The sequence below is a fragment of the Microbacterium sp. genome, assembly GCF_039812165.1.
GTDB lineage: Bacteria > Actinomycetota > Actinomycetes > Actinomycetales > Microbacteriaceae > Microbacterium.
The window spans coordinates 1-49,003 of sequence record NZ_JBDIAB010000005.1; the positions used below are offsets into that span (position 1 = coordinate 1).

Consider the following 49,003-nt stretch of genomic DNA (forward strand, 5'->3'; position numbering starts at 1 on the left):
CGTGCGCTTCGTCGTGGACGCGCCGCCCGACACGCAGCTCACCGACATCGCGGTGCGGCCGCGGCAGGAGATCGCGCGCCTGTAGCCGTGTCGCAGCCCGGACGGCACCGGCGTGGCGGGCTCGAAACGCCGAGAGGCCGGGACCCGCAGGTCCCGGCCTCTCGTGTGCTCAGTCGCTCAGCGACCGGAGAGCTTCTCGCGCAGAGCCGCGAGCGCCTCGTCGTCGGCCAGCGTGCCGACGCCGTTCGAGACGTCGGACGAGAACGACGAGCCGCCGCCGAGGTCGGCGGGCGCGGCGGACTCCGCCTCGATCGCCTTGATGACCTGGGCCTTGTGGGCCTCCCAGCGAGCCTGGGCAGCCGCGTACTCCTGCTCCCACTTCTCGCGCTCGGCGTCGAAGCCTTCCTTCCACTGGTTGGTCTCCGGGTCGAAGCCCTCGGGGTACTTGTACTCCCCGTGCTCGTCGTACTCGGTGACCATGCCGTAGAGGGCCGGGTCGAACTCGGTGCCGTACGGGTCGACCGACTCGATCGCCTGCTTGAGCGACAGCGAGATGCGGCGACGCTCGAGGTCGATGTCGATGATCTTGATGAAGACCTCTTCGCCGACCGAGACGACCTGCTCGGCGAGCTCGACGTGCTTGCCGCTGAGCTCGGAGATGTGCACGAGGCCCTCGATGCCGTCCGCGACGCGCACGAACGCGCCGAACGGGACGAGCTTGGTGACCTTGCCCGGGGCGACCTGGCCGATCGCGTGGGTGCGGGCGAAGACCTGCCACGGGTCCTCCTGCGTCGCCTTCAGCGACAGCGAGACGCGCTCGCGGTCGAGGTCGACCTCGAGGATCTCGACGGTGACCTCCTGGCCCACCTCGACGACCTCGCTGGCGTGCTCGATGTGCTTCCACGACAGCTCGGAGACGTGCACGAGGCCGTCCACGCCGCCGAGGTCGACGAACGCGCCGAAGTTGACGATCGAGGACACGACGCCCTTGCGGACCTGGCCCTTGTGCAGGTTGTTGAGGAACGTGGTGCGCGACTCGGACTGCGTCTGCTCGAGCAGCGCGCGGCGCGACAGCACGACGTTGTTGCGGTTCTTGTCGAGCTCGAGGATCTTCGCCTCGAGCTCCTGGCCGAGGTACGGCGTGAGGTCGCGCACGCGGCGCAGCTCGATGAGCGAGGCGGGGAGGAACCCGCGCAGGCCGATGTCGACGATGAGGCCGCCCTTGACGACCTCGATGACCTGACCGGTCACGACGCCGTCGTTCTCCTTGATGCGCTCCACGTCGCCCCACGCGCGCTCGTACTGCGCACGCTTCTTCGACAGGATGAGGCGGCCTTCCTTGTCCTCCTTCTGGAGCACGAGGGCCTCGACGTGGTCGCCGACCTCGACGACCTCGTTGGGGTCGACGTCGTGCTTGATGGAGAGCTCACGCGAGGGGATGACGCCCTCGGTCTTGTAGCCCACGTCGAGGAGCACCTCGTCGCGGTCGATCTTCACCACGGTGCCTTCGATGAGGTCTCCGTCGTTGAAGAACTTCAGGGTCTTCTCGACCGCGGCGAGGAAATCCTCAGCAGATCCGATGTCGTTGATGGCGACCTGCTTGGTAGCCGGGGCGGTCGTTGCGTTAGTCATGTAGGGGGTTGTCCTTGGGTGGTCGGGAGGTCGGGCATGGCCGTGCCGGGACGATCCATGCGGGTGGATTTGTTTCTTGCGGATGCCGCGGATGCACGCCGATTCGCGGCCGCGCGCGCGACACTCCAGCGTATCAGAGCGGCGCTCGCGGCGCCCCTGGGTCGGTCAGTCCGACACGCTCACCGTGAACGTGACGTCCTGGATGCCGCCCTGCGAGCTCGACAGCACGACGGTCGTCGAGCCGGGCGCGAGCGCGGTGACGCCGGGGTTGAACGTGGCGCTGCCGTCCTCACGGCCGGCGACGAACTCGGCCACGGCCGGGTCGTCGACCTGCCCCGAGTAGCTGGTGACGTCGAGGTCGCCCGTGTCGATGTTGAGCACCTGGCCGACGACGAGGTCGACGGTCTGGCCCTGCAGGTCGCCGACGTCCATCGTGACCGGCGCGATGACCGGCGTCGGCGGCGTGGGATCGGGCGTCGGCGACGAGGTCGCCGTCGGGGTCGGCGACGGGGCCGGCTCGGACTGCGCGCAGGCGGTGAGGCCGACGAGCGCGACGGCGACGGCCAGGGCGGGGATGAGTCTGGGGATCCTCATCCGGCCAGCATGACAGCCGCCGGCCCCGCCGTCCATGGGCCGCGCGCCCCGGCATCCCGCCGTGTCAGGATGAAGCGGTGACCGACCGCCTCATGCTCCTGGACACCGCGAGCCTCTACTTCCGCGCGTTCCACGGCGTCCCCGACACCGTCTCGGCCCCCGACGGACGGCCGGTGAACGCCGCCCGCGGCCTCCTGGACATGATCGCCAAGCTCGTGACGACCTACCGACCGACCCACGTGGTCGCGTGCTGGGACGACGACTGGCGCCCGCACTGGCGCGTCGCGCTCATCCCGAGCTACAAGACGCATCGCGTGGCCGAGGTCGTCGACGCGGGCCCCGACATCGAGGTCGTGCCCGATCCCCTCGAGATCCAGCTGCCGGTCATCCGCGAGGAGCTGGAGGTCCTCGGCATCCCGATCGTGGGCGCCGCCGCGCACGAGGCCGACGACGTCATCGGCAGCCTCGCCACGCAGGCGACGGCCCCCGTCGACGTCGTCACGGGCGACCGCGACCTGTTCCAGCTCGTCGACGACGCCCGTGACGCGCGCGTCATCTATACGGGGCGGGGCATGAGCAACCTCGAGGTGCTCACCGATGCGGCGGTCGTCGCGAAGTACGGCATCCTCCCCTCCCAGTACGCCGACTTCGCGGTGCTGCGCGGCGACCCCTCCGACGGCCTCCCCGGCGTGGCCGGCGTCGGCGAGAAGACCGCCGCGACGCTCCTGGCCGCGCACGGCGACCTCGACGGCATCGTGGCGGCGGCCGCGGCGGGCGTCGGCATGACCGCGGGCGTGCGCGCGAAGGTCCTCGCGGCGCTCGACTATCTCGACGTCGCCCCGACCGTCGTGCGCGTGGTGCGCGACCTCGACCTCGGCGCGTTCGACGCGCGCCTGCACGCCCCCGACCCGGTCGCCGTAGACGCCGTGTCGGCGCGCTGGAACCTCGGCTCGTCGATGACCCGCGCCGTCGCCGCCCTCACCGCCGCGCCCTGACGCGCCACCACCGCCGGCTCCTCGACGCCGGTGCTCGCCGACGGCCCCTTACCGCGCCACCCCACCCCGACTCACTGCCCCTGCCGTCGACTCACTGCCTGACCGTCGACTCACTCCGCAGCAGCCCAGTGAGCGGACCGCGACACAGTGACTCGAGTCCGCCGACGGTCAGGGGCCAACCTTCAACCTGAAGGTCAAGGTCGCTCGCGACGGGTCCACTCCCGCAGACGATCGAGTGGCCATGTCGTCACGATCCGCTCCGCGGGCACGCCGGCGCGCTCCGCCCGCGCCGCACCGTGGTCGAGGAGCGACAGCTGCCCGGGCGCATGAGCGTCGGAGTCGATGGAGAAGAGGCATCCGAGCTCGAGCGCGAGTGCGATGAGGTCGTCGGGCGGATCCTGCCGCTCGGGACGCGAGTTGATCTCCACCGCGACGCCGTGCGCCGCGCACGCCTCGAACACGGCGCGCGCGTCGAAGGCCGACGGCGGCCGCGTGCCCCGCGAGCCCTCCACGAGCCGACCCGTCACGTGCCCGAGCACGTCGACCCGCGGGTCGGACGCCGCGGCCACGAGCCGCCGCGTCATCGGCGCGCGCTCCATGCGCAGCTTCGAGTGGGCGGATGCCACGACCACGTCGAGCGCGTCGAGCAGATCGTCCTCCTGGTCCAGCCCGCCCTCGTCGAGGATGTCGACCTCGATGCCGCTGAGGAGGGTGAGCCGCTCGTCCCGCAGCCGCCCGGCGTTGAGCTCCGCCACGACCGCCAGCTGCGCGCGCAGACGCTCCGGAGACAGCCCGTTCGCGACGCGGAGGCGCGGCGAGTGGTCGGTGAGCGCGACGTACTCGTGGCCGAGGGCGAGCGCCGCGTCGACCATCAGATCGATGGAGGTGAGGCCGTCCGACCATTCCGAGTGGCAGTGCAGGTCGCCGCGCAGCAGCGTGCGGAGCTGCGAGGACTCCTCCACGCCGGCGCGCGTGCGCAGGTCGGCGAGGTAGTCGGGCACGCGCCCCTCCAGCGCCTGCTGGATGACCGCGAAGGTCGAGTCGCCGATGCCCTTGCGCCGGCGCAGCGCGGCGGTGTCGCGCAGGTCGTCGTCGCCGAGCCCGGCGATCGCGTCCGCGGCGGCGCGGAACGCCTTCGACTTGTATCGCGACGACCGCTCCCGCTCGAGCAGCGTCGCGATCTCGGTCAGCGCGTCGTGCGGGTGCATGAGCCGCGGTCCGCCTATCCGGCCAGCCGGCGGGTGGCCGTGATCCAGGCCTCGAGCTTCGCCGCCCCCGCGCCGCTGTCGATGGCGGCGGCGGCGTCCACCATGCCCTCGGAGAGTCGCTCGACGATCGGACGCTGCACCGCAGACGCGTCGAGGAACAACCGGTAGGCCACGATCCCCGCCGCCGCGTTGAGCAGCACGATGTCGCGCACCGGTCCGCGCTCGCCCCCGAGCACGCGCCGGATGACGCCGGCGTTGTGGCTCGGGTCGCCGCCGAGGAGGTCGTCGATGTCGGCGAGCGGGATGCCGAGGTCACGCGGGTCGAGGTCGTGCTCGTGGACATCGCCGCGGCTGACCTCCCACAGCCGGCTGTGGCCGGTCGTGGTCAGCTCGTCGAGGCCGTCGTCCCCCCGGAACACGAGGGCCGTCGCGCCGCGCGTCTGGAACACGCCGGTGATCAGCGGCACGCGATCGAGGTTCGCGACGCCGACCGCGTTGGCCTCGGCGCGCGCCGGGTTGCACAGCGGGCCCAGGAAGTTGAACACCGTCGGCACACCGAGCTCGGCGCGCGTCGGACCGGCGTGCTTGAAGCCGGAGTGGAACGCTGCGGCCCAGACGAACGTGAAGCCGACCTCGTCGAGCACGTCGGCGACCGCTTGCGGGGTCAGCGCGAGGTCGACGCCCAGCGCGCCGAGCACGTCGGACGAGCCGGACAACGAGCTCGCCGCGCGGTTGCCGTGCTTGACGACGGGCACGCCGGATGCCGCGGCCACGATCGCGGCCATCGTCGACACGTTGACCGTGCCGAACCGGTCGCCCCCGGTGCCCACGATGTCGAGCACCTCGGACGGCACCGGCAGCGGGCTCGCCGCCTCGAGGATCGCGTCGCGGAAGCCGACGACCTCGTCGACGGTCTCGCCCTTCGCGCGCAGGGCGACGAGGAAGCCGGCCAGCTGCGAGGGGGTCGCCGACCCCGCCATCACCTGCCGCATCGCCCAGGTGGACTCCGAGACGCTGAGATCGCGCCGATCGAGCAGTTGAGAGAGGATCTCCGGCCACGAGTACAGCTCCGCCATGTCTGTCGATCTTAGGACCTCATGGCCGCACCCGCCGGGAGAGGCCGCCGGAGCCGGCTGCGACGCCCCTTGGAAGCGGTCGCGACATGCGGCACATTCGCGGGTTGTTCTTAGGTTATCCTAAGTTGAGCAGCGTCGAAAACCGTCCGAATGATGCGAGAATCGGGCGCGCGTTTCCGACATAATGGGGTTCGTGACGACCACCTCAGCGACGTACTCCCAGGCCTTGCGCTCCGTCAAGCGGCCAGATCCGGTCGCTGTCGGCACGATCGTGTGGCTCGGCAGCGAAGTGATGTTCTTCGCGGGCCTCTTCGCGATCTACTTCACGCTGCGAAACGCCTCGCCCGAGCTCTGGGCCGAGCGCACCGAACTGCTGAACATCCCGTTCGCCTTCGTCAACACCGTCATCCTCGTGCTGTCGTCGGTCACCGCGCAGGCGGGCGTCTTCGCCGCCGAGCGCTTCCAGCCCTATCGCAAGGGCTCGATCTGGCAGTTCCGCCAGTGGGGCATGGTCGAGTGGTTCTTCCTCAGCTTCGTCATGGGCGCGGTCTTCGTGTCGGGCCAGGTGTGGGAGTACGCGACCCTCGTCGCAGAGGGCATGCCGATCAGCGCCGACTCGTACGCCTCGGCGTTCTACCTCACCACCGGCTTCCACGCGCTGCACGTGACCGGCGGCCTCGTCGCCTTCCTCCTCCTGATCGGCCGCGCGTTCGCGGTCAAGAACTTCGGGCGCAAGGAGATGACCTCCACCATCGTCGTGTCGTACTACTGGCACTTCGTGGACGTCGTCTGGATCGTCCTGTTCGTCGTCATCTACTTCCTCAAGTGAGAAGCGGAGCTGAATCGTCCATGGCTACGAAGACCCCGCGCCGCTCCCCCGGCCGACGCAGCAAGTGGGCCGCCGCCGCGCTGATCGGCATCGGACTGCTCGTCACCGGAGGCCTGTACGCCGGCGCCTCCGCGGCGATGGCGGCCACCGAGACCGCGTCACCGGCATCCGCTCTCACCGTCGAGGACGGCAAGAAGCTCTTCCAGGCGAACTGCGCCACCTGCCACGGCCTCGACATGGCCGGCACGAACGACGGCCCGTCGCTCTACGGCGTCGGCGAGCTCTCCGTGCACTTCCAGATGTCGACCGGACGCATGCCCCTGCAGTTCCAGGGTCCGCAGGCGCCGCAGAAGCCGCCGCAGTTCACCGCCGAGCAGATCGACGCGATCGGCGCGTGGGTGCAGTCGATGGCCCCCGGCCCGAGCTACCCCGATGACGAGATCCTCGACGGTCAGGGCGACGTCGCCAACGGCGCCGAGCTCTTCCGCATCAACTGCGCCATGTGCCACAACGTGGCCGCCGCCGGCGGTGCCCTCACCGAGGGCAAGTACGCCCCCGCGCTGACGCACACGACGCCGCTGAACATCTACGCGGCGATGGTCACGGGCCCGCAGAACATGCCGGTCTTCAACAACCTGACGCTGACCACGGAGGAGAAGCGCGACATCATCTCGGCGCTCATGTTCCTGCAGGAGAACGAGTCGCCCGGCGGGTTCTCGCTCGGCTCCCTCGGCCCCGTCTCAGAGGGTCTGTTCATCTGGATCTTCGGCATCGGAACCCTCATCGCCGCCACGGTGTGGATCACCGCGAAGTCGAACTGATCGATCACTGACGTACTGGAACGAACGAGGAGCAGCATGGCACACCAGGAAGACGCGCTCGAGCACGAGAGGGCTTCGTGGAAGCCCTCCCCGGGGCTCGCGGTCGTGGTCGCCGACCCGGTGCAGGTTCCCGGCCTCCCCCCGCACCGGCACCGGGTGACCGACGAGGATCCGGCCGCGATGACGCGCGCCGTCCGCACGGTCTACACCCTGTTCTACCTCTCGCTGGCCGGCAGCATCTGGGCGATCGCCGCCTACATGCTGTTCCCCATCGAGAGCGGCCGGATCGTCGACATCCGCAACAACAACATGTTCATCGGCCTCGGCATCGCCCTGGCCCTGCTCGCCCTCGGCATCGGTGCGATCCACTGGTCGAAGGCGATCATGTCCGACCGCGAGTTCGTCGAGCCGCGCCACGCGACCCGCGGCCGCGACACCACGCGCGAGGCCGCCGTCCAGGCGTTCCGCGACGCGAACGAGGAGTCCGGCTTCGGACGCCGCACCGCGATCCGCGGCTCGCTCATCGCCGCCCTGGTGGCCTCGATCCTCCCCGGCATCGCGCTGTTCCGCGGTCTCGCGCCGCACAGCACCGAGGAGCACCCGCTCGCCGGCGACCCGGTCGCGCTGCTCAAGCACACGATGTGGAAGGAAGGCGAGCGCCTCACGCACGACCCGAGCGGCGAGCCCATCCGCGCCGCCGACGTCATGCTCGGCTCGGCCGTGCACGTCATCCCCGAGTCGCTCGCCGAGCTCAGCCACCACGAGGGCTACCTCGAGGAGAAGGCCAAGGCGATCGTGCTCCTCATGCGCCTGCTCCCCGAGCAGCTGCCCGCCGAGCACAACAAGCTGGAGTGGTCCTACAACGGCATCGTCGCCTACTCCAAGGTCTGCACGCACGTCGGCTGCCCCGTCGCCCTGTATGAGCAACAGACGCACCACCTGCTCTGCCCCTGCCACCAGTCGCAGTTCGACGTGTCGCGCAGCGCCGCCGTGATCTTCGGCCCTGCCGCGCGCCCGCTGCCGCAGCTGCCGATCACCGTGGACGACGAGGGCTACCTCATCGCGCAGAGCGACTTCACCGAACCCGTCGGCCCGAGCTTCTGGGAGCGCCATTGAGCACCGCGACTGTCACCGAGACGGGCACTGACAAGGCCCCCCGCGACCAGGAGAAGCCCCTGGGCGGACGCTTCGTCGCCGGTGCGGCGAACTACATCGACGAGCGCACCAGCCTCTCCGGCTTCGTCAAGGAGCTGGGCCGGAAGATCTTCCCCGACCACTGGTCGTTCATGCTCGGCGAGATCGCCCTGTGGGCGTTCGTCGCCGTGCTCCTGTCGGGCACGTTCCTGACGTTCTTCTTCCAGGCGTCCATGGTCGAGACCCACTACAACGGCTCCTTCCTGCCGCTGCGCGGCGTCGAGATGTCCGCGGCGCTCGACTCGAGCCTCCGGATCTCGTTCGACATCCGCGGCGGTCTGCTGGTCCGCCAGATCCACCACTGGGCCGCCCTGGTCTTCGTCGCCGGCATCGGCGTGCACATGCTCCGCGTCTTCTTCACGGGCGCGTTCCGCAAGCCGCGCGAGTTGAACTGGGTGATCGGCTTCGTCCTGTTCATCCTCGCGATGGCCGAGGGCTTCACCGGCTACTCGCTCCCCGACGACCTGCTGTCGGGCAACGGCCTCCGCATCATCGACGGCATGATCAAGGGCATCCCGCTCATCGGCGTGTGGACCTCGTATCTGCTGTTCGGCGGCGAGTTCCCGGGCACGCAGATCGTCGGCCGCCTGTACACGCTGCACATCCTGCTGCTGCCGGCCATCCTGCTGGCGCTGCTGGTCATCCACCTGATGCTCATGGTCATCAACAAGCACACGCAGTTCGCCGGCCCCGCCCGCACGAACAGCAACGTCGTGGGCTACCCGATGATGCCGGTCTACATGTCGAAGATGGGCGGCTTCCTGTTCATCACGTTCGGCTTCATCGTGCTGATCGCGTCGCTGTTCACGATCAACCCGATCTGGAACTACGGCCCCTACGACCCCTCCCCGGTGTCGGCGGGCACGCAGCCGGACTGGTACATCGGGTTCGCGGACGGCGGTCTGCGTCTGGCGCCGTCGAACTGGGACATCGTCTTCCTCGACCGTACGTGGTCGTTCGGCATCCTGGTGCCCCTCGCCGTCATCGGCATCTTCATCGTGCTCGTCATGCTCTACCCGTTCCTCGAGGCGTGGGTCACCGGCGACAAGCGCGAGCACCACATCGCCCAGCGCCCGCGCAACGCCGCGACGCGCACCGCGATCGGCGCCGCCGGCGTCACGTTCTACGCCGTGCTGTGGGCCGCCGCCTCGTCGGACCTCATCGCCACGCACTTCTCACTGACGATGGAGGGCGTCATCCACGCCCTGCAGGTCCTGCTGTTCCTCGGCCCGTGGGTCTCGTACTTCGTCACGAAGCGCATCTGCGTCGCGCTGCAGAAGAAGGACCGCGAGATCGTGCTGCACGGCTACGAGTCCGGACGCATCGTGCGCCTGCCCGGCGGCGAGTACATCGAGGTCCACAAGCCGGTGGACGAGTACGAGCGCGTGAAGCTCGTCGACTACGAGACGTACGCGCCGCTCATCGTCCGCCCGAACGACCAGGGCCGCATCCCGTGGCACGAGAACCTGCGCGCCTCGTTCTCGCGCTGGTTCTTCGAGGACCGGCTCGCCCCGCTCACCCAGGCGGAGGTCGACGCGGCGCTCGAGCACCAGCACCACACGACCGCGCACATCGCCCACGAGGAGGACGCGGAGATCCAGGGCATGCACGATCGTGCCGGTGTTCCGGAAGCGCCGCACCGCCCCATCGACGACGGGCACAACTCCGAGACGGCGAACCGCCCCTCGAACATCATCGTCGTCGACGAGACCGACACCCGCGGCAAGGATCAGTAGGCTCCCGCCGATTGGCCGGAAAGCGGCGAGGCATGACCGTCATGGTCTGCCTCGCCGCTTTCGTCTTCCCCTAGCGTCGATGACATGACGGATGCCATCGCCTACTTCTCCGCGAAGCTCGAGCACGAGACGGACGCCTCCGACGCCTACGCCGCGCAGAAGGCCGGCGAGAGCCTCGTGATCGTCGACGTGCGCAGCGACGAGGCCTGGGCGCAGGGGCGCATTCCAGGGGCCGTCCACATGCCCTACAGCCAGATCGCCGAGCGCGCCCCGAGGGAGCTCGACCCGTCAGTCCCTGTGGTCGTGTACTGCTGGAGCCCGGGCTGCAACGCCGGCGCCAAGGGCGCGCTGGCGCTCGCGAGGCTCGGCTACCAGGTGCGCGAGATGATCGGCGGGTACGAGTACTGGGTGCGCGAGGGGCAGCCCACCGAGAACGACGAGGGGCCGCTCCCCCGCACGTTCGACCCGCTCGTCATGTACGTCCGCTCCTGACGCGTCCGATCCGCGGACCGACGTCGGTGTCGCCGCCGCCGGTCCTGACGCGTCCGTCCGCGCCTGGCCGGCCTTTCCCGCACTCCCGCGTCAGTGTGCCCGCCAGGGTCACTGCCCCCTTCCGCCGAGTCACTGCTCCCCCGCCGGGTCACTGTGCTCCAGCGCAGTGACTGGTACCTGGGACAGTGACTCGATGGGCCCCGGGCCGCCGGCGGGAGGGACCCAGGGCTCGCCGCCGGGCCGGACGGACGCACCCCAGCCGGGCCTCAGGAGCCGCAGGAGCCCCGCTGAGCGCACGAAGAGGGGCGGATGCCGTCCGGCATCCGCCCCTCTTCGAAACAGCCTCAGTGCGCGAAGTAGCCGCGGTAGTACTCGTAGACCCAGCCGACGATCGCCACGACGAACACGGCGAGTCCGATCGGGAACATCCACACGCCGACCGCGAGGCCGAGGATCGCGAGCGCAGCCGAGAAGGCCAGCACGAGCGGCCACCACGACCAGGGGCTGAACTCGCCCTGCTCGGGGTCGCCGTCGTCGATCACCGCCGTCAGGGTGTCCTCCGGCAGCTCACCGCCCTGCGCCTTGTGCACGCGGCTCACGTAGAAGCCGATCAGGGCGCCCATGAAGGCCGTGAACAGCAGGCCGACGGCGCCGACCCACTCGATCGCGTTGTACCAGTTCAGCTGCGGGTGCGCGATGATGTTCCAGCCGACGTAGACCACCGTCATCACGATGCAGAACACGCACAGGATCCACCAGAGGTTGGTGTTGGTCTTCATCTACTTCACCTCTCCCTCGGCGACATCGTAGACCGGCGCGTCGGGGGCGTCCTTGGCGGGGCCCACACCGACCGGCATCGCCGCCTCCGGGTGGTTCAGGTCGAAGGCCGGACGCTCGCTGCGGATGCGCGGGATCGACGTGAAGTTGTGCCGCGGCGGCGGGCACGACGTCGCCCACTCGAGCGACCCGCCGTAGCCCCACGGGTCGTTGACGGTGACCTTGGGCGCGGTGCGCGAGGTGATCCAGACGTTCAGGAAGAACGGGATCATCGAGGCGCCCAGGATGATCGCACCGATCGTCGACACCTGGTTCTGCCACGTCCAGCCGTCGGCCGCGGAGTAGTCCGCGTAGCGTCGCACCATGCCGTCGACGCCGATCCAGTGCTGGATGAGGAACGTCATGTGGAAGCCGATGAACAGCATCCAGAAGTGCACCATGCCGAGACGCTCGTTGAGCATGCGGCCCGTCCACTTCGGCCACCAGAAGTAGAAGCCGGAGAACATCGCGAACACGACCGTGCCGAACACCACGTAGTGGAAGTGCGCGACGACGAAGTACGAGTCCGACACGTGGAAGTCGAGCGGCGGCGAGGCGAGGATGACGCCGGTGAGGCCGCCGAAGACGAACGACACCAGGAAGCCGAGTGCGAACACCATGGGCGTCTCGAACGTGATCGAGCCGCGCCACATCGTGCCGATCCAGTTGAAGATCTTCACGCCCGTGGGCACCGCGATGAGCATCGTCATGAGCGAGAAGAACGGCAGCAGCACCGCGCCCGTGACGAACATGTGGTGCGCCCACACCGCGACCGACAGGGCCGCGATCGACACCGTCGCGTACACGAGCGTCTTGTAGCCGAAGATCGGCTTGCGACTGAACACCGGGAAGACCTCGGAGACGATGCCGAAGAACGGCAGCGCGATGATGTACACCTCGGGGTGGCCGAAGAACCAGAACAGGTGCTGCCACAGCAGCACTCCGCCGTTCTCGACGTCGTAGACGTGCGCGTGGAGCACGCGGTCGGCGGCCGCCGCGAGGATGGCCGCGGCCAGCACCGGGAAGACCATCAGCACCAGGATGCTGGTGATCAGCACGTTCCAGGAGAAGATCGGCATCCGCCACATCGTCATGCCGGGCGCGCGCATCGTGATGATCGTGGTGATGAAGTTGACGCCACCCATGATCGTGCCGAAGCCGCTCATGCCCAGGCCCAGCATCCAGAGATTGCCGCCCACGCCCGGTGAGAACGTCGCGTTCGCCAACGGCTGGTAGGCGAACCAGCCGAACGAGGCGGCGCCCTGCGGGGTGAGGAAGCCGGCCACCGCGATGAGCGAGCCGAAGATGAACAGCCACAGCGCGAGCGCGTTCAGCCGCGGGAAGGCGACGTCCGGGGCGCCGATCTGCAGCGGCAGGATCGCGTTGGCGAATCCGGCGAACAGCGGCGTCGCGAACATCAGCAGCATGATCGTGCCGTGCATCGTGAACAGCTGGTTGTACTGCTCCTTGGTCGGGATGATCTGCATGCCCGGCTCGAAGAGCTCGGCACGGATGATGAGCGCCATCACGCCGCCGAGGAGGAAGAAGAGCACCGAGGCGATCAGGTACATGTACCCGATCGTCTTGTGGTCGGTGGACGTCAGCCACTTGACGATGATGTTGCCCTTCTGCTCGACGCGCGAGGCGCTGAGCAGGGCCGCCTGGCGCGGCGGGAGCGTCGTGGGTCGGGCGTGCGTCTCACCCTGGAGCGGAAGTGTCGTCGCCATCAGTGGCCTCCCTCGGACTCAGTGCTGCCGCCGGTGCCGGGCAGGTTCTGCAGCCGGACGTAGGCCTCGTTGATGTCGCCGGTCTGGCCCGCCTCGCGGAGCGACGCCAGGTAGTCCTCGTACTCGGACTCGCTGACGACCTTGACGTTGAAGAGCATCATCGAGTGGTACTCGCCGCAGAGCTCGGCGCACTTGCCGGGGTACTCGCCCTCACGCGTCGGCGTGAACGACCAGTAGTTGTCGCGACCGATGTACAGGTCCTTCTTGTACAGGAAGTCGATGATCCAGAACGAGTGCGCGACGTCGCGCGACTGCAGCTTGATCTTCACCGTCTTGTCGACCGGGAGCACGAGCTCGGGCAGCTCGTTGACGATGTCGCCCTTCTCGTCGGTCTGGGCCTGCACGCCCATCGTCCACACGGCGTCGTCGGTCTCGCAGTCGTCGCCGTTGTACTGGAAGTCCCACGCCCACTGCTTGCCGATCGCCGTGATGCAGACGTCCGGGTCCTCGTACTGCGTCTCGAGGATCGTCTGGTCGCGCGCCGTGAACGAGAAGAAGCCCAGGATGAGGATGAACGGCACGATCGTGTAGAAGATCTCGATCGGCATGTTGTAGCGCAGCTGCACCGGCAGGCCGGTCTGGCCCTTGCGACGGCGGTAGGCGACCGCGGCCCAGCCGAGGAGACCCCACGTGACCACGCCGACGCCGAGGAGGACGATCCAGGAGTTGACCCACAGACCGGACACCATCGAGGTGTGGTTGGTGGCCTGGCTTCCGTCGTCGAGGAACCCCGGGAGGTAGCCGTTCAGCTCGGTCGGGGTGCAGGCTGCGAGCGTGACAGCCGTGACGATCCCGAGCGGGATGACGGCCCAGCGGAGGCGGCGTTGAGGGCGCACGGTTCACCTTTCCGGGTCGCGAGAAGATCTTTCGCCAGTCTAGGGCAATCCTCCCACCCGATTCAGGCCATCCCTCCAGGAAATTCTCACCGTGCGCGGGATTACCGGCCCTGATCAGTGGAAGCTGTCGCCACAGGCGCAGCTGCCGGCCGCGTTGGGGTTGTCGATCGTGAACCCCTGCTCCGAGATGGTGTCCTTGAAGTCGATCGTCGCCCCGTCGAGATAGGGCACCGACATGTCGTCGACGATGACCTCGACGCCGTCGAAGTCGACGGTCTGGTCGCCGTCGAGCAGGCGCTCGTCGAAGTAGAGCTGGTAGATCAGTCCCGAGCATCCGCCCGGCTGCACGGCGACGCGCAGGCGCAGGTCGTCGCGGTTCTCCTGGTCGAGGAGGCTCCGCACCTTGTCGGCGGCGGCCGTGGTGAGCAGGACGCCGTGGGCGCGGGCGATGTCGGCGGGCGGCGTGGCGAGGTCGGTCATGGCTCTCCCGGGTGTCGGGCCGTTATCAGACGGCTGGATGCCACGATTCTACGCCGTGGGGTGGCGGTCGGGGATGGGCGGGGCTCTGGTACACCTGGTACGACGCCGGACGCGACCATCGGAGGAGACGCACATGACCGACATCCCCTGGTCCGCGGGACGCTGGACCCACCCGCCCGTCCGGGTCGAGGAGCGCGGCGGAGACCTGCTGGTCACCGCCGCCGAGGGCAGCGACGCGTGGCGGCTCACCTCCTACGGCTTCGTCCACGACAGCGAGCACGCCCTCCTCGTCCCCTTCGAGAACGACAGCGCCGTCGAGGTCGAGTTCACCGCGGCGTTCGGCGCGCAGTTCGACCAGGCGGGCGTCTTCGTCCGCGCCTCGGACGAGCGCTGGATCAAAGCCGGCGTCGAGTTCGCCGACGGCAGTCCACAGCTCGGGGCCGTTGTCACCGACGGCCGGTCGGACTGGTCGCTGGCCCCCGTCCCGGACTGGGCCGGCGAGCGCATCCTGATCCGACTGTCCCGCTCCGGCGACGCGATCACCCTCCGAGCCCGCGCGGCGGACGGCGAGCTCCGCCTCGTCCGCGTCATCCCGTTCCCGCCCGAGCTGCCCGCCGAGGCCGGGCCGTTCGTGAACGCCCCCACGCGGGCCGGTCTCACCGTGCCGCTGCACACGTGGCGCACCACTCCGCCCGACGGCTCGCTTCACTGACCGGCCGCACGAGGCGGTCGACGTGGACGGCCTCTCGAGCGTCACGAGCGGCCATCCAGGCCGAGCACCCGGAATATCTCTTCGAATGTCGGAGGGCTCTGAGAGGATGAAGCATGCCATTCTTCTCCGACCTTCAGGCGCAGCTCGATGCGTTGCGCGCCCTGGTCGGTGACGTCGAGGCGGTCGCCGTCCCGGGTGCGGTGTCGCGGTTGGGCGACGACGAGGTCGTCGCGGTGATCTCGACGGTGTCCGCGCTCGCGCGAGCGTGCGAGTCGCTGCGGATCGCGGCGTCGGGGGTCGTGGCCGCCCGCTCGACAAGAGAGGCGGGACATTCCGGGTTGGCGCAGAAGCGCGGCCATCGGTCGCCGGCGTCGCTGGTACAGGAACTGACGGGCTCGACGCGGGCGGACGCGGTCAAGCAGGTACGGCTCGGGGAGGCGCTCTCGACCTCGCACGGCGACGGCGTCGACGGCGCGGGCGAGGGAGTCGATGCCACGGAAGGGTCCGTCGTGGTGGGCCGTCCGTGGCATGCTCCGTTGAGCGACGCCCTGCTGGCGGGTGCGATCACGGCGGCGCAGCATGACGCGATCCTCCGTGGGCTCGGCGAGCCGCCGGCGCCGGATGCGGATGGGGCCGACAGCGTGGACGGCGTCGACGATGCCGCGGACCGGGCGCGTGCGGCTGAACAGCTGCGGGAGGTGTGGGCGGTGGCGGCGGGTGAGTTGGTGGTGGAGGCGCCGCATCGGACGGTGGAGGAGTTGGCGCGCGCGGCGCGGACGTTGCGGGATCAGCTGGACCCGGAGGGTGCGCAGCGGCGGTTCGAGGAACGATTCCGGGCACGGTCGTTTCGGATGTGGACCGATGCGGACGGCATCCACCGGGGCACGTTCAGCTTCGACGACCACGCCGCCGCGTGGGTCCGCACGATCATCGACTCCGCGCTCCGGCCGCGTCGGGGCGGGCCCCGGTTCGTGGACCCGACCGAGAAGGCCCGCGCCGACGAGCTGGTCGCGGACCCGCGCACGAACGAGCAGCTCGCGTACGACCTGCTCATCGACGTGCTCCGCACCGGGGCCCTCGCCGACGCGAAGGCCGTGTTCGGCACGAGACAGGCCGGCGTCCGGGTCGTGATCAGCGCTGCCGCACGCGCCGCGGTCGCCGACGGGCGTCCGGGGGTGGGTGTGCTCGAGGAGGACCAGAGCACCCTTCCCGCGTGGCTGATCGAACAGCTCGCGTGCGACACCGGCATCGTGGAGTTGCGGATCGACCGGGACGGGAACCCGCTGCACCTGGGCCGGGAGGCACGGCTGTTCTCCCCGCGGCAAAGGGTCGCGCTCGCGATCCGGGACGGCGGATGCCGGTGGAAGGGCTGCGACCGGCCCGCCTCCTACTGCGAATCGCATCACATCGACCACCACGCCGAGGGCGGGAACACCGACACCGACCGGGGGATCCTGCTGTGTCGGTTCCATCACATGGCATTGCACAACGGCGGCTGGCGCATCACCCGTGACGGGCTCGGCGACTTCGTCCTGCATCCACCACCCGGCGGCGGCGAGACGATCGTCCTGAAACCCCGACTCGCACTGACCTACGCATGGGCAGGCATCGACCCACCCCCACCACGATTCCGACCCGCCGCGTGATCGGGAGGCGATGCGCGTCACCGTCCGATGGCGTGACGGGAGCGTCGCAGGAGCCGGTGCCGATCGGCGAGGCGACCGCAGGTGACAGTAGCCTGGCACCGTGCAGGTTCGGGCGGTTCTCTTCGACTGGCGGGGAACGCTCGTCGTGCCGCCGACCGTCGAGGACTGGGTCGAAGACGGACTTCGACGCCTCGGTCGCCCGGTCACGGCCGCCGTCACCGATGACGTGACCCGGCGGATTCTCGCCAGCAGCGGCGAAGAAGACCGCCTGGACGCTCCTGGGCTGGACAGCGACCCTCAGCGCCACCGAGACGCGCTCCTGACGGTCTTCCGAGATGCGGGGATCGACGAGCCTCTCGCGCAGGCGATCTACGCATCGGAGTCCGACCACACACGGAATCGGTTCGTGTCGGATTCGGTGCCCACGATCCGTGCGCTCCACCGCGGCGGCATCCTCGTCGGAGTCGTGAGCGACATCCACTTCGACATACGACCGGCCTTCGCGGCGGCCGGACTCGCCGATGCCGTGGACTCCTACTCGCTGTCGTTCGAGATCGGATCAGAGAAGCCCGACCCCGCGATCTTCGCCCACGCCCTCTCGAGTCTCGGCGTGACAGCAGGCGAGGCACTGATGGTCGGCGACCGTTCGCGTCCGGATGGCGGCGCAGTGGAGTCCGGCATCCCCACGCTCCTGCTGCCGCCCGCGCTCTCCCCCGCCGACGAACGACTGCACCTCGTCGGGAAGCTCGTCCTCTAGTCGCGAACCGTACGGGCGTCGAGCGCCTCGAGAAGGAGCGCCTCGGACGCCAGCGCGTGGCGGAAGGTGTCGAGGTGCAACGACTCGTTCGGGCTGTGCGCCATCGAGTGCGGATCCTCCACGCCGGTCACGAGGATCTGCGCGCCCGGGAACTCGCGCACGAGATCGGCGATGAAGGGGATCGAGCCGCCGACGCCGATGTCGACCGGCGCGACGCCGTAGCCCGCTTCCAAGGCCGCGCGCGCCTGCGCGACCGCCCAGCCGCTCGTGTCGACGAGGAACGCGTCGCCGCAGTCCACGTCGCGGAACTCCAGCTGCGCGCCGAACGGCGCGTGCGCGCGCAGGTGCGCCTCCACCGCCGCGTAGGCCTCCGTCGCGGGCTGGCCCGGCGCGACCCGGGCGCTGATCACGACCGAGACCTCCGGGGTCAGAGTGTTCGAGGCGTTCGCGACGCTCGGCACGTCGATGCCGGTCACCGTGATCGAGGGCTTGTTCCAGATGCGGCTGAGGATCGTCCCGCGGCCGATCGGCCGGACGCCGTCGGGGAGGCCGGCCTCGTCGCGCAGGGTCTCCTCCGGGTAGTCGGGGGTCTCGGCATCCCGCTCTTCGAGACCGGCCACCGCCACCGCGCCGTCGGCGTCCCACAGGGTCGCGAGCAGCGTCACGGCCGCCATCGTGGCGTCGGGCACGGCGCCGCCGAACATGCCGGAGTGCGACGCGTGCTCGAGCGTGCGCACGGTCATCGTGAAGCGCGCGTTGCCGCGCAGCGAGACGGTCAGGGCCGGCGTCGCCGCATCCCAGTTGCCGGAGTCCGCGACGACGATGACGTCGGCGCGCAGCGCGTCGGCGTTCTCGCGCAGGAACGCGGCGAACGAGCGGGAGCCGGCCTCCTCCTCGCCCTCGATGAAGAGGTTCACGCCCAGGTCGAAGTCCGTGCCGAGCACCTCGACGAGCGCGCGCAGCGCACCCACGTGCGCCATGACGCCCGCCTTGTCGTCGGCGGCGCCGCGCCCGTACAGGCGCCCGTCGCGCACGGTCGGCTCGAACGGCGGCGACTGCCAGCGCGAGTCGTCGCCGACCGGCTGCACGTCGTGGTGGGCGTACAGGAGGATCGTCGGGCGACCGTGACGCGCCGCGCGCGTGGCGATCACCGCCGGCATCCCCTCCTCCCCCGTCTCGGGGATCGTCGCGGTGCGGATCTCCACCGCGTCGAAGACCCCGAGGCCGTCGAGCAGCTCCTTCACGGCGGCCGCGCTGCGCGCGACCTCGCGCCGGTCGAAGCCGGGGAAGGCGACCGACGGGATGCGCACGAGGCGTCCCAGATCGGCGAGCGCGGCGGGGACGGCGGCGAGGGCCGCCTCGTGCACGGCGGCGGAGCGGGACAGTGCGGACGTCATGCGGGTAATCTTAGGAGCACGCTGCCCGCCGAACCCGAGGATCACCCCGTGGCCAAGACGCCTCCCGCCTCCGCGCCCGATGCGCCCGAGCTGCCCTCCGGGCCCGGCAAGAACCGTCCGACGCCGTCGCGCGCCGAGCGCGAGGCCGCCCGCAAGCGCCCGCTCGTGCCCGACACGAAGGAGGCGCGCGCACGCGCCAAGGCCGACCTCGCCGCCAAGCGCGAGCGCGCCCGGCAGGGTCTGGCCGCCGGCGAGGAGAGGTACCTGCCGGTGCGCGACCGCGGTCCGCAGCGCAAGTTCGCGCGCGATTTCGCGGATGCCGGTCTGCACCTCGGCGAGGCCGTCATGCCCGCGATGGTGGCGGTGATCCTCCTCAGCCTCATCCCGATGGCGGCGATCAGCTACTGGGCGTTCATCGGACTGTGGGTGTTCATCCTCTTCGTCGTGGGCGACATGGTCATCACAAGCATCCGCGTGAAGCGGGCCGCCGCGGCGAAGTTCGGCAAGGACCGCATGGAGAAGGGCCTCGGCTGGTACGCCGCGATGCGCACCATCCAGATGCGCTTCATGCGCCTGCCGAAGACGCAGGTCAAGCTCGGCCAGTACCCGTCCTGACCGACGCGCCCGACCTCAGCGCCGCCGCGCGCCCGACCTCAGCGCCGCCGCCAGCCCGCGGTTGATGCCGCGCGCCCACAGCGGGCCGCGATAGAGGAACGCCGTGTAGCCCTGCACGAGGTCGGCACCCGCATCCAGCCGCGCGCGCACGTCGGCGGCGGTCTCGACGCCCCCGACCGAGATCACGCAGAACTCCGGCGGCACGACGGCGCGCACGAGCCGCAGCACCTCCAGCGAGCGCGCGCGCAGCGGCGCACCCGACAGGCCTCCGGCTCCGGCGGCCTCGACGGCCGCGGCATCCGTCCGGAGTCCCTCGCGCGAGATCGTCGTGTTGGTCGCGATGAGACCGGCGAGCCCCACGTCGACGGCGAGGCGCGCGACGGCCTCGACCTCGTCGTCGGGCAGGTCGGGCGCGATCTTCACGAGCAGCGGCGTCGAGCCGGCGGCATCCCGCACCGCCTCCAGGAGCGGGCGCAGCGTCTCGACCGCCTGCAGGCCGCGCAGGCCGGGCGTGTTCGGCGACGAGACGTTGACGACGAGGTAGTCGGCGAGCGGTGCGAGCAGCGTGGCGCTGCGCACGTAGTCGGCGGTCGCGTCGGCGACGTCGACGACGCGGCTCTTGCCGATGTTGACGCCGAGCACGGCGCGCGACCGCCGTCGCCGGAGAGCGCGCAGGCGGTCGGCGGCCGCCGCGGCGCCACGGTTGTTGAAGCCCATGCGGTTGACGACGGCACGATCGGGGATCAGGCGGAACAGACGCGGGCGCGGGTTGCCGTCCTGCGCGATCGCGGTGACGGTGCCGACCTCGACGTGGCCGAAGCCGAGCGCCCAGAGGCCGGCCGCACCCCGGGCATCCTTGTCGAAGCCCGCGGCGACCCCGAACGGCGAGTCGAACACGAGCCCGAGCGCCTCGGTGCGCAGCTCCGGCGCGGGCGCGGTCACGCCGCGGACGACCGGCGTGAGCGGTCGCGTGCCCAGCACCCGGATGACGCGCATCGCGAGGTGGTGCGCCGACTCCGGGTCGAGGCGCGAGAGGACATGCCGGAAGAGGAGCGCATACATCCCGTCCAGCGTATCGGCGCGCTCAGTCGTCGGCGGACCGTTCGTGGCCGGCGCGCAGCTGCGCGATGGCCGACTCGAAGTCCTCGAGCGAGTCGAACGCGCGGTACACGCTCGCGAAGCGCAGATAGGCGACCTCGTCGAGGTCGCGCAGCGGCCCGAGGATGGCCAGCCCGATCTCGTTCGTGTCGACCTGCGCCGCGCCGGTCTGCCGCACGGTCTCCTCGACCGCCTGGGCGATGACCGCGAGGTCACCCTCGGTCACGGGCCGCCCCTGGCAGGCCTTGCGGACGCCCGACATGACCTTCTCGCGACTGAACGGCTCGATGACGCCCGACCGCTTGATGACGTTGAGGCTCGCGGTCTCCATCGTCGAGAAGCGCCGACCGCACTGCGGGCACTGACGACGTCGACGGATGCTCAGGCCGTCGTCGCTCGTGCGCGAGTCGATGACGCGGGAGTCCGGGTGGCGGCAGAACGGGCAGTGCATGGCGGGGACAGACTACCGCCCCGGCCGCCGGAAGCGCGCGGTCACCGCCTCGCCGTGCGCGGGCAGCGCCTCGGCGGCGGCAAGGGCCACGATCTCGTCGCGCACGGCGGCGAGCGCGTCGCGGTCGTACGAGATCACCTGCTGCGGCCGGAGGAACGTCGAGGCCGACAGTCCCGACGCGTAGCGGGCCTGGCCGCCGGTGGGGAGGACGTGGTTGCTCCCGGCGAGGTAGTCGCCGAGGCTCACCGGCGAGTGATCCCCCACGAACACGGCGCCGGCGTTGACGAAGTCGTCCACGCGCGGGTCGGTCACGTGGAGCTCCAGGTGCTCGGGCGCGTAGGCGTTGCTGAACGCGGTGGCGGCGTCGAGGTCGTCGACGAGGACGATCGCCGACTGGGGGCCGGCGAGCGCGGTGCGGATGCGCTCGGCGTGGCGCGTGGCGGTCGCCTGGGCGGCGACCTCGGTCGCGACCGCCTCGGCGAGGGCGACGGATGCCGTCACCAGCACCGCCGCGGCCTGCTCGTCGTGCTCGGCCTGGCTGACCAGGTCGGCGGCGACCAGCACCGGGTCGGCGGAGTCGTCGGCCACGACGAGGATCTCGGTCGCGCCGGCCTCGGAGTCGGTGCCCACGGTGCCCGCGACGGCGCGCTTGGCGAGGGCGACGAAGTTGTTGCCCGGTCCGGAGATGACGTCGACGGGAGCCAGTCCGACGTCCGCGACGCCGTGCGCGTAGGCGCCGATCGCTCCCGCGCCGCCCATCGCGTAGACCTCGTCGACGCCGAGCAGGCGGGCGGCGGCCAGGATCACCGGGTGCACGCGTCCGCCGTGCTCGCGCTGCGGGGGCGAGGCGAGCGCGACCTGGGCGACGCCGGCGACCTGCGCGGGCACGACGTTCATGACGACGCTGGAGGGGTAGACGGCCTTGCCGCCCGGCACGTAGACACCGACGCGCCGCACGGGACGCCAGTGCTGCTCCACGCGGGCGCCGGGGCCGAGCTTGGTCACCGACGGCGGCGGCACCTGGGCGGCGGAGGCGAGCCGCACGCGGCGGATCGCCTCCTCGAGCGCGGTGCGGACCACCGGGTCGAGGGTGTCGAGGGCCTCGTCGAGGTGCGCCGCAGGCACGCGGACGTCATGCCCGGTCACGCCGTCGAAGTGCTCGGCCTGGTCGCGCAGGGCGTCCTCACCACGGTCGCGGACATCGGCGACGATCGCGACGGCGGCGGCGTACGCCTCCTCGCGCGCGGCCGTGGCGCGCGGGACGGCGGTCAGAAGTTCGGCCGGCGAGAGCGCGTGACCACGCAGATCGATCGTTCGGAGCATCACTCCAGATTACCCAGCCGACAGCCCGTCAAGGAGAGAGTGGATGAGGACCGCAGCATAAGCCGGACGCTGGACGCCGGGCGGCAGGTGCCCGAGATGCCCCATGGCTTCGTCGAGCAGGTCCGTGACGTGTTCGTCGAACAGCGCGTAGTGGACGTGACGGCCGTGGCGATCGCCGGAGAGGCGCCCGCGTCGACGCGGTGGCCTCCGCCGGCCTACACCGCCCAGCACGAGTGGACGGTGCCGGTCGTGGCCTGCGCGAGGGTCGGCACGGTCTCGACGAACCTCCGTGTGATCGTCTCGGATGCCGGGTACTCGATGACGCGCCAGCCCACGACGCCGAAGTCCTCGTCGAGCGCCTGCAGCGCGCAGGCGAAGCCGGTGCCGGAGGGCGGGGTGGCTTGAAAGGACACGACCACCGTGCGGTCGTCCACAAGCTCGTAGCCCAGCTCGTCGAATCCGGCGTCGTCGAACGAGTCGGAGACGGTCAGCCACGACAGACCCGCGACGGATGCCATGGCCACGACGGCCACACCTGCCCAGACGAGACGACGCCGGACAGGCCGCGGGCTCCCGCCATAACGTTCGTCGAGCTTCTGCTCCGTCGTCATGAGGTCTCTTCTCGCTGCGCTCGGACCACGCCCTCACCGCGGCCACGGGCGTCACGGGCGGCGAGCTCGAGGAGGCGCGCGTTGTACGCCTGCAGCTCGGCATCGCCGGTGCGGTCGGCATGACGGTCTCGGCGTCTGGTCTCGCGATCGTCGCTGCGGCTCCACTGGATCGCGGTGGCGATCGCGAGGACGAGGGTGGGGATCTCGCCGACCGACCAGGCGACGCCGCCGCCGGTGTATTGGTCCTCCAGTGGCGTCGGGCCCCACGTGCGGCCCATCGATCCGAACCATTCGGCGACCATGAGCCCGGACTGCATCATGATCGCGATGCCGAAGAAGGCATGCATCGCCATGATGCCGATGAGCAACAGCAGCCTGCCCGGGTAGGGCAGCCGATACGGCACCGGATCGATGCCGATCAGGGAGAGCACGAACACGTAGCCGGTGATCAAGAAGTGCGCGACCATCCACTGGTGACCGAGGTGGTCGTAGAGCGACCACCTGAACAGGTCGGTGTAGTAGAAGACCCACAGCGACCCGATGAACAGTCCGGCTGCGACGAAGGGGTTGGTGAGCACCCGGGCGACCGGGGAGTGCACGGCCCACAGGATCCATTCGCGGCCTCCACGCGTGTCGTCGTCCCGTCTTCGGATCGCCCGCGCGGCGAGTGTCACCGGAGCGCCGGCGACCAGCAGCACCGGGATCGCCATCGTGAGCAGCATGTGCCCGACCATGTGCATGCTGAAGAGGTAGTCCTGATACACGTTGACGACGCCGCCGGTGACCCAGACCAGCATCAGCATGCCGACGATCCACATCATGGTGCGGTGGACGGGCCAGACGTCGCCGCGGCGACGCAATCGCCACGCGCCGGCCAGGTAGAAGAAGATCGCGAACCCGGCGATCACCGCCCACAGCAGGTCGATGGTCCATGCGGTGAGCCACCGGTCGATCGTGAGTTCCGGAGGCAGCGGAGCGCCCGTGAGACGTTCCGCGGGGGACGGGATCTCAGGTACCGGTGTCGGGTTCGGCGGAGGTGTGCGCGCCAGCGCCGCGGCGGCCCCGCTGGCCGCGCCCATGACCGCCAGCTCGAAGAGGACGAGTGTCCAGAAGGACCGGCTCGCACGGTCGGAGTCACGCATCCTTCCGATCAGGCGGGTGCGGTATCGGACGCCGAACAGGCCGAGCGCGACAAGCGCGAGCACCTTCGCGCCGAGGATCGTGCCGTACGGCGAGACGAGCACCGACCAACTCTCGAGGCCGATCGCGGCACGCACCGTTCCCGACACGACGACGAGCACGAAGGCGGCCAGCGCGATGCTCGAGTAGCGCGCGACGACATCGGCGATGGGCCCGCGAGGGAGAAGCGGACGGATCATGACGATCAAGAGGAGACCGCCGAGCCACACCGCGGCACCGATGATGTGCAGGATGAGCGCCGTCATCGCCTCGTGGTGGAAGGCGTCGTCGCCGGAGTGCCCCTGCGTGCCCATCGGCACGAGGGCGGCGACCGCGAGAACCGTCACGAGAAGCGTGGACGGCCATGATCGCACCGCGAACGTGAGCACGGTGAGAGCGGCGCCCGCGACCGCCGTGATGAGCCAGGTGCGACCGACCTCGGTCTCGACGAGGAACCGGCCGAGCTGTCGGCCGAACTGAGGGCCTGCGTCCACTGCGGGGTTGAACACGTTGAGAAAGGTGAGGAACCCCGTGGCGCCGGCCGCCGCGGTGAACAGGGCGGCGGCGATCGAGGCGATGTCCAGGGCGACGTCGAACTCGCGCTCACCGGCCCGCAGGGTGAACAGCGCCGTCACGAGCACGCCGACCATGCCCGCCGCTGCGAGGTTGACGACCAGTTTCGCGATGGGCAGACCCCAGCGCACCAAGGGGCCGGCGTCGCCGAGTCGGAGCTCTGCCGCGCCTCCTCCGAATGCCAGACCGCCGACCAGAGCGACGAGCGCAGCCGTGACGAGGATCGCAGGGCCGATGCTGCGGAGAGCACGAGAAGGGGGTCCGAGAGCGATCGAACCCTGGTCGGCGCGACGAGAGGCTGTCGAGGTCATGGGCGATGGGGCCGATCGGGGTGGACTCGCACATGCGCCCCACGCATCCGGACACGGTGGAGCAAGCCCAGCATCGCCAGCCCGACGACGGCGGCGAAAGGGAGCGCCGCGGTGACCCAGGGGCCGATCACCGCCGCGGGGCTGAGCCCGCTGCGCAGCGGGAGGGTCGTGATCCCACCGGCGGCGGTGTCGACGCCTATGGTGTCGACGGTGGTCCCGTCGGGTGCGATGACCTGGCTGGTCCCCACGGTGGACACGTTTACCACGGCGCGACCGGTCTCGATCGCCCGCATCCGCGCGAACGCGAGCTGCTGCACGTTCTCGTCAGTGCCGCGGAAGTCGGCGTTGTTGGTCTGGAACACGTACAGCTGCGCGCCGGCACGAGCGCCGTCCCAGATCACGGTGTCGTAGATCACGTCGAAGCAGATCGCGAGCCCCACCGTGACGTCTGCGACGGTCACCGACGGTGAGTTGGTGCCGGGCGTGTACTCGCGTTGGATGAGCCCGACCAGGTCGGGGGCGAGGAGCCGATAGAACCACCTGTCGGGCACGTACTCGCCGAACGGAACCGGGTTGACCTTGTCGTGCCACTGCAGGTCGGCGCGCTCCCCGGTCCACAGCAACGAGGTGTTGAAGACGTTCCCGCCCCGACTGACGGCGGCGTTCAGGAGCAAGGGTGCTCCCGCCTCGCGCGCGAGGCGGTCGAGCGCCGCGGCGGTGTCGGGGGTGGTCAGAGGGTCGGAGTCGACCGAGCCCTCGGGCCACACGAGCAGGTCCATCGGCCGTCCCAGGAGCGGCTCGGTGGCACGGGTCTGCGCGACGAGCATGTCACTGGGACTCCGGTCGTCGAAATAGCCGGCGGGCCCGTTGCCCTGCACCCACCCGACCGTGAACGTGCCGGCATCCGTGGTCGGGAACTGCGGGACCGTCACCAGGATCAGCACGCCGACAGCGGCGGGCAGGAGACCGCGCAGGAACCGGATGCCGCCGGAGCGGAACCATTGCAGCAAGGCGGCGCAGACCGCCACGACGAGGAAGGACAAGCCGGTGACGCCGATCCATGACGCGATCTGCGGCAACGGCCCGTCGACCTGAGTCATGCCCAGCCGCGCCCAGGGGAATCCCGAGTACGGCCACGCGCCCATCGCGATCTCACGCGTCACCCAGAGCCCGGCGACCAGCAGAGGGCCCCCGACCAGCTGTCCGGCCGCCCCCGGGCCGAACCGGGCAGTCCAGCGGTAGGCGAGCGTGATCGGGATGGCGCCGACGCCGAACAGCACCGCTTCCAGCCCAGCCAACGCGATCCACGGCGCCGGGCCGAGGAACTCCCCCACCCAGACCAAGTGGGTGAAGAAGAACACGACGCCGAAGACCGTGCCCACCAGCAGCGCTCCGCCGAGACGGCGCCCGACGAGAGTGGCGAGGGCGAAGGTCACGCTGACGAACGCGAGCGGCCACCACCCGAGCGGCGCCGACGCCAGATCGAGCAGGATCCCGGCGGCAGCGGCGATCGGCACCGCGGCTCGCATCGGCAGCAGCGGGCTCGGATGCCGCGGACCCGACAGGCGATGCGGCGACCCGGCGGCGAGGCCGGGCGCGGTGGCGGTGGCGGTCATGCGTCGGCGGTCCTTACTTCTGGCCGAGCGTGCGGAGGTACGCGTTGTAGGCGTCCAGTTCGGGATCGCCGTGAACGTCGGCATAGCGAGCAGCGGCGGCGGCACGCGTCGAGTCGTCGCGGAACCAGCGGTGCACGATGTAGAGCAGTATGAGCAAGGTCGGACCCTCGCCATAGGACCACGCGAGCGCTCCCGCGAGCCACTGATCGTTGAGCGGGTCGACGCCGAGCGCGATGGTGCTGGCGGTGAAATGCTCCACGAGCAGGCCGGGGGCCATCATGAGGAACACGCCGAAGAGGGCGTGCAGCGCGGCCTCGGCGAACACGTCGAGAGCGCGGCCGCCATGGCTGAGCCGAACCGGCAGCGGATCGGCGGAGAGCACCGGGATGGTGAACAGTATCCCCGACATGAGGAACGCGACCTCGAGCGCGATGTGGCCTGCGGGGGCGGCGAGGATGCGATCGGCGAGGTCGGCGAGGTAGAGCCCGTAGAACGCGAACAGGTACAGCGGCAACGCCACCCAGGGGCTGAGCATCCATCGCGAGACCCGGCTGCGCAGACCGAGATGGGCGGCACACAGGACGAGACGCCCGACGCCGTGATGCGGCGTGGCACGCAGCAACAGCGTGCCCGGGGAACCGAGCACGAGCAGCGGCGGGATCGCCATCATCAGCGAGAGCTGCTGGAACATGAACACCGACAGCAGCGCGTACCCGTACGCTTCGACGCCGAGTCCGGTGACCGCAGCCAGGACGAGGCATCCCGTCAGGAAGCAGACGGTGCGCCACACCGACCAGCGGCGACCTTGCACCCACAGCCGGACCGCGCCGATCAGGTATCCGGCGGCCAGGAGCGCGGCCAGAGCGGGCAGGACCGGGAAGGGCAACGGCACGGGCATCAAGAACCCGAGGAAGGTCGGCGGATCGGCGGGGATCCACTCGCTCATCGCGGTTCGCCCTCTCGCGTCGCCGCCGCGTACGCTGCCGCGTGCTGCGCGGCGAGGTCTCCGACCGCGCGGGCGAGGGCGGGATCCTCACCCCGGGCCAGACCGGCGTACTCGAGCCGAACGCCGTCGCCGTCGGGCCGCGCTTTCACCCAGAGGCGGCGGCGCGGGACGAACAGGCCGGCGAACAGCCCAAGAGCGGCGAGGACGGAGAACGCCAGCACCCAGCCGCTGCTGGGGTCGCGCTGGATCTGCAGCGACGCGAACCGTTTCACGGGGTCGGCACCTGCGCTCTCCCAGGTGATCGTGCCCCACCCGTTCGGCAGATCCACGGTGTCGCCCAGCGTCAGCTCCAGCGAATCGACGCCGGTATCGCCGCCCGTGTGCTGCGTGAGCCCGTCGACCTCGAGCGTGTACACCGAACGAGGCGTGCCGTCGTCGATGCCGAGATCCCCGCTGAACACGTTGAACGTCAGCACCGGATTGACCACCTCCGGGTAGACGGAGGTGAAGGCCCCGGAGGGCAGCACCCCCTGGGTCGGATAGAAGAAGCCGACCAGGCCGAGCTGCTCGGACAGTCCGTCCGGGATCTTGATGATCCCCAGCGAGGTCATGTTGGAGTCCTGCGGCAGGAACGGCTGCGACTCGCTGTACACCACGTCGCCCTGGGCGTTGCGAACGGTGAGGGTGGGGGCGTAGCCGTTGCCGAGCAGGTAGATGCGGTCGCCCGCGACGGTGATCGGATAGTTCACCATCACGCTCTCCGTCCGATCGTCTTCGCCGGGGCCACGGATGGTGACGTCGGCGGCGAAGTCGCCGGCCTGCCCAGCGCCGGGGCTGCCGGGCGGCTGGTAGGAGACCTGGAAGTCGTCGAGGGTGAGCGAGTAGGGTTCCAGTCCGGTGCCGTCGATGAAGCGGCCGGGATTGAACGAGGAGTAGTCGCTGAGTGCGTTGACGAACGTGGTGCCCTCCACGACGACCCGCTGCCCGGTGTACGCGAACGACCCGCCGATCGCGACGGAGACGAGCACGCCGACCAGGGCGACGTGGAAGACCAGGTTGCCGGTCTCTCGCAGATAGCCCCGCTCCGCGGACACCGACACCCAGCCTCTCCCCTCGTATCGCTGCACCCGGTAGCCGGCGCGGCGCAGTTGCTGTTCGGCGACCGCTATCGCATGGACGGCTGGGTCGGGCCGTCCTCCGCCGGCCGGGAGCGCGACCTCCTGATGCTCGGAGAGGCGGGACAGGCGAGCGGGTGTGCGCGGGGGCCGGGAGCGGAGCGCTCTGTAGTGATGACGAGCACGCGGGATGACACAGCCGATGAGAGACGTGAACAGCAGCAAGTAGATCGCGGAGAACCACGGTGACCGGTACACGTCGAACAGTCCGACCGCGTCGGCGAACGGGAAGACGTCCGGCTTGTCGCGCTCCCATTGGATGACGCCGTTGGGATCGGCGCTGCGCTGCGGGAACAGGGAGCCGGGCACGGCGGCGATCGCGAGGAACAGGAGCAGCACCAGGGCCGTGCGCATGCTGATCAACTGTCGCCAGGCCCATCGCGACCATCCGACCAGACCGAGCGCGGGCTGGGCGACCTCGGCCGCTTCGGAGTCGGCGTGGTCGTCCGGACGAAGCGGATCGACGACCGTGTCGATGTCAGAGCGGGAGGGGGACATTGATCACCACCTGCTGCAGCGCAGACATCAGAGCCGCCCACAACCCGGTCACCATGAGCACGCCGAGAACGACGAGAAGGCTGCCGCCGATGACGTTCAGGGCGCGGATGTGCCGACGGAGGAACCCGACCGATCGAGATGCCCACCCCCAGCCGAGAGCGAGCAGGAGGAAGGGGATGCCGAGCCCGAGCGAGTAGGCGAGGCCCAGCAGGCCGGCACGAACGGGATCGCCGAGGTTCCACGACATCGAGAGGATCGCCGCCAGGGTCGGGCCGATGCAGGGGGTCCACCCGACACCGAGCGCGAATCCGAGCAGGGGGGCGCCGATCAGACCGACCCGGCCCCGGATAGGGGGGCGGAGTGTGCGCTGGGCGATGCCGAAGAAGCCGATGAACACCAGCCCGAGCAGGATGACCACGACCCCGAGAACGCGGGTGAGCATGTTCGCGTACTGCAGCAGCAGAAGCCCGAACGTTCCACCGAGGATCGTGACGGTCACGAACACCACCGTGAACCCGGCGATGAACAATGCCACGCCCGACAGCAGGCGGGTCCGTCCTGGCGGGGGACGCCGACCGGCACCGGCGGTGCCGGCGGCGCCGCCGAGGTAGCCGAGGTAACCGGGTACCAGCGGGAGGACGCAGGGAGAGGCGAACGAGACCAACCCGGCCAGCGCGGCGAGCGGGAGCGCCACCCACAGGGCGCCGTCCACGACCATCGCGCTCGGGTTCACGAGAGCTCTGCCAGGGTGTCGCCGACGAGAGTCGACAGGATGGATGCGCTGGCCAGTTGACCGATGATCCGCGCGGCCACCCGCCCCTCCTGATCCAGGACCACGGTGGTCGGAGTGGCCTGGATGGGGGTGACCTGCGCGAACGCGAGCTTGACCCTTCCGTCGTTGACGTCGATCACGCTCGGATAGGTGACGTTGTTGTCTCGTGCGAACGACAAGGCGGTGGCGGGCTGGTCATAAGTGTTCACGCCGAGGAAGGCGACACCCCGGTCCTGGTACTCCTGCCATACGGCCTCGAGCAGCGGCGCCTCGACGATGCACGGCCCGCAGGCGGCGTACCAGAAGTTGACCACCAGCACCCCGCCCCGGTAGTCGTCGCTGGACACCGTCTCGCCGGTCTCGGTGACCCCCTCGAACACCACCGGCTCACCCCGGTCGGCGGGCGGGATCTCCACGACCTGGAAGTCGCCGGCGATGTAGCCCTTCTCGTTTCCCTCACGGTACTGCTGTGCCGGGCCGTCGTTGCTGGTGCAGCCGGCGAGCACCACGGTCGTGAGCACTGTGGCGACGACGATGCGTGTGCGGCGGTTCATGTGCGCTCGATCCTGATCAATGCCCCGGCGACGAGGAACGCGATCGCGGCGCCAGGTTGCGCGGCGATCCAGATCGGACCGGTGAACGGGAACGGGAACACCGGATTCCACAGCACGGCGATCGCTGCGAAGACCGGTGCCCACCACCATTGCCTCGCTTGGATCGCGAACCAGCCGACGATGACCGCGAGGATCGCGGTCACGAACAGCACCGCCAGGGACCAGTCTCCGTCGAGCAGCACCGGCGCGAGGAACAGCATCGCGGCGGCGAGAAGGCTCGGGGCGAGCGCGTTGCGTTGATGGCGAGACGGTGCCCGCTTCCTCTTCTCGCTCACAGCCCACCCACTGACGAGTTCGAGCTCAGCTGCGCGCTGGCATCGCTCCGGTTCGCGACCCGCCGCGTCAAGGGCCCGGCCACCAGGACGAGCGCTCCGATGCCGAGTGCGACGTCGGCGAGATTGCCGATGAACCAGTCTCCGTAGGCGAGGAAGTCGGTCACGTATCCGCGCCCGAATCCCGGCGGGGCGAACAGCCGGTCGACCACGTTCCCCAGCGCGCCGCCGAAGACCAACCCGATGCCGACCGCCGACCATGCGGAGCGGGCTCGCAGCGCGGCGACGGACAGCACCACCACGGCGGTCACACCGAGCACCGTCAGCAGCCACGTGGCACTGGATCCGAGGCCGAGCATCGCACCGGGGTTGAAGGCGAGTTGCAGCCCCAACATCTCACCCACCAGCGGGGTCCGTTCGGTCTCGCTCAACCCGGACAGTGCCGCTGCCTTGCTGACCTGGTCTGTCATCACCACGGACCCCGCCGTCACGCAGAAGATCGCGAACCGGCGGGCCTGGACGTGTTCCGACGGAGTCGCCTCATCAGAAGTCGAAGAGCTCACCGAGGAACCCCTCCCGCCTGCGGCGGCCGGTGCGGCCATGCCGATCCCGATCCTCGCCGTGGTGATCCCGGTCCCGACCACGGGCGGTGTCCGCGTCCCGGACTCGATGCCCGCCGGTCCGTGTATCCCCGGAAGCGCGGTCGACGATCTTGTCGAGCTCGCCACGGTCCAACCAGACGCCGCGGCACCGGGGGCAGTAGTCGATCTCCACGCCGGATCGCTCGGCGATGAGCAGGTCGGTGGCGTCGATGGGACATTTCATGATGTTCTCCTTCGGGCATCCGAGTTCGGACGCCGCGTTCAGGTGTCGGTGGGGTGTTCGCGCATCTGACGGGTCTCTGCCGCCGCCTCGCGACCGGCGGCCACGGCAGCTGCCGCCCTGTCTCGGCGGCGACGTTTGCGCGCCACCAGCAGCACGACCAACAGCGCGCCGCCGATGATGATCGCACCGCCGACCACGGCCATCAGCGGCAGGAACGCTCCGCCTCGGGACGGGCCGCTGTGGACGTCCACCCTTGCGGTGGCGGTCGGCTCGGCCGTCTGCGTCGGCATCCCGTCGGGGGCTGCGGTGCCGGTGGGGCCCGTGGCGGCCTGAACCGTGTACGTGTACTGGTCGCTGATGGGGTGTCCATCGCTGGACACCACCCGCCACAGCACCGTGAACACGCCGGTGCTCGGCCCTGCGGTCAACATCTGCGTGACTGTGGTTCCGTCGACGACCGGCTCCCCGTCGGTCACGTTCTGCCCGTCCGGAGACGTCACCTCGATGACCACCGAGCTGGCCGCGGTGAGCAGCTCGCCGCTGAACGTGATGGAGATCTCCTCCGGGGAGACTTTGACCGTGGAGCCGGCCTCAGGGGTCGAGGAGATCAGGTTGTCGTGCGCGGCCGCGGGCGGTGCACCGACCATCAGCAGTCCGCCGGCGAGCAGCGACGCCGCCATGACGGACAGCAGCGATGATGCGGTCCCGCGCGCCCGGCGGGTGCGGGTCGTGCTCATGAGTGATGCTCTTTCACGTGCGACGGGTGATGTGGTCGGCGCTGCGCGGCGTCGTCGAATGACACGACCGCGATCGCGCAGCGGTGCGATGACTTCGTACGCATCAGGAGCTGCCGTTCACTGCGGTCTCGATCGCCGTCTCGAGGTCGTTCCACGCCTGCAGCTCAAGCAGTTCACCGTCGACGAAGAACGTCGGCGTGCTGCCCACCCCGAGCGCACGGCCCTCGTTGAAGTCCAGCTCCACACGCTCGGCCGTGGCCGGGTCGGCGACTGCGGCGTCGTACGCGGCCATGTCCAGTCCGAGCTCCTCCGCGAAGCCGCGGAACAGGTCAGCGCGCGACGTCTGCGCTTCGCCCCACTCTGCCTGCGTCTCGAACAGCCGGCGATACATGTCCTCGAATCGATCCTGACCCGCGGCCGCCTCCGCAGCGATCGCCGCGTTCTTCGAGTTGAAGTGCCCGGGGAGGGGGAAATAGCGGACGACATAGGTGATCTCTCCCGCGAACTGCGTCCGAAGGTCTTCCACGATCGGGTAGAACGCACCGCACGCCTCGCACTCGAAGTCGAGGAACTCCACGACTGTGACGGCATCCGGGCCGCCGTCGTCAAGAACGTGCGAGCTCTCCCGCACGACGGAAACCGTCCCCGCATCGCCACCACCTCCCTCCGGCGGGGGCGCAGGGCTCTGCCTGACGATGGCGAGGATGATCGCGACCAGCACCAGCACGACGGCGATCGCGGCGGCGATCAATGTCGCCTTCACAGGGGTCTTCATCGGGTACTCCAAACACTTCACACGGCACGAACGAGAGTCCGGGCGCAGCCCGGCACAGATACCGCCCAGACAGGCGGCGTGCCGGATCTCAGGTTCGGGAAAGACCCAGTTGAGGAAGAGACAGAACGCTCACTCGGGGGCGAGCGAACGGAGCGAGAAGCAAAAGCACGTGCGGCTGCTGCCGCTCGGGCAGGGAAGGAGGACGTCGCTGCCGCAGCAGTCGCGTCAGAACGAAGAAGACCAGGCCGCACAGCACGCCGAAGACGCACAGCGCCACACCCGTCAGCGCGTGCCCCCGGGACGTCCCCTCGATGACGGCCTGGTGCCCCGAGTCCGACGGGATGACGTCGACGTGCGGATCGACCACGGCACTGACCGCGATGGGAACGGATGCGGATCCGTCGCCCTCGAGGTGGCTGGCTGCGGCGAACCCGAGGAGCAGCAGGAACACGAGACCAATGCTGGTAATGAGCCGCATTATCACTAGTCGCTCGTTCAGCATCACGGATCGCGGAGTCCGGGCCGACGAGACCATCGCCCACAGTCTACTCCACGCTGCGAACCGCACCCGTGAGACCAGCGGGGCGCCCTGCGGCCGTGCTCAGCCCGCGAGGAACCGCAGGGTGGAGCCGCCGTCGGTCAGATCGGCGAGCTTCGCGTTGAGCACGCCGTTCTCGGGGTCGGCGAGGTGGCGCCGGAAGGCGTCCTCGTCGCGGTAGCGCTCGATCACCACGACCTGCTGCCGCGCGTCGCGGTCGAGGTAGACCTCGAAGCGCTCCGTGCCGTCCATCGCGAGGCAGTGCTTCGCATACGCGTCGAGCAGCGCCCGCACCTCGGCGACGGTCTCGTCGCGGGCGGGGATCGTGGCGATCAGGTCGACGGCGGTCACCGAGGCGGCGCCTCCCGCCGCGCGGCGGTCACCCACGCGTGACCCCCGACACGTCGTGGAGGTGGCCGACGCGGCCGTCCTCGTGACGGACCACGAAGCTCGTGCCGCGGTCCTCGATCACGAGCGCCCACGCCGTCGGCCCGATCCGGAACAGCGGCGCGCCGTGCTCGTCGACGACGTCGCGCTCGACGGGCACGAGCGCCCAGAACGCCTGCGACACGGGCGCCTGCGCGACGGTCGCAGCCGTGTCGGCGCGGACGTCGCCGTCGGCGGTCGGGGTCGCGACCGGCGTGTCGACGGCGACGGCGGGCACGGCATCCGTCCGCGGCTCGCGCACGACGACCGGACGCGCCGCGACGGGCCGCACCCGGCGCGCGTTGCGGTGCGCGACCGACTCGGGCCGGTGGCGGAAGTCCTCGCCCAGCACCGGCAGCACCGGGGCGACGACGGTGAGGACGACGCCCGCGAGCATGAGGACGAGCTCGACCCACACGACCCACGTCACGAAGAACACGCCCGACTTCGCGAGCGTCACGAACGCGCTCCACAGGATGCCGAGCCACACGATCGCCGCGACCGAGAAGGCGACCGACGCGAACTGGTCGACCCCGAGCGACCCCACGCGCCGGATGCCCTGGGGCGAGAGGCGACGGAGGACCAGGAGGAACACCGCGGCGGTCGGGGCGCCGATCGTGAGCACCCAGTCGATGCCGCTCCCCCACACCGGCGGGGCGGCGCCGATCGCGCCGTAGATCGGGAAGAACGACACGACGAAGGCGAGGAGCCAGACCCCCGCGAGCGAGACCTCGCGGATCGAGAACGGCCCGACGCCGTACTGGGGCGGGATGCCGTCGTCCGACGGCGTCGACCCGGCGGGCACGAGCGCGTCGGGCCGGCCGTCGTGACCGGATGCGTCGGAGTCCCCCGCGGGCGTGTCCGCCACGGCATCCGCGTCCGCGGCCCTCTCGATGCCGGCGTCCTCGACCGGGGCGCCCGAGTCGCCCGCATCGGCGACCGCGTCGTCCGCCGCATCGGCGCCGCCGATCGCCTCGTCGCCGGCGACGACGGCACCGGCCTCTTCGCCCGCGTCGAGCGGGCCCGTGCCCGTCGCGACGTCCTGGACGCCGTCGTCCGTCGATCCGTCCTCGGCGTTGGTGTGCTCGTTGCTCACGACTGTCCCTCCCGCCGCACCGCGGCCGTCTGCGATTTTACCCGCATCGCGACCGGCTATCCGAGGCACTGCGGTCCGAGCAGTCCCTTCAGCTCGCCGTACAGGTCTGCGGTCACCGTCACGGGCGCGGGCACCTCGAACACCTTCGCCGTCGATCCCTTGTGCAGCTTGAGCGTGACCTCGGTCGAGCCCCGGTGACGACCGAGGACCTGCGCGAGCTCGCCGATCGTGGTCTCGGTGGCGCGATGCTCGGGCATGACCAGCACGAGCGGCCCCGCGGCATCCATCGCCCCGAGATCGGGCACGAACGCCGTGTTGGCGTGCAGGTTGAGCCCGTCGTCGCGGCGCGACACACGGCCCCGGATCACCAGGATCGAGTCGGCGACCAGCATCGACTGGAACTCGGTGTAGCTCTTGCCGAGGAACATGACGGTGACCTCGCCGTCGAAGTCCTCGATCGTGATCGATCCGTACGGATTGCCGCTGGACTTCGCGACGCGGTGCTGGACGCTCGTGACAAGGCCCGCGACGGTGACCTGGTCGCCGTCCTGGACGTCGTCCGACGCCAGCAGGTCGTGGATCGACGTGGACGCGTGCTTCGCGAGCGGGATCTCGAGACCCGCCAGCGGATGGTCCGACACGTAGAGCCCGAGCATCTCGCGCTCGAACGCGAGCTTGTCCTTCTTGGAGAACTCGGGGCGCTCGGGCACCTTGACCGCCTGCTGCGGCTCGTCCCACAGGCTGTCGAAGTCGAAGCCGACCTCGCCGTTGGCCTCGCGTCGCTTGTCGAGCACGGCCTGCTCGGCGGCGTCCTCGTGGATCTCCATGAGCGCGCGACGCGTGGAGCCCAGCGAGTCGAACGCGCCGGCCTTGATGAGCGACTCGATCGTGCGCTTGTTCGCCACGTGCACGGGCACCTTGGCGAGGAAGTCGTGGAACGACGCGAACGACTCCGCCTCGCGCGACGCGACGATCGCGTCGACGACGTTGGCACCGACGTTGCGCACGGCGCCCAGGCCGAAACGGATGTCGTCGCCGACGGCCGCGAAGAACCGGATCGACTCCCGCACGTCGGGCGGCAGCACCTTGATGCCCATGCGCCGGCACTCGTTGAGGTACACGGCGAGCTTGTCCTTCGCGTCGCCGACGCTCGTGAGCAGGGCCGCCATGTACTCGGCCGGGTAGTGGGCCTTCAGGTACGCGGTCCAGTACGAGATCAGCCCGTACGCGGCGGAGTGCGCCTTGTTGAAGGCGTAGTCCGAGAACGGGACCAGGATGTCCCACAGGGTCTTGATCGCCTCGTCGCCGAAGCCGTTCGCCTTCATGCCGGCCTCGAAGCCCGCGTACTGCTTGTCGAGCTCGGACTTCTTCTTCTTGCCCATCGCGCGGCGCATGATGTCGGCCTGACCGAGCGTGAACCCGGCCACGCGCTGCGCGATCGCCATCACCTGCTCCTGGTAGATGATGAGGCCGTAGGTCGTGTCGAGGATGTCGTTCAGCGGCTCGGCGAGCTCGGGATGGATCGGCGTGATCTCCTGCTGGCCGGTCTTGCGCAACGCGTAGTTGATGTGCGAGTTCGCGCCCATGGGACCCGGCCGGTACAGCGCGATGAGGGCCGAGATGTCCTCGAAGTTGTCGGGCTGCATGAGCCGCATGAGGCTGCGGAGCGGCCCGCCGTCGAGCTGGAACACGCCCAGCGAGTCGCCGCGGGTGAGGAGGTCGTACGCGGCGCGGTCGTCGAGCGGCAGATCCTCGAGCACGAGCCTCTCGTCGCGGTTGGCCTCGATGTTGTCGAGCGCGTCGTCGATGATCGTGAGGTTCCGAAGCCCCAGGAAGTCCATCTTGATCAGGCCGAGCGACTCGCACGCAGGGTAGTCGAACTGCGTGACGATCTGGCCGTCCTGCTCGCGCCGCATGATCGGGATGATGTCGATGAGGGGCTCGGACGACATGATGACGCCGGCGGCGTGCACGCCCCACTGGCGCTTCAGGTTCTCGAGGCCCACCGCGGTGTCGAAGACGGTCTTCGCCTCGGCATCCGTCTCGATGACCGTGCGGAACTCGGACGCCTCCTTGTACCGCGGATGCTTCGGGTCGAACATGCCCTCCAGCGGCATGTCCTTGCCCATGACCGCGGGCGGCATGGCCTTCGTGAGCTTCTCCCCCATGCTGAACGGGAAGCCGAGCACGCGGCCGGCGTCCTTGAGGGCCTGCTTCGCCTTGATCGTGCCGTACGTGACGATCTGCGCGACGCGCTCGTCGCCGTACTTGTCGGTCACGTACTGGATGACTTCGCCGCGGCGACGGTCGTCGAAGTCGACGTCGAAGTCGGGCATCGAGACGCGGTCGGGGTTGAGGAAGCGCTCGAAGATCAGGCCGTGCTGCAGCGGGTCGAGGTCGGTGATGCGCATCGCGTACGCCGCCATCGAGCCCGCGCCCGATCCGCGGCCGGGGCCGACGCGGATGCCGTTGTCCTTCGCCCAGTTGATGAAGTCGGCGACCACGAGGAAGTAGCCCGGGAAGCCCATCTGCACGATGACCCCGGTCTCGTACTCCGCCTGCGCGCGCACCTCGGCGGGGATGCCGTCGGGATAGCGCACGTGCAGGCCGCGCTCCACCTCTTTGACGAACCACGACTCCTCGGTCTCGCCGTCGGGCACCGGGTAGCGCGGCATGTAGTTCGCGCTCGTGTCGAACTCGACGTCGCAGCGCTCGGCGATCATGAGCGTCGTGTCGCACGCCTCGGGATGGTCGCGGAACACCTGCCGCATCTCGGCGGCGGACTTCACGTAGTACCCGTCGCCGTCGAACTTGAACCGCTTCGGGTCGTCGAGCGTCGACCCGGACTGCACGCACAGGAGCGCCGCGTGGCTCTTCGCATCGTGCTGGTGCGTGTAGTGCAGGTCGTTCGTGGCGACGAGCGGGATGTCGAGATCCTTCGCGATGGTGAGGAGATCGCCGATGACGCGCCGCTCGATCGAGAGCCCGTGGTCCATGATCTCGGCGAAGTAGTTCTCCTTGCCGAAGATGTCCTGGAACTCCGCGGCCGCCGCGCGCGCCGCGTCGTACTGGCCCAGCCGGAGCCGCGTCTGCACCTCGCCGGACGGACAGCCCGTGGTGGCGATGAGCCCCTTCGCGTAGGTCTGCAGCAGCTCTCGGTCCATGCGCGGCTTGAAGTAGTAGCCCTCCATGCTCGCGAGCGAGCTCAGCCGGAACAGGTTGTGCATGCCGCCCGTGGTCTCGCTCAGCAGCGTCATGTGCGTGTAGGCGCCCGAGCCCGAGACGTCGTCGTCGCTCTGCTCGGGCGTCCCCCAGCGCACGCGCGCCTTCTCGGAGCGGTGCGTGCCCGGGGTGACGTACGCCTCGATGCCGATGATCGGCTTGATCCCGGCATCTTTCGCGGTCCTGTAGAACTCGTACGCGGCGAACGTGTTGCCGTGGTCGGTCACCGCGATCGCCGGCATGTCGAGGCGCGCGGCCTCCTGGATCATCGGGCCGATGCGCGCCGCCCCGTCGAGCATCGAGTACTCGCTGTGCACGTGCAGATGGACGAAGGAATCGGATGCCACGGGTTCGAGTCTACGAAGCGCCTCCGACACCGCCGCCCGTCCCAGGGGCGCGTCCGCGGCGTCGTGCGCCGAGGTCGCCTCACCTTCGAGTAGAGGGTGAGAGCTCCTTCCGCATCAGCACGCGCGGGAAGCCGGAGAGCACCGACGTCGTGTCGGCGGCCTTCTCGAACCCGGCCTGCTCGAAGAGCCGCCTGGTGCCCACGTACGCCATCGTGAGGTCGACCCGCGCGTCGCCGTTGTCGACCGGGTACCCCTCGATCGCCGGGGCGCCCTGGCCGCGCGCGAACTCGACGGCGCCGTCGGCGAGCGCGTGCATGACGCCCTTCTTGCGGTGGCCGGGCCGCACGCGGAAGCACCACAGCGACCACACGTCGAGGTCGTCGACGTACGGGATCTTGCGGAACGTCGCGAAGTGCGTGAGGCTGCGCGGAGCGACCGCCGCCCACCCGACGGCGACGTCGCCGTCGTACGCCAGCACGCCGATGGGCCCCTCCTCGTCCATGAGACGCCGCACGCGCGCGGCGCGCTCCGGCCCGCGCATGGCGTTGTTCTCCTTCGAGGGGATGCGATAGCTCAGGCAGAAGCACACGCTCGACGCGGGGTTCTTCGGCCCGATCACCGCCTCGACGTCCTCGAAGACCGTCGCCGGTCGCACCTCGATCGCCATGGTCACAGTGTGCCCCAGCCCACCGACATAGGCTTCTCCCGTGCCCACACCCGACTTCGTGCTCGAACTGCGCCGCCACGTCGGCCACGCCCCGCTGGCTCTGACGGGGGTCACCGCCGTCGTCTTCCGCGACGAGAAGGTGCTGCTCGGCCGGCGCAGCGACAACGGCGCGCTGACGCCGATCACGGGCATCATCGATCCGCGCGAGGAGCCCGCCGACGCCGCCGCGCGCGAGGCGCTCGAGGAGGCCGGCGTCGTCATCCGCGTGGACCGGCTGGCCTGGGTGCACCAGATCCCGCGCGTCACGTACGAGAACGGCGACCAGAGCGACTACCTCGACCTGACGTTCCGCTGCACCTGGGTGTCGGGCGAGCCGCATCCCGCCGACGGCGAGCTCACCGAGGTCGGCTGGCACGACCTCGACGCGCTCCCCGCCGACATCGGCGCCGACATGCGGCGCCGCATCGCCGCGGCCCTGTCCGAGGACGATCCGGCACGGTTCGAGGGCGGTCGCTGAGAGCCGTCGCGGCCGCGTCCGACCGCCGGTCGCGGCCGCGTCCACCACCCGGGCGGAGACGCTCCCGCGCCTCGCGGACACCGGCATCGTGACGGCGAAGATCACGGACGCGTAACATTCGCGCGACGAGTTCTGGCACGATGCTTGCAAATGTCAGGTCAGCCCGACATTCTGGGGCAACCGTGCGGTCGCACCCCAGGCGTGCCGCATCAGTCGAGAGGACCCCTCATGGCCGGATCTCCTGAGCTCCACAAAGGACTCAACCAACGCCAGCTCTCCATGATCGTGATCGGCGCCGGTCTGTTCGTCGGCTCCAGCAACGTCTTCCTCGACGCGGGGCCGGGCGCGTTCATCACGTACGGCATCACCGGTGTGCTCATCATCCTGATCATGCGGATGCTGGGCGAGATGGCCACCGCGAACCCGTCGACCGGATCGTTCGCCGACTACGCGCGCAAGGCGATGGGCGGATGGGCCGGCTTCTCGGTCGCCTGGCTCTACTGGTACTTCTGGGTCATCGTGGTCGGCTTCGAGGCCGTCGCCGGCGGGGAGATCCTGCGGCACTGGTTCCCCGACGTCCCGCTGTGGGTGTTCTCGCTGATCCTGATGGCGCTGATGACGGCCACCAACCTCTTCTCGGTCGCCTCGTTCGGCGAGTTCGAGTTCTGGTTCGCCGGCATCAAGGTGGCCACGATCATCGTCTTCCTCGCGCTCGGCGCGCTGTTCGTGATCGGCCTGTGGCCGGGCGCGCACCTCGACTTCTCGAACCTCACCTCGCACGGCGGCTTCTTCCCCAACGGCGTCGGCGCGATCTTCAGCGGCGTCGTCGTGGTGGTCTTCTCCATGGTGGGCGCCGAGATCGCCACGATCGCGGCGGCCGAGTCCCCCGACCCGGCGAAGGCGATCGGCAAGGCGACGAACTCGGTCATCACCCGCATCGCGATCTTCTACGTCGGGTCGGCGCTGCTCCTGGCCCTCATCGTCCCGTGGGACGAGAACAGGCCGGGCTTCTCGCCGTTCGTCGCCGCGATGGAGCGCATGAACATCCCGTTCGCCGCCGACATCATGAACCTCGTCGTGCTGACCGCGGTGCTCTCGTGCCTCAACTCCGGGCTCTACACGGCATCCCGCATGCTCTTCGTGCTCGCCGCACGGCGCGAGGCGCCGGTCGGACTGATCCGGGTGAGCAAGGGCGGCGTGCCGCGGCGCGCGATCCTGGTCTCGTCGGTGATCGGGTTCCTGTGCGTCATCGCCGCGGCGATCTCGCCCGACACGGTCTTCAGCTTCCTGCTGAACTCGTCCGGGGCGATCATCCTCTTCGTCTACCTGCTCATCGGCATCTCGCAGATCGTGCTGCGCCGGCGCACCGACCCGTCGAAGTTCAAGATCAAGATGTGGGGATTCCCGTTCCTCTCGATCCTCGCGACGGTGGGCATCTTCGCGGTGCTCGTGCAGATGGCGTTCAACCCCGACACGCTCGTCCAGCTGCTGCTGAGCCTCGGCTCGTGGGCGATCGTGATCATCGCCTTCTTCGTGACGAAGGCGCGCGGCGGCTCGGTCGACCCCGAGGCGCTGCAGCCGGAGGTGAACGAGAAGGCGAGCCGCGTGCTCGTCATGGCGAACGAGACGGTCGCCGCCGACGAGCTCATCGAGGAGCTCCGGCGGATCGACCGCGCAGGCAAGGCGGAGTACTACATCTGCGTGCCCGCCAACCCGGTCGACACCGGGCAGGCCGAGAAGAAGGGTGCGGTGTACATCTGGGAGGCGACCGTCGAGGCCGCGCAGGCGCGCCTGGACACGATGATGGGAACCCTCCGCGCCGAGAACCTGCACGTCGAGGGGGCGCTCGGCGACTACCGTCCACTGCGAGCCCTCGCCGAGGCGGTGGAGTCGTTCCATCCCGACCAGCTCGTGATCTCGACGAAACCCGAGACCGAGTCGGACTGGCTGCGCTACGACGTGGTGCAGCGGGCGCGCTCGACGTACGACATCCCGCTCACGCACGTGATCGCCGGCGCGCCGGTCGCCGCCGGCTGACGGAGGAGACCCCCGTGACGATCCTCGTAGGGTGCCGCGCCGACGAGAGCGGCATCGCCGCGCTCAGCCTGGCCGCGCTCCTCGCCCGCTCCGCCGACACCGATCTCGTGGTCTGCTCGATCGTGGCCGACGCCTGGCCGGTGGACCCGACCAATCTCGACGCCGAGTTCCTCGCCTACCTGGAACGGGTCGCCCAGCAGCACCTCGACCAGGCCAGGGCGAGGCTCCCGGAGGACATCCGCGCGACCTATGTCGCCCGCCACGCCGGATCGATCCCGAAGGGCCTCATGGAGGCGGCCGCCGAGCACGACGCCGACATGATCGTGGTGGGCTCGTCCAGCTCGGCCGCCCACGGTCGCCTGTCGCTCGGCGCGACCGCGGAACGCATCGCGCACAGTGCCGAGCTGCCGGTGGCGATGGCTCCGCGCGGCTTCCGCGCCGGCCCGGGCGCGACCGTGCGCCGCGTGACGGTCGCCTACGGCGGCTCGACCGGCGGCGGCGAGCTCGTGCGCGCGGCGGCCCGCGTCGCCGCGCGCGTCGGCGCGTCGCTGCGGCTCGCGGCGTTCGCCGTGCGTCCGACGACGCTCTTCGCCGACACGCTCGTGGGCGGCAAGGACGACCTCGTCGTCGAGCAGTGGGCCAAGCGGGCGACGGATGCGATCCAGGCCGAGCTGGACGAGGTGCGCCAGCTCCCCGACGTGCCGTACCGCATCGACACGGTGCTCGGGCGCGGCTACTCGTGGCCCGAGGCGATCGACGACGCGGGATGGGCCGAGGGCGACGTGCTCGTCATCGGCTCGAGCCGCGGCGGCCCGGTCGCCCGCGTGTTCCTCGGCTCGCGATCGTCGAAGATCCTGCGCAACGCGCCGGTACCGGTGGTCGTCGTGCCGGGCGTGGCGGCCGAGGCACTGGCCGCCGACGACTGACCGCGGCGGGCACGGCGGCGGTCCGCCGCCGTGCCTACTCGTCGCGCAGCACGTCGAGCGCGTGGGCGAGGTCGGCGGGGTACTCCGACGCGAACGTCACCCACTCGCGCGTGCCCGGGTGGGCGAACGACAGCTCACGCGCGTGCAGCCATTGCCGGGTGAGCCCGAGCCGCGCCGACAGCGTCGGGTCGGCGCCGTACAGCGGGTCGCCGACGCACGGATGCCGGTGCGCGGCGAGGTGCACGCGGATCTGATGCGTGCGGCCGGTCTCGAGGTGGACCTCCAGCAGCGATGCGCCGCGGAACGCCTCGAGCGTCTCGTAGTGGGTGACCGAGTCCTTGCCGTCGGGGGTGACGGCGAACTTCCACGGGTGCGAGGGATGCCGTCCGATCGGCGCGTCGATCGTGCCGGCCAGCGGATCGGGATGCCCCTGCACGACCGCGTGGTAGATCTTGTCGACCTCGCGCGCTTTGAACGCGTGCTTGAGCACGGAGTACGCGCGCTCGGTCTTCGCGACGACCATGAGCCCGCTCGTGCCGACGTCGAGCCGGTGCACGACGCCTTGCCGCTCGGGGGCGCCGGTGGTCGCGATGCGGTAGCCCGCGGCCGCGAGCGCCCCGACGACCGTGGGCCCCTCCCAGCCGAGCGAGGGATGGGCGGCCACGCCGGCCGGCTTGTCGACCACGACGATCTCGTCGTCGTCGTGCACGATCCCGAGGTCGGGCACCGCGATCGGCACGATCCGCGGCTCCTGCCGGTCCTGCCACTCGACCTCGAGCCACGCGCCGCCGTGCAGCCGGTCGGACTTGCCGAGCATCCGCCCGTCGAGTGTCACGCCGCCGCCCTCGGCGACCTCGGCCGCGAAGGTGCGCGAGAGTCCCAGGAGCTTGGCGAGCGCGGCATCCACCCGCACGCCGTCGAGTCCGTCCGGGACGGGAAGGCTCCGCGCCGGCACGTCAGGACTCCGCGTTCGCCGTGCGGCGCTCGCGCGTGCCGTCGAGCCGCAGCCCCGAGAGCACGAGGATGGCCACCGAGCACATCATGGTGACGATGAAGATGTCGGCGACGTTGTAGATGGCCGGCATCATCCACGGCGTGTGGATGAAGTCGACGACGTGCCCGACCGCGAAGCCCGGCTCGCGCAGCAGGCGGTCGGCGAGGTTGCCGAGCACGCCGCCCAGGAGCAGCCCGAGGATCACGGCCCACCAGCGCGACCGGACCTGCCGCACCGCCAGGTAGCCGATGACCACGGCCACCGCCGACAGCACGATCGTGAACACCCACGTGACGCCCGCGCCCAGCGAGAACGCGGCGCCGGAGTTGCGCGTGAGGTAGAAGACGAGGAAGTCGCCGAGCACCGGCACGGTCTGCTGGTAGGGCAGGCTCTCCAGCGCGAGGTGCTTGGTGAACTGATCGGCGGCCAGCACCAGCGCCGCGAGGATCGCGACGATGGCACCGGCCGCCGGAGCAGGCAGTGGTGTGCGGCCTGGCAAAGAGGCGCCTAGTCGTCGTCCGACGACGCGTCGTCGTCCGCGTCGGCGTCCAGATCGCCGTCCAGGTCCTCGAGCTTGCTCTCGATGAAGCTCCGCAGCTGCGAGCGGTAGTCGCTCTCGAACTGGCGCAGGTCGCCGATCGTCGACTCCAGCGCATCGCGGTCGCCCTCGAGGCGCTCGAGCTCCGCGCGCCGGCGCTCCTCGGCCTCGGCGACGATCTCGGCCGCCTGCGTGCGAGCCTCCTCGAGGGCCGACTCGCCCTCGGCGGCGAGCTTGTCGCGCTGGGCGATGCCCTCGGCGACGTGCTCGTCGTGCAGACGCTGGGCGAGCCCGATGATGCCCGCGGCGGGGGCGGTCGCGTCGGCGGACGGGGCCTCGGCGGGTGCCTCGCCGGACTCCAGCTCGGCGATCCGCGCCTTCAGCTCTTCGTTCTCGGCGATGACCTTGCGCCACTCGACGACGACCTCGTCGAGGAAGTCGTCGACCTCGTCGGGGTCGAATCCCTCCTTGAAGCGGACGTGCTGGAACTGCTTGATGACGACGTCATCGGGGGTCAAGGCCATGTGGGAGTCCTCGTTCTCGGGGTTTCGGGACGATGCGTGTCTCGGGCGGCCGGCCGGGCCGCACCCAGACAGCATAGTCCGCGGGTGTGGACGGGTAGTGGGTGCCGATCAGGCGCCGGCGATGGCGCGCGTGACCGACAGCAGGATGAAGCACAGCAGCATCGTCAGCGGGAATCCGAAGTCGATGCCGATGGTTCCGAGCCGCAGCGGAGGGATGAGGCGACGGAACAGCTTTATCGGCGGATCGGTGACGGTGAAGACGATCTCGGCGAGCACGAGGCCGACGCCCCGGGGCCGCCACTGCCGGTTGAACAGCGGGATGTACTCCATGACCAACCGGGCCAGCAGCAGCAGGATGTAGACCAGCAGCAGGGCGTTGACGACCGCGGCGACGAGCCGCACGACCTCCACGACTACTGCGAGGAGGACGCCTCGGGGTCGGCCTGCGCCACGGCGCCGTCGCCCGACACCGCGACGTTCTCCGGCGAGAGCAGGAAGACCTTGCTGGTGACCCGCTCGATCCGGCCGTACAGGCCGAGCGAGAGCCCGCTCGCGAAGTCGATGAGGCGGCGCGCGTCGGCGTCGCTCATCTGCGACAGGTTGATGATGACCGGGATGCCGTCGCGGAAGTTCTCGGCGATGACCTGCGCGTCGCGGTACTGCTTGGGGTGGACGGTGAGGATCTCGCTCACGGCGCCGACCGAGGGCTGGCGGACGACGGCGGGACGGTGCAGAGGGGTCACGGGGGCAGCCTTCTCGACGGTGTGCTCACGACGGCCGGTGGACTCCGCGGCGGGCTCGTCGTACGCCTCTTCCTCGTCGGCGAGGCCCAGGTACACCATGGTCTTCTTGAGCGGGTTGGACATCGGATCCTCCGTGTTGCTTGTCTGGTTCTGAGGTTAATCGTGGGGTGGACGCGGACCGGTGATTGCCGTGCCGATCCGCAGGTGTGTCGCGCCGGCGGCGATCGCCTCGGCGAAGTCGCCGGTCATGCCGGCGGAGATCCAGGCGGCATCCGGCGCCACTCCGCGCACGACGGACGAGACGTCCGCGAGGCGCGCGAACGCCGGCGCGGGGTCCTCGCCGAGCGGCGCGACGGCCATGACGCCGCGCAGTCGCAGGGAGGGGCAGGATGCCGTGACGTGCTCCGCGAGCCGTGCCGCGCCGTCGGGCGCGACGCCGCCGCGGCGGGGGTCGTCGGTGAGGTTGACCTGCAGCAGCACGTCGAGCGGCTCGCCGTCGGGGTCCGCCGCGTGCAGCGCGTCGGCGAGGCGGTCGCGATCGATCGAGTGCACGACGGATGACACGGCGCGGATGGCGCGCGCCTTGTTCGTCTGCCCCTGACCGATGAAGTGCCAGCGGAGCCCGTCGAGGCCGGTCAGCCGCGCTGACTTGGCGGTCAGCTCCTGCTGCCGGTTCTCCCCCACGTCGCGCACGCCGAGGCCGTAGAGGTCCTCGACGAGCTGCGGGGGGTGGAACTTGGTCACGACGATCCGCGTGATTCCTGCCGGGTCACGGCCCGCCGAGCGCGCGGCATCCGCGATGCGCGCGTCGACGTCGGCGAGCCGTGCCGCCAGGGTCACTTCAAGAAGTCCGGGATGTCGAGGTCGTCGTCGCCGAACGCCGAGTCGAACGACTCGCTCGCCGCGACGACCGAGACCTTCTCGCGCACGGGCTCGGGCTGGCGCGCGATCTCGGCGACGGGCGCGGGGATCGCCGGCACGGCCGGGACGCTCACCTGACGCGAGGTCGTCACGGGCTCGACCCGCAGCTGCGGCTCGCCCCCGTCGAACCCGGCGGCGATGACCGTCACGCGCACCTCGTCGCCGAGGGTGTCGTCGATGACGGTTCCGAAGATGATGTTCGCCTCCGGGTGCGCGGCCTCCTTGACCAGCTGCGCGGCGTCGTTGATCTCGAAGATGCCGAGGTTCGAACCGCCCTGGATCGACAGCAGCACGCCGTGCGCGCCCTCGATCGAGGCCTCGAGCAGCGGCGACTCGACGGCCAGCTCGGCGGCCTTGATCGCGCGGTCGGCGCCGCGCGAGGAGCCGATGCCCATGAGGGCGGAACCGGCGCCCTGCATGACCGACTTGACGTCGGCGAAGTCGAGGTTGATGAGACCCGGAGTGGTGATGAGGTCGGTGATGCCCTGGACACCGGCGAGGAGCACCTGGTCGGCCGTGGCGAACGCCTCGACCATCGAGATGCCGCGGTCGCTGATCTCGAGCAGGCGGTCGTTCGGCACCACGATGAGGGTGTCGACCTCTTCCTTCAGCTTCGCGACGCCGGCCTCGGCCTGGCTCTGGCGGCGACGGCCCTCGAACGAGAAGGGCTTGGTCACGACACCGATCGTGAGCGCACCGATCGACTTCGCGATGCGGGCCACGACGGGCGCGCCGCCCGTGCCCGTGCCGCCGCCCTCGCCCGCGGTGACGAAGACCATGTCGGCGCCGGCGAGCGCCTCCTCGATCTCCTCGGCGTGGTCCTCGGCGGCACGACGGCCGACCTCGGGATCCGCGCCCGCGCCGAGCCCGCGCGTGAGCTCGCGGCCCACGTCGAGCTTGACGTCCGCGTCGCTCATCAGCAGCGCCTGGGCGTCCGTGTTGATGGCGATGAACTCGACGCCTCGCAGCCCGAGCTCGATCATCCGATTGACGGCGTTCACGCCGCCACCACCCACGCCCACGACCTTGATCACCGCGAGGTAGTTCTGGTTCTGGCTCATGCCGGCCTCCGTCTTCGTCCCGAACCTTGTTGTTTGTCTAAACCTTGAACCTCATGTAGAGGTTTAAAGAATTGCCGAGTATGCATTTCCCTGACATGAAAAATACGGGGATGCCACGACCGATCCGCGGATCCCGTGGGCGTGTCGCGAAGTTGTCCCCCGGGCGTGTCGCGGCGACGGCGTCCGGTGCCCCGGGAGCGCGTCGGAACGACCGGTGCCCGCGTCGCACGCACGCGATCCGCGCCGCGGGCCGCGCCCCGGCCGCACCCGGATGCGATCGGGTCGGATCAGAAGACGACGACCGCGGCCGGCGACGACACGTCGTACGACGTGACCTCCGCCGGCGGGCGCGCCTTCATCGTGGTGGCGAGCACGAGAGCCTTCATCGCGGACTCGTGCGCGTCGCCCCACACGACGGTCGTGCCCGTGCCGCCGAGCGTGAGGGTGACGTCGTTGGGCGTCGTGGCGGCGATCGCCGTCACCTGCGCGCGGATGTCGTCGGGGAGCGCCCGGAACACCGTGCCGACCGCCTCGAACGTCTTCGAGCCGACCCCGTCGGCGAGGTCGAGCAGCGGATGCCCCGGCGGCGGGTCGCTCGTCGTCGACAGCGCGACGCCGGCCGCGTCGACGAGCGTGTAGCCCGCGGCCGACTCGATCGCCCCGATCGGCGTGCGCTCGACGATCCGCACGATGAGCTCGTGCGGCGGGCGGGCCTCGAGCGTGTACGACTCGATGAGCGGGAAGGCGACGAGCTCGGCCTTGACGACGCTCGCGTCGACGAGCGGCAGCGGAGTGCCGACCTGGCCCGACAGCGCCGACTCGACGGCATCCGCGTCGAGCGCCGACGTGCCGATCACGCTGACGCGCTCGACCGCGAAGAGGGGGCTGTAGGCGGCGCCGAGCGTGCCGAGCACGAGCAGCACGAGCGCCGCGCCGACGCCGGCCCACAGGCGGCGACGGCGGCGCTGGCGCGCGGTGAAGCGGCGCACCTCGGCGCGCAGCGCCCGACGGCGGGCGCGCGCGGCGGACCACACCGTGCGCACGCCG

General features: G+C 70.1%; 50 protein-coding genes. 13 read left to right on the top strand and 37 right to left on the bottom strand.

Features of this window, described 5'->3' with window-relative positions:
• Positions 1-177: 177 nt before the first annotated feature.
• A complete protein-coding gene (rpsA, locus tag WML84_RS01060; protein ID WP_347344305.1) occupies positions 178-1,632 on the bottom strand; it encodes a 30S ribosomal protein S1 in 1,455 nt (484 codons plus the stop codon).
• 165 nt (positions 1,633-1,797) lie between these two features.
• Positions 1,798-2,226 (bottom strand): hypothetical protein, encoded by a 429-nt coding sequence (locus WML84_RS01065; RefSeq protein WP_347344306.1) that lies wholly within the window; start codon positions 2,224-2,226, stop codon positions 1,798-1,800.
• A 77-nt stretch (positions 2,227-2,303) separates the two neighbouring features.
• Here WML84_RS01065 and WML84_RS01070 point away from each other — a divergent pair, with 77 nt between their 5' ends.
• Positions 2,304-3,221, top strand: a complete 918-nt coding sequence (locus tag WML84_RS01070; RefSeq protein WP_347344307.1) for a 5'-3' exonuclease — start codon at positions 2,304-2,306, stop codon at positions 3,219-3,221.
• Between the two features lie 194 nt (positions 3,222-3,415).
• On the opposite strand, the gene WML84_RS01075 is transcribed toward WML84_RS01070, so the two are convergent.
• Together WML84_RS01075 and trpD are read right to left on the bottom strand one after the other, a co-directional pair.
• The gene (locus tag WML84_RS01075; protein WP_347344308.1) at positions 3,416-4,429 is read right to left on the bottom strand and encodes a PHP domain-containing protein; all 1,014 of its coding nucleotides are present in this window, start codon (positions 4,427-4,429) and stop codon (positions 3,416-3,418) included.
• 14 nt (positions 4,430-4,443) lie between these two features.
• A complete protein-coding gene (gene trpD, locus WML84_RS01080; protein ID WP_347344309.1) occupies positions 4,444-5,505 on the bottom strand; it encodes an anthranilate phosphoribosyltransferase in 1,062 nt (353 codons plus the stop codon).
• Between the two features lie 184 nt (positions 5,506-5,689).
• On the opposite strand from trpD, the gene WML84_RS01085 reads away from it, so the two are divergent.
• From WML84_RS01085 to WML84_RS01105, 5 genes are all read left to right on the top strand, one after another.
• Complete coding sequence (locus WML84_RS01085; protein WP_347344310.1) at positions 5,690-6,334, top strand: heme-copper oxidase subunit III; 645 nt, start codon at positions 5,690-5,692, stop codon at positions 6,332-6,334.
• 20 nt (positions 6,335-6,354) lie between these two features.
• Positions 6,355-7,155 carry a cytochrome c gene (locus WML84_RS01090; protein ID WP_347344311.1) on the top strand — a complete coding sequence of 267 codons (801 nt, stop codon included), beginning with the start codon at positions 6,355-6,357 and terminating at the stop codon, positions 7,153-7,155.
• A gap of 36 nt (positions 7,156-7,191) precedes the next feature.
• Entirely contained in the window at positions 7,192-8,271 is a 1,080-nt protein-coding gene (locus WML84_RS01095; RefSeq protein WP_347344312.1) for a Rieske (2Fe-2S) protein, read from the top strand.
• On the top strand, positions 8,268-10,085 hold the full coding sequence (locus WML84_RS01100; protein ID WP_347344313.1) for a cytochrome bc complex cytochrome b subunit: 1,818 nt from the start codon (positions 8,268-8,270) through the stop codon (positions 10,083-10,085). Before WML84_RS01095 ends, WML84_RS01100 begins: the two co-directional genes overlap by 4 nt.
• Positions 10,086-10,169: 84 nt before the next feature.
• A complete protein-coding gene (locus WML84_RS01105; RefSeq protein ID WP_347344314.1) occupies positions 10,170-10,577 on the top strand; it encodes a rhodanese-like domain-containing protein in 408 nt (135 codons plus the stop codon).
• Between the two features lie 344 nt (positions 10,578-10,921).
• Here WML84_RS01105 and WML84_RS01110 read toward each other — a convergent pair whose 3' ends face one another.
• The 4 genes from WML84_RS01110 to erpA all read right to left on the bottom strand — a co-directional run bounded on the left by WML84_RS01110 (position 10,922) and on the right by erpA (position 14,496).
• Complete coding sequence (locus tag WML84_RS01110; protein WP_347344315.1) at positions 10,922-11,356, bottom strand: cytochrome c oxidase subunit 4; 435 nt, start codon at positions 11,354-11,356, stop codon at positions 10,922-10,924.
• Positions 11,357-13,120, bottom strand: a complete 1,764-nt coding sequence (gene ctaD / locus WML84_RS01115) for a cytochrome c oxidase subunit I (RefSeq protein WP_347344316.1) — start codon at positions 13,118-13,120, stop codon at positions 11,357-11,359. It lies immediately after the preceding gene.
• On the bottom strand, positions 13,120-14,016 hold the full coding sequence (locus WML84_RS01120) for a cytochrome c oxidase subunit II (protein WP_347344317.1): 897 nt from the start codon (positions 14,014-14,016) through the stop codon (positions 13,120-13,122). Before WML84_RS01120 ends, ctaD begins: the two co-directional genes overlap by 1 nt.
• Before the next feature lie 114 nt (positions 14,017-14,130).
• Positions 14,131-14,496 carry an iron-sulfur cluster insertion protein ErpA gene (gene erpA / locus WML84_RS01125; protein WP_347344318.1) on the bottom strand — a complete coding sequence of 122 codons (366 nt, stop codon included), beginning with the start codon at positions 14,494-14,496 and terminating at the stop codon, positions 14,131-14,133.
• A gap of 133 nt (positions 14,497-14,629) precedes the next feature.
• Here erpA and WML84_RS01130 point away from each other — a divergent pair, with 133 nt between their 5' ends.
• The 3 genes from WML84_RS01130 to WML84_RS01140 all read left to right on the top strand — a co-directional run bounded on the left by WML84_RS01130 (position 14,630) and on the right by WML84_RS01140 (position 17,611).
• Positions 14,630-15,208, top strand: coding sequence for a DUF1349 domain-containing protein (locus WML84_RS01130; protein WP_347344319.1), 579 nt, complete (start codon positions 14,630-14,632; stop codon positions 15,206-15,208).
• Positions 15,209-15,507: 299 nt separating this feature from the next.
• Positions 15,508-16,854 carry a DUF222 domain-containing protein gene (locus WML84_RS01135; protein WP_347344320.1) on the top strand — a complete coding sequence of 449 codons (1,347 nt, stop codon included), beginning with the start codon at positions 15,508-15,510 and terminating at the stop codon, positions 16,852-16,854.
• A 100-nt stretch (positions 16,855-16,954) separates the two neighbouring features.
• On the top strand, positions 16,955-17,611 hold the full coding sequence (locus WML84_RS01140) for an HAD family hydrolase (protein WP_347344321.1): 657 nt from the start codon (positions 16,955-16,957) through the stop codon (positions 17,609-17,611).
• Here the strand turns inward: WML84_RS01140 and WML84_RS01145 are convergent.
• Positions 17,608-19,008: a dipeptidase gene (locus tag WML84_RS01145; protein WP_347344322.1), complete on the bottom strand. Its 1,401-nt coding sequence runs from the start codon at positions 19,006-19,008 to the stop codon at positions 17,608-17,610. The genes WML84_RS01140 and WML84_RS01145 overlap by 4 nt on opposite strands.
• 48 nt (positions 19,009-19,056) lie before the next feature.
• Between WML84_RS01145 and WML84_RS01150 the strand changes: the two genes are divergently transcribed.
• Entirely contained in the window at positions 19,057-19,623 is a 567-nt protein-coding gene (locus WML84_RS01150; RefSeq protein WP_347344323.1) for a DUF3043 domain-containing protein, read from the top strand.
• A gap of 15 nt (positions 19,624-19,638) precedes the next feature.
• Here the strand turns inward: WML84_RS01150 and WML84_RS01155 are convergent, their stop codons facing one another.
• From WML84_RS01155 to WML84_RS01250, 20 genes are all read right to left on the bottom strand, one after another.
• Complete coding sequence (locus WML84_RS01155) at positions 19,639-20,685, bottom strand: quinone-dependent dihydroorotate dehydrogenase (RefSeq protein WP_347344324.1); 1,047 nt, start codon at positions 20,683-20,685, stop codon at positions 19,639-19,641.
• A 22-nt stretch (positions 20,686-20,707) separates the two neighbouring features.
• Positions 20,708-21,172 (bottom strand): transcriptional regulator NrdR, encoded by a 465-nt coding sequence (nrdR, locus tag WML84_RS01160; protein WP_347344325.1) that lies wholly within the window; start codon positions 21,170-21,172, stop codon positions 20,708-20,710.
• A 12-nt stretch (positions 21,173-21,184) separates the two neighbouring features.
• Entirely contained in the window at positions 21,185-22,495 is a 1,311-nt protein-coding gene (gene hisD, locus WML84_RS01165) for a histidinol dehydrogenase (protein ID WP_347344326.1), read from the bottom strand.
• A 215-nt stretch (positions 22,496-22,710) separates the two neighbouring features.
• Positions 22,711-23,106 carry a DUF4307 domain-containing protein gene (locus tag WML84_RS01170; protein WP_347344327.1) on the bottom strand — a complete coding sequence of 132 codons (396 nt, stop codon included), beginning with the start codon at positions 23,104-23,106 and terminating at the stop codon, positions 22,711-22,713.
• Entirely contained in the window at positions 23,103-25,169 is a 2,067-nt protein-coding gene (locus WML84_RS01175; RefSeq protein ID WP_347344328.1) for a cytochrome c oxidase assembly protein, read from the bottom strand. The genes WML84_RS01170 and WML84_RS01175 overlap by 4 nt, the downstream gene beginning before the upstream one ends.
• Positions 25,166-26,698, bottom strand: a complete 1,533-nt coding sequence (lnt, locus tag WML84_RS01180) for an apolipoprotein N-acyltransferase (protein ID WP_347344352.1) — start codon at positions 26,696-26,698, stop codon at positions 25,166-25,168. Before lnt ends, WML84_RS01175 begins: the two co-directional genes overlap by 4 nt.
• Before the next feature lie 100 nt (positions 26,699-26,798).
• Complete coding sequence (locus WML84_RS01185; RefSeq protein WP_347344329.1) at positions 26,799-27,731, bottom strand: cytochrome c oxidase assembly protein; 933 nt, start codon at positions 27,729-27,731, stop codon at positions 26,799-26,801.
• Positions 27,728-29,404, bottom strand: coding sequence for a cytochrome c biogenesis protein ResB (locus WML84_RS01190; protein WP_347344330.1), 1,677 nt, complete (start codon positions 29,402-29,404; stop codon positions 27,728-27,730). The genes WML84_RS01185 and WML84_RS01190 overlap by 4 nt, the downstream gene beginning before the upstream one ends.
• Positions 29,385-30,137: a cytochrome c biogenesis CcdA family protein gene (locus WML84_RS01195; RefSeq protein WP_347344331.1), complete on the bottom strand. Its 753-nt coding sequence runs from the start codon at positions 30,135-30,137 to the stop codon at positions 29,385-29,387. The genes WML84_RS01190 and WML84_RS01195 overlap by 20 nt, the downstream gene beginning before the upstream one ends.
• Complete coding sequence (locus WML84_RS01200) at positions 30,134-30,730, bottom strand: TlpA disulfide reductase family protein (protein ID WP_347344332.1); 597 nt, start codon at positions 30,728-30,730, stop codon at positions 30,134-30,136. The genes WML84_RS01195 and WML84_RS01200 overlap by 4 nt, the downstream gene beginning before the upstream one ends.
• Positions 30,727-31,065 (bottom strand): DUF6804 family protein, encoded by a 339-nt coding sequence (locus WML84_RS01205; RefSeq protein ID WP_347344333.1) that lies wholly within the window; start codon positions 31,063-31,065, stop codon positions 30,727-30,729. The genes WML84_RS01200 and WML84_RS01205 overlap by 4 nt, the downstream gene beginning before the upstream one ends.
• Positions 31,062-31,532 carry a signal peptidase II gene (locus WML84_RS01210; RefSeq protein WP_347344353.1) on the bottom strand — a complete coding sequence of 157 codons (471 nt, stop codon included), beginning with the start codon at positions 31,530-31,532 and terminating at the stop codon, positions 31,062-31,064. Before WML84_RS01210 ends, WML84_RS01205 begins: the two co-directional genes overlap by 4 nt.
• Before the next feature lie 73 nt (positions 31,533-31,605).
• On the bottom strand, positions 31,606-31,887 hold the full coding sequence (locus WML84_RS01215) for a zf-TFIIB domain-containing protein (RefSeq protein ID WP_347344334.1): 282 nt from the start codon (positions 31,885-31,887) through the stop codon (positions 31,606-31,608).
• 38 nt (positions 31,888-31,925) lie between these two features.
• Positions 31,926-32,624: a copper resistance CopC family protein gene (locus tag WML84_RS01220; RefSeq protein ID WP_347344335.1), complete on the bottom strand. Its 699-nt coding sequence runs from the start codon at positions 32,622-32,624 to the stop codon at positions 31,926-31,928.
• Between the two features lie 103 nt (positions 32,625-32,727).
• Positions 32,728-33,399 carry a thioredoxin domain-containing protein gene (locus WML84_RS01225; RefSeq protein ID WP_347344354.1) on the bottom strand — a complete coding sequence of 224 codons (672 nt, stop codon included), beginning with the start codon at positions 33,397-33,399 and terminating at the stop codon, positions 32,728-32,730.
• 88 nt (positions 33,400-33,487) lie between these two features.
• Positions 33,488-33,850, bottom strand: a complete 363-nt coding sequence (locus WML84_RS01230) for a hypothetical protein (RefSeq protein WP_347344336.1) — start codon at positions 33,848-33,850, stop codon at positions 33,488-33,490.
• 150 nt (positions 33,851-34,000) lie between these two features.
• Positions 34,001-34,288, bottom strand: coding sequence for an antibiotic biosynthesis monooxygenase family protein (locus WML84_RS01235; protein ID WP_347344337.1), 288 nt, complete (start codon positions 34,286-34,288; stop codon positions 34,001-34,003).
• 28 nt (positions 34,289-34,316) lie between these two features.
• Positions 34,317-35,459 (bottom strand): hypothetical protein, encoded by a 1,143-nt coding sequence (locus tag WML84_RS01240; protein ID WP_347344338.1) that lies wholly within the window; start codon positions 35,457-35,459, stop codon positions 34,317-34,319.
• Positions 35,460-35,515: 56 nt separating this feature from the next.
• On the bottom strand, positions 35,516-39,028 hold the full coding sequence (gene dnaE / locus WML84_RS01245; protein ID WP_347344339.1) for a DNA polymerase III subunit alpha: 3,513 nt from the start codon (positions 39,026-39,028) through the stop codon (positions 35,516-35,518).
• 79 nt (positions 39,029-39,107) lie between these two features.
• On the bottom strand, positions 39,108-39,695 hold the full coding sequence (locus tag WML84_RS01250) for a GNAT family N-acetyltransferase (RefSeq protein ID WP_347344340.1): 588 nt from the start codon (positions 39,693-39,695) through the stop codon (positions 39,108-39,110).
• Between the two features lie 40 nt (positions 39,696-39,735).
• On the opposite strand from WML84_RS01250, the gene WML84_RS01255 reads away from it, so the two are divergent.
• The 3 genes from WML84_RS01255 to WML84_RS01265 all read left to right on the top strand — a co-directional run bounded on the left by WML84_RS01255 (position 39,736) and on the right by WML84_RS01265 (position 43,175).
• Positions 39,736-40,212, top strand: a complete 477-nt coding sequence (locus tag WML84_RS01255) for an NUDIX domain-containing protein (RefSeq protein WP_347344341.1) — start codon at positions 39,736-39,738, stop codon at positions 40,210-40,212.
• Between the two features lie 228 nt (positions 40,213-40,440).
• Entirely contained in the window at positions 40,441-42,249 is a 1,809-nt protein-coding gene (locus tag WML84_RS01260; protein WP_347344342.1) for an amino acid permease, read from the top strand.
• A 14-nt stretch (positions 42,250-42,263) separates the two neighbouring features.
• Positions 42,264-43,175, top strand: coding sequence for a universal stress protein (locus WML84_RS01265; protein ID WP_347344343.1), 912 nt, complete (start codon positions 42,264-42,266; stop codon positions 43,173-43,175).
• A 34-nt stretch (positions 43,176-43,209) separates the two neighbouring features.
• Here the strand turns inward: WML84_RS01265 and WML84_RS01270 are convergent, their stop codons facing one another.
• The 8 genes from WML84_RS01270 to WML84_RS01305 all read right to left on the bottom strand — a co-directional run.
• Positions 43,210-44,130, bottom strand: a complete 921-nt coding sequence (locus WML84_RS01270) for an RluA family pseudouridine synthase (protein ID WP_347344344.1) — start codon at positions 44,128-44,130, stop codon at positions 43,210-43,212.
• A gap of 1 nt (position 44,131) precedes the next feature.
• Positions 44,132-44,668, bottom strand: coding sequence for a signal peptidase II (gene lspA / locus WML84_RS01275; RefSeq protein WP_347344345.1), 537 nt, complete (start codon positions 44,666-44,668; stop codon positions 44,132-44,134).
• An 8-nt stretch (positions 44,669-44,676) separates the two neighbouring features.
• Positions 44,677-45,231 carry a DivIVA domain-containing protein gene (locus WML84_RS01280; protein ID WP_347344346.1) on the bottom strand — a complete coding sequence of 185 codons (555 nt, stop codon included), beginning with the start codon at positions 45,229-45,231 and terminating at the stop codon, positions 44,677-44,679.
• A gap of 108 nt (positions 45,232-45,339) precedes the next feature.
• A complete protein-coding gene (locus WML84_RS01285; protein ID WP_347344347.1) occupies positions 45,340-45,642 on the bottom strand; it encodes a YggT family protein in 303 nt (100 codons plus the stop codon).
• A gap of 2 nt (positions 45,643-45,644) precedes the next feature.
• Positions 45,645-46,097: a cell division protein SepF gene (gene sepF / locus WML84_RS01290; RefSeq protein WP_347344348.1), complete on the bottom strand. Its 453-nt coding sequence runs from the start codon at positions 46,095-46,097 to the stop codon at positions 45,645-45,647.
• 33 nt (positions 46,098-46,130) lie between these two features.
• Positions 46,131-46,814 (bottom strand): YggS family pyridoxal phosphate-dependent enzyme, encoded by a 684-nt coding sequence (locus tag WML84_RS01295; RefSeq protein WP_347344349.1) that lies wholly within the window; start codon positions 46,812-46,814, stop codon positions 46,131-46,133.
• The gene (gene ftsZ / locus WML84_RS01300) at positions 46,811-47,956 is read right to left on the bottom strand and encodes a cell division protein FtsZ (protein ID WP_347344350.1); all 1,146 of its coding nucleotides are present in this window, start codon (positions 47,954-47,956) and stop codon (positions 46,811-46,813) included. Before ftsZ ends, WML84_RS01295 begins: the two co-directional genes overlap by 4 nt.
• Positions 47,957-48,243: 287 nt before the next feature.
• On the bottom strand, positions 48,244-49,003 hold a 760-nt coding region (locus WML84_RS01305; protein ID WP_347344351.1), incomplete at its 5' end, for an FtsQ-type POTRA domain-containing protein.

Excerpts from the sequence above, each read along its gene's own strand:
- rpsA (WP_347344305.1), bottom strand. The coding sequence starts at position 1,632 with ATGACTAACGCAACGACCGCCCCGGCTACCAAGCAGGTCGCCATCAAC.
- WML84_RS01065 (WP_347344306.1), bottom strand. The coding sequence starts at position 2,226 with ATGAGGATCCCCAGACTCATCCCCGCCCTGGCCGTCGCCGTCGCGCTC.
- WML84_RS01075 (WP_347344308.1), bottom strand. The coding sequence starts at position 4,429 with ATGCACCCGCACGACGCGCTGACCGAGATCGCGACGCTGCTCGAGCGG.
- trpD (WP_347344309.1), bottom strand. The coding sequence starts at position 5,505 with ATGGCGGAGCTGTACTCGTGGCCGGAGATCCTCTCTCAACTGCTCGAT.
- WML84_RS01085 (WP_347344310.1), top strand. The coding sequence starts at position 5,690 with ATGGGGTTCGTGACGACCACCTCAGCGACGTACTCCCAGGCCTTGCGC.
- WML84_RS01090 (WP_347344311.1), top strand. The coding sequence starts at position 6,355 with ATGGCTACGAAGACCCCGCGCCGCTCCCCCGGCCGACGCAGCAAGTGG.
- WML84_RS01095 (WP_347344312.1), top strand. The coding sequence starts at position 7,192 with ATGGCACACCAGGAAGACGCGCTCGAGCACGAGAGGGCTTCGTGGAAG.
- WML84_RS01105 (WP_347344314.1), top strand. The coding sequence starts at position 10,170 with ATGACGGATGCCATCGCCTACTTCTCCGCGAAGCTCGAGCACGAGACG.
- WML84_RS01110 (WP_347344315.1), bottom strand. The coding sequence starts at position 11,356 with ATGAAGACCAACACCAACCTCTGGTGGATCCTGTGCGTGTTCTGCATC.
- ctaD (WP_347344316.1), bottom strand. The coding sequence starts at position 13,120 with ATGGCGACGACACTTCCGCTCCAGGGTGAGACGCACGCCCGACCCACG.
- erpA (WP_347344318.1), bottom strand. The coding sequence starts at position 14,496 with ATGACCGACCTCGCCACGCCGCCCGCCGACATCGCCCGCGCCCACGGC.
- WML84_RS01130 (WP_347344319.1), top strand. The coding sequence starts at position 14,630 with ATGACCGACATCCCCTGGTCCGCGGGACGCTGGACCCACCCGCCCGTC.
- WML84_RS01145 (WP_347344322.1), bottom strand. The coding sequence starts at position 19,008 with ATGACGTCCGCACTGTCCCGCTCCGCCGCCGTGCACGAGGCGGCCCTC.
- WML84_RS01155 (WP_347344324.1), bottom strand. The coding sequence starts at position 20,685 with ATGTATGCGCTCCTCTTCCGGCATGTCCTCTCGCGCCTCGACCCGGAG.
- nrdR (WP_347344325.1), bottom strand. The coding sequence starts at position 21,172 with ATGCACTGCCCGTTCTGCCGCCACCCGGACTCCCGCGTCATCGACTCG.
- hisD (WP_347344326.1), bottom strand. The coding sequence starts at position 22,495 with ATGCTCCGAACGATCGATCTGCGTGGTCACGCGCTCTCGCCGGCCGAA.
- WML84_RS01170 (WP_347344327.1), bottom strand. The coding sequence starts at position 23,106 with ATGACGACGGAGCAGAAGCTCGACGAACGTTATGGCGGGAGCCCGCGG.
- WML84_RS01175 (WP_347344328.1), bottom strand. The coding sequence starts at position 25,169 with ATGACCTCGACAGCCTCTCGTCGCGCCGACCAGGGTTCGATCGCTCTC.
- lnt (WP_347344352.1), bottom strand. The coding sequence starts at position 26,698 with ATGCGAGCCGCGGTGCCGATCGCCGCTGCCGCCGGGATCCTGCTCGAT.
- WML84_RS01185 (WP_347344329.1), bottom strand. The coding sequence starts at position 27,731 with ATGAGCGAGTGGATCCCCGCCGATCCGCCGACCTTCCTCGGGTTCTTG.
- WML84_RS01190 (WP_347344330.1), bottom strand. The coding sequence starts at position 29,404 with ATGTCCCCCTCCCGCTCTGACATCGACACGGTCGTCGATCCGCTTCGT.
- WML84_RS01200 (WP_347344332.1), bottom strand. The coding sequence starts at position 30,730 with ATGAACCGCCGCACACGCATCGTCGTCGCCACAGTGCTCACGACCGTG.
- WML84_RS01210 (WP_347344353.1), bottom strand. The coding sequence starts at position 31,532 with ATGACAGACCAGGTCAGCAAGGCAGCGGCACTGTCCGGGTTGAGCGAG.
- WML84_RS01215 (WP_347344334.1), bottom strand. The coding sequence starts at position 31,887 with ATGAAATGTCCCATCGACGCCACCGACCTGCTCATCGCCGAGCGATCC.
- WML84_RS01220 (WP_347344335.1), bottom strand. The coding sequence starts at position 32,624 with ATGAGCACGACCCGCACCCGCCGGGCGCGCGGGACCGCATCATCGCTG.
- WML84_RS01225 (WP_347344354.1), bottom strand. The coding sequence starts at position 33,399 with ATGAAGACCCCTGTGAAGGCGACATTGATCGCCGCCGCGATCGCCGTC.
- WML84_RS01250 (WP_347344340.1), bottom strand. The coding sequence starts at position 39,695 with ATGGCGATCGAGGTGCGACCGGCGACGGTCTTCGAGGACGTCGAGGCG.
- WML84_RS01260 (WP_347344342.1), top strand. The coding sequence starts at position 40,441 with ATGGCCGGATCTCCTGAGCTCCACAAAGGACTCAACCAACGCCAGCTC.
- WML84_RS01280 (WP_347344346.1), bottom strand. The coding sequence starts at position 45,231 with ATGGCCTTGACCCCCGATGACGTCGTCATCAAGCAGTTCCAGCACGTC.
- sepF (WP_347344348.1), bottom strand. The coding sequence starts at position 46,097 with ATGTCCAACCCGCTCAAGAAGACCATGGTGTACCTGGGCCTCGCCGAC.
- ftsZ (WP_347344350.1), bottom strand. The coding sequence starts at position 47,956 with ATGAGCCAGAACCAGAACTACCTCGCGGTGATCAAGGTCGTGGGCGTG.